This is a genomic window from Photobacterium sp. GB-36 (genome assembly GCF_003026135.1).
Taxonomy (GTDB): Bacteria; Pseudomonadota; Gammaproteobacteria; order Enterobacterales; family Vibrionaceae; genus Photobacterium.
The window spans coordinates 1-57,671 of sequence record NZ_PYNY01000005.1 but is presented as its reverse complement, the minus strand read 5'-3'; the positions used below and the strand labels follow the sequence as shown (position 1 = coordinate 57,671).

The following is a 57,671-nucleotide window of genomic DNA, read 5'->3' as shown; positions in this document are numbered from 1 at the left end:
ACATTACGTTGAAAGTAAAAGATCAGAAGAAATACCAAGAAGAAGCACGCCAAGCTGCGATTACCAATGCCAAAGAAGTGGCTGCATCTTTAGCGAAAGGCTTTGGTGATAAAGTTGAAGGTGTATGGCAGATTGATTACAACACGGCTTCTCGTCCAATGCCGTATCGAATGGCTAATTATGTCGGTAGTGCGATGCAAGACTCCGCAGCGGTTAACCAAAGCTACAGTGAGAATAACATTGTTATCTCTGATAGTGTGAACGTGATTTTCAAGTTAGCCAAATAATCGTAATTGCTGTTAGTTGATGGAATAAAAAAGGAGAGCTGATGCTCTCCTTTTTACTATTTATTCACGCTGTAATTAGTGAAGAATACGCGCACGAATAGTACCTTCGATTGTTTTCAGTTTTGCTAGTGCTTCTTTTGAACGTTCAGTTTCAACATCAATGACGACATAACCAATTTCAGCGCCTGTTTGTAAGAACTGAGCAGCGATATTGATACCTTCTGAAGCAAAAATTGTTGTGATTTGGTTTAAAATACCTGGGCGGTTTTCGTGAATATGGAGTAGACGAGAACAACCACGGTGCTCAGGGAGTGATACCTCAGGGAAGCCAACAGCAGATAACGTTGAACCATTATCTGAGTATTTCACTAGTTTACCTGCCACTTCAATACCAATGTTTTCTTGTGCTTCTTGGGTTGAGCCTCCGATGTGAGGCGTCAAAATAACGTTATCAAATTGCAGTAGAGGGGATTCAAATGGGTCGTTATTGGTTTTCGGTTCAACAGGGAATACATCGATAGCTGCGCCTGCAATATGTTTGCTTTCTAACGCACTACAAAGCGCATCAATATCCACGACGGTACCACGTGCTGCGTTAATAAAGATAGAACCTGGCTTCATGCGTGCAAATTCTTCAGCACCCATAATGTTTTGTGTCTCTGGTGTTTCTGGTACGTGCAGTGAAATCACATCGGATTTATTTAAAAGCTCACTTAACGATGCGACTTGTGTTGCATTACCTAAGGTTAATTTACTTTCAATATCGTAAAAACAAACGCGCATTCCGAGGTTTTCAGCCAAGATACCAAGTTGAGTACCAATATGACCGTAGCCGATAATACCTAGGGTTTTACCACGCGCTTCAAATGAGTTGTCTGCAGATTTTATCCATTCGCCACGATGCGCTTTAGCGTTCTTTTCTGGAATGCCACGTAAAAGAAGAAGAAGTTCACCTAAAACAAGCTCAGCAACACTACGGGTATTTGAAAATGGTGCGTTGAAAACGGGGATACCGCGACGCATAGCTTCATCTAAATCAACTTGGTTAGTACCAATACAGAAACAACCAACAGCGGTAAGTTTTTTCGCTGCAGCAAAAACTTCAGGTGTTAATTGTGTACGAGAGCGAATACCAATGAAGTGGGCATCTTTTACCGCTTCTAGTAGCTCTTCACCAGCAAGTGATCCTTTGTGGTACTCAATGTTGGTGTAACCTGCTTGTTTTAGCACTTCTAGAGATGAAGGGTGTAGTCCTTCTAATAATAGAATTTTAATTTTATCTTTATTGAGTGAAACTTTGGCCATGGTTCTCATCCTTAAAAACGCAGCTAACTGAATGTAAAACAAAGAAATGTCAGGTGGTGAAATGTCTTCTTTACAGCCACAGTAGCGAAATGGTTAAACGTTTGCTAATAGCTTATTAATAAAGTATCAAAAAATAGCCACTATGGGTAAGAATATTACAAAAAAGATAATAAAAAACGGCATAAGCTAGAATTAGAATCAATAAGCTATGCCGTTTTGAAAGGAAATAACATTTATAATGGGATCAATAGCGTTTGATCATTTCGAATAAAACGCGATCATTGTATGTTATTTCTCGAATTTTTTTACACCGTCAGGTGAGCCAACCAATAATACATCTGCGCCACGGTGAGCAAATAGACCAACAGTTACAACACCGGGTAGGGCGTTGATCTTATCTTCCATTGCTTTAGGATCGGTGATCTTCATGTTATAGACATCAAGGATCATATTACCGTTATCAGTCACAACGCCTTCACGGTAAGCTGGATCGCCACCAAGTTTTACTAACTCACGGCCAATGAAAGAGCGCCCCATAGGGATCACTTCAACTGGAAGCGGGAATTGACCCAATACGTCAACTTGCTTGGTATCATCAACGATACAGATAAATTTTTTCGCAATTGCAGCCACGATTTTTTCACGAGTAAGCGCTGCACCGCCGCCTTTAATCATGTCGTAGTCTGCGTTAATTTCATCAGCACCATCGACATAAATATCAAGTGAAGCAACTTCATTTGCATCAAATACAGTAATGCCTAGTTGTTCAAGACGTTCAGTTGAAGCGACTGAACTTGAAACAGCACCTTTAATTTCTTCTTTGCGAGTTGCTAAGGCATCGATGAAGTGATTAACCGTAGAGCCAGTACCTACACCTACAATTGTTCCTTTCTGTACGTATTCAAGTGCTGCCCAACCTGCTGCTTTTTTCATTTCATCTTGTGTCATGCCATTCTCCTCGTTATGACTAATACGCCGAGTAAGCGTTGATGCTAATTATAACGAATTGGAAATCGTTCGTCAGTGCGATTATGAACAATCACAATGCAAAATAAGAAATAAAAACATAAGGTTATTTATAACAATTAGTTAGATTATCCATTTTCATTGAAACTAAAGTAAACGATTGCTTCAATAGGGGGATTTGATGCTCGCATTTGTATTGTTACCAACAATAGATCTTTGACGGGGTAATGATTTTAGGTAACGGCACATCCCATTGTTCACTTGGTAATTGTTCTACATGTTGGCAATCATGGGCTAGCCCTAGCGGGTAAGGGCCTTGTTTATGCTGATGCCACTGACTAAGAGTGCGATCATAGTAGCCCCCTCCCATACCTAAGCGTTGCCCGGAGTTATCAAAAGCCACCAATGGGGTGCAAATAATATCTAATTCATTCACAGGTTTGACTGCTCGCACATCGAGAACGGGCTCTGAAATTTGATAGCGATTTTTACGCATAGGGGTGTTAGAGGTGTAGTGAAGAAATAACAAGTGTCCTTTGCTAAAAGGATGCAACACTGGTAGATAAACAGATTTTCCGTTTTGCCATAACCAGTCGATAATGGGGTGAGTGCTGATTTCACCGTCATTGGTCAAATAAAGCGCAATATGTTGACTCGTCAGAAATTGTTGGCATTGCTTAATTTGTTTAAGTAATTGTAGGCTAGCGTGCCTTTGTTGTTCTGGAAGAAGTTGTTGTCGCTGTATGCGGATCTGTTGTCTGATTTTTTGTCGTGGGGTTACAAGCTGTGGTGTCATTTGGCTCAATCCTTGAGTTGGGATTTTGCTAAATTGTATGAATATGTTAATGAAATGGGAAGTAAAACAGAGGAGTTCCCCAAGGTGCCGTTGCGAAATAATGCCCTTGAACCAGACGTTCAAGGTGGATCGGCAACATTAACCGTAGGCTTCTCAGTCGAGCTGAGCATGCTCAATAGCTAATAAAAGCAGATCCTGGGTATTTGCTTATCGGCTCGGGGACGTTCATTCACTGACGCACACCCCAGGGTTAATTCATTATCAACGCTTTGGATAATTTTGCAATGCTTTATCTAATTTTTCTTCTAGTGCACTGATCTTATTGGATAAAACGCCAGCGCTTCCGTTATGTTCTAGTCGCTCTGCATGTAACTCGTTGCAGATGTTAAGCCCTGTAAAGAGTAACAGTTGCTCTACATTGGATACTTTAGTGCGCTCTGACATATCTTTCAAGCGTTGGTCAAAATCAGAAGCGGCAGCACGAAGTGCATCCTCTTGACCAGTTGGGCAATTAACTTTGATGTTTCTGCCGAATACTTGAATTTCTACAGCCTGAGTACTCATAAATCTTCGGTTTGCTCCATGCCTAATGGGTATTCATTCCGCTTTTGCTTGTCGCCAAATCATAGGAAAAGCGGTTACAACATGCAAGCGGCTATACTTCACTTTGTGCTCAATAGCTTCTAACTAAACAGATATTAATCACACCAAATTGATGGGTGGTTAACTATTGAACGTTATGCTCGGCGTTATGATTTGCCGAACAGAGCTTAAGTGTTAGCATAACACAGGCGGTTACTGACCCATTGTTATTTCTGCTTTAGAAATTCAGTAAAAATGTAATTATTGGTGTTTGCTTGATTTGAATTATTTAAATCAAGTGGATATAGCAATGTGAAAGTAACAATAGAGCGCTTTGTTCGTTGTTTGATCTAAAAATAAAGGTAATAAACCATGAGTGAAATAACCCTACCTACATACCAAGCTGTTGAATCTGCCTTAAAAGAGCAAGGGCTTGCAGCGGCACCTGCTGAATTACATGGTTTATTAAGTGGCATGATTTGCGGTGGTTTAGCGATTGATGATGAAAGCTGGGTTGGACCTGTTAGTGATTATGCCAACGAAGGTGAGCCATTAACCGACGGCGCTAAAATAATGATCCGCTCTTTGTTTACGACAACAGCTAATGAGCTGTTTAGTGGTGGCTTTGAGTTTTCATTACTGATGCCAGATGATGATGAGCCATTAATGATGCGGGCAGATGCATTAACGGAATGGGTTACTAGCTTTATTTCTGGTTTAGGACTGATGGATCTCCAAAAGAACCAATTATCTGAAGCTGTCACTGAAGCTTTAGCTGATCTTCAAGAGATCGCTCAGTTAGGTATTGATGAAGATGACGATATAGAAGAACAAGCAGCCTTATTTGAACAAGTTGTTGAGCATGTTCGTATGTGTGTATTGAGTTGTCACTCTGAATTAGGTCAGCGTCCGGTTGCTGAAGATACAGAGGAAAAACCAACGTTACACTAAACGTTGTTTTGTGAAGGGATAAATAGTGAAGCACTATGATGTTGTAATTGCTGGTGGTGCAATGGCAGGAGCGAGTCTTGCTATCGCATTAGATGTATTGAGTCGTCACTCATTACGTGTTGCAGTGGTTGAAGCTGTGATGCCTGAGTTTGATACTCATCCGGGTTATGATGCAAGAAGTATCGCGTTATCGTATGGCACGACCCGTTTACTGGATAACATTGGTATGTGGTCAGCCTTGCGTGATGTTGCAACACCGATAAACGATATTCATGTTTCAGATCGTGGTCATGCAGGCATGGTCCGAATTTCATCACAAGAGCAGGCGGTTGATGCGCTAGGTTATGTGATTGAACTTGCAGATGCTGGTGAAGTTTTTCATCATAAACTGCAGCAGCTAGAAAATGTTGATCTATATTGTCCTGCCAGTGTTAAGCAAATTGAGCGCAGCGTAGATAACGCAACTATTGAGCTTGATAACGGTGAACGCATACAGGCGTCATTGCTGGTGGCTGCTGATGGGGCTATTTCTCATTGCTGTCAGTTGGTGAAGCTTGGTCGCTCAGACTATGATTTTGAACAAACTGCTATTATTGCCAATATTACAACCTCTGAGCCTCATTATAATCAAGCATTTGAACGCTTTACAGAACATGGTCCGGTTGCCTTACTGCCAATGTCTCAAGGGCGAAGCTCTTTAGTATGGTGTGTACCACCAGAGCAACAACAAGTGATCATGGATTTATCTGACGCAGAATTTCTTGCCAAGTTGCAACACGCGTTTGGGTGGCGTTTAGGTGCGTTAGTCCAAACGGGTAAACGCTCATGCTATCCATTGTTACTTCGTCAATCAAACTCGCTTGTATCGCATCGTTTTGCTGTGATTGGTAATGCGGCACAAACATTACATCCTATCGCAGGACAAGGATTTAACCTCGGTATTCGAGATGTAGTGACACTTGCAGAAGAGATCGTTTCAGGTCGTCAACAGGGTAACGATATAGGTTTACCTGAGGTGTTAGGGCGTTATCGTGAACGCCGTATGCCTGATCGTCAAAATACCATTATGATGACAACAGGATTGGTAAACTTATTTGCTAATGATAATCCATTGCTGACAGCTGGACGAAATATCGGTTTGGTTACAATGAATTTTTCAAACACATTAAAAGCACCGCTATTGCGTCGTGCTATGGGACAGGTAGAACGATAGCTATGATGCAAAGTGTTGATGTCGCGATTATTGGCGGCGGAATGGTGGGGTTAACGTTAGCGGCAGCATTGGCTGAAACTGAACTTCGAGTTGCCGTTATTGAAGGACATTTACCCGATCCTCAATTGCAGTCATTACCTGATTTACGTGTATCGGCATTAAGCCGTGCCAGTGAACGTATTTTCCGTCGCTTAGGCGTATGGGAAGGGATTGCAAGTCGTCGTATGAGCCCATATTCGGAAATGACGGTATGGGAGCAAGATAGCTTTGCTCAAATCCATTTTGATGCACAGCGATTAGCGCAGCCTGATCTGGGGCATATTGTTGAAAATCGAGTTATTCAGCTCGCCTTATTAGATCGTGTAAAGCAGCTCAGTAATGTGACCTTATTAGCGCCAGAGCGCTGTGAAAACATCGCGTTTGGTGAATCAGAAGCCTGGCTAACATTAGCCTCTGGTAAACATCTGACGGCGAAATTGGTTGTTGGTGCTGATGGGGCAAACTCTTGGGTACGTCAGCAACTCGATATTCCATTAACCCATTGGGACTATGGTCATAGTGCCATTGTGGCCAATATTCGTAGCCAAGAGCCACACATGAAAGTGGCACGACAAATTTTTCGGCCACAAGGGCCGTTAGCCTTTTTACCGTTATCTGAACCTGATTTATGCTCTATTGTGTGGTCTGTACCGCCAGAAGAAGCTAAACAATTATGTGATATGTCGGATGAGTTGTTTAATCAGCATCTAACGACTGCATTTGATAATCGCTTAGGTTTATGTCGCGTAGAAGGTGAGCGTCAAGCATTTCCACTGCGTATGCGTTATGCGCGTGATTTCGTTCGTGAACGGGTCGCGTTAGTCGGTGATGCTGCACATACTATTCACCCCTTGGCTGGACAGGGAGTAAACCTTGGTTTGCTTGATGCAGCGGCTTTGGCACAAGAGCTAAAAGCATTATGGCTAGCAGATAAAGACATTGGTAAACAGGCGCATTTACGTCAATATGAACGTTGGCGTAAGGCTGAAGCGGCGAAGATGATCACTGCGATGCAAGGGTTTAAAGATCTGTTTTCAGGTTCAAATCCAGCGAAAAAACTATTCCGTGACATCGGCATGTTAGTAGCAGATAAAGCACCAGGTGTGAAAGACGAGTTTATGCGTAAAGCGTTAGGTTTGAGTGGTGAATTACCAGAGCTTGCTCGCTACGAAAAATAACATGCTTGTTATTGAATGTTGAAAAAGTCACCTGATGGTGACTTTTTTGTTTTTCGTGACTAACAAAATGGATTTTTTCACCTACAGTAAATATCAGAGATAAATAATGTGCGTTAATTTATATAGATCTGACATGGTGACAGTAGTGTTTTAACGATTCCCGCTACTTTTATAAGGATGTGAAAATGAGTTACGTTCCTCTTGAATTACAATATACCCATAGCCATGAATGGATTCGTTCTGAAGGTGATGGGATTTATACTATTGGTATTACCGACCATGCTCAATCATTGCTTGGGGATATGGTTTATATTGAATTACCTGACATTGAATCGTCCACAGATGTGGGGGAAGAGTGTGCGATGGCTGAATCGGTAAAAGCGTCCTCAGATATTTATGCCCCCTTGTCTGGTGTTGTGATTGCTATTAACGATGAATTAGATTCGGCGCCAGAGCTCGTCAATAGTGATCCTTATGGGGACGGTTGGTTATTTCAGATTAGGGTGAATGATGATAACGAACTGAATGATTTATTAATGGCGGAAGACTACGCCATCATTATTGTTGAAGATGAAGAGCTGTAAGATCAAAAAAGCCCATTTTGATATGGGCTTTATCGTTAGCAATAGTGTTTAAGCTTCATAGGTTTCACGTAAGCGTCTTACTTCTAAATTCACCTCATTCACGGTATCGTAATGACGTTTCTTTGCTTTGATAGGAACCAGTAGTAAACCATTTTCAAAATGGTACCCACCGCGTCCGTCAATGTAGAGGCGACCACTAAATAAGCGACTGATATGTTTGGCGATTAATTTTGGTAAGTAGCGTTTAAACATCCGCATAATACTGCTAACTCCAACCTTCCTGGCTATTGACGGCGCTAAGTATAGCAGTTTGTGCATGACACTTCTGTGACATAATCAGCATATGCTGTTTCCTATATGTAACTATCTAACTTATTAATTAGAAAAGAAATAAAAATCCAGACAATTATTCTGATTTTAAGTTTTTTGGTATTGTCGAATAAAATAAACAGATTCTATTTTTTAAGGTAGTTCGCGTCATCTTCACGCCTGTTATCTTCTCTTCGCTACAATATCCGCGCATGGTACTTTCATCTTCATTATTTTTTAAAGCCGTTATAATGGGATTTTATTTTGTGAATTTATAAATCATCAATGTGTTTAGATAAGAAAAATTTTTATTGCTTGTTACGTATCTAGATCAAAGTAATGTTTTTGGCATACGCCAATAATTCACCATGGTTAGATGGATAAGGTGAACCATGGCTAGGCCTAAGATTGAACGTCGAATAGGATGTCGTCCTGCGTACAGTTGCTTTAAGCCCAATGGCGTACCGATGAAAGAACTCGTGTCATTACGTTTAGATAGCGATGAATTAGAAGCACTTCGGTTAGTTGATATGCAAGGTTTGCAACAGCTAGAAGCGGCAAAGCAACTCGGTGTCTCTCGTCAAACATTAGGCAATATAGTGGCATCGGGACGAAAAAAAGTGGCGCAAGCGTTAGTTCAAGGGTTGGCGTTAGAACTTGACGGTTATATCCCAACACCATGAACGCTTTTATTTTGATAAGTGATAAAAAGCGATCATATTCGTTGTGAGCGCTCGGTTAAGTGAGTGAGGAAAAATTATGTCAATGGCAATTGCATTAACGCCACGTGAGCAGGTTGCAGGGCACTTTGGTAAAGCGGCTGTTTTTGTTATTTACGATCAGCAAGGACAGCAAGTTGCTAGAATTGAAAATACAGGTAGTCGCGAACTAGGCTGTAAGCATAAAAAAATAATCCAAAGTCAACTGGTTGAGTATGGCGTGTCTGAAATTGTCTTAGGTAATATTGGTCAGCGTTCACTGGCTCGATTATTACATGCAGGCTTTCATGTTAGTCGAGTTGCACCACGCACAACATTGGCTGATGTGTTATCAGGTAGCGCAGTAAAAGAAGCGTTAACATCGGCAGAGCAAGGTCGAGATTGTAAGCGTGAAAAAGGCGCATGTGGCTGCGGTTGCGGCACTAAAAAGAAAGCGCCTGTTGCTAAAGTAGGGATGTCATCATTATCGCCTGTTAGCGGTTTAACAAAAATTGGCGGTTTTAAGTTGTGACCACATTTCTGTTAACACTAGGTATTTTTCTGCTTGTTATTTTTGCTATGGCGATAGGTTGGTTTTTAAAACAACGTACCATCAAAGGCAGTTGTGGTGGTTTAGCCAACGTGGGTGTTGATAAAGAATGTAACTGCGATGAACCTTGTGACGAACACAAGTTATACCAAATTCAAGAACCTCAATCGGGTAAGTAGTCGTAGAAAGCAGAGTATGCATGACTCTGCTTTTTTGTTATCCGTTATTATTGCTGGAGTTGTTTTACCTGTTCGATAACCGTACTGGCAACTCGTTGACGTAGCCACTCATTACGAGGGTGAGTGCCATTGCGATGTAGCCATAATAAACGAATATCAAAATCAGCAATATCGACAGGGGTTGGGCATTGGGTCAAATCATCATGAAACAGATCTAATTGTGCCATTAAGCGAGAAACCACACACAGTAAATCCCTTCCTTTGAGTAAATGGCGGATGGTCAAAAAGTTACGTGAACCTACCGCGACTTGACGTTGTAAGGCATGATTTTTTAGTTGCTCATCAACTTGGGTGGTGAGTTGTCCATCTGGTGAAACTAAGGCATGCGGATGCGCACTATATTGTTCTATGGTGATAGGGGCATTGAGTCCTGTTGCTTTGCTATCGAATAAACAAACATGATCTTCGGTATATAAATATTGGCTACTAATGTCTTTGCCCATATTTGTCATTGAGCCAATCACCAAGTCTAATCGTTGATCATTAAAAACGGTTTGATAGTTATGCCGATCAACATTAAAGAAGCTGAGATGACTATGTGGTGAGCAAGTATGAATGGCATCAAAAATGGCGGGGGCGAAAAGTAACTCTGCGTAGTCGGTTAGGCCTATTTTAAACGTTCCAGTGAACAGCTCTGGCTCAAATGTGCTCGGTTGTAATAACTCTCTAGTGATTAAGTTTAGAATTTTTTCGACAGTGACCGAGAGCTCTAACGCTTTTTGTGTTGGGATCATATTATGTCCTTGACGTTCAAATAAAGGATCGTCAAGGAGCTGCCTTAAACGCGACAAATTATGACTCATGGCAGATTGTCCAATCGCAAGTTTGTTTGCTGCCTTCGTAACACTTTGTGTTTCCAATAGAGCGGAAAAGGAGATCAGTAGGTTGAGATCAACCCCACGCCAGTTGATATCTTTTTTATGTGAAGGAGAAACAGACATAGTGTGGAATACCTAGTAAGAAATAACATTAATAAGCGAAATTGGCACAATAAAAGAGCGAGTATCAAAGAGTGCTAATTGCAAGAGTAAAATATGAAACAAATTGCAATTGATAAAAAACAGCTTGTGAGTTCGCCTTGTTTTATATCGATTATCTGTTTTTTTATCAAGCTGGTGCCTTTTTAATCTGTAGAGTAATACTCGGACTTATCAGATAAATAGGGATGATGATGGCTAGAACACGTACTAAGAAAAAACCAAAGGTTTGCCTTGTTCTACAAGGTGGTGGTGCATTAGGTGCTTATCATATTGGCGCGTATCAAGCACTGGAAGAAGCGGGATACACACCAGACTGGTTTGCTGGCATTTCTATCGGCGCGTTGAACAGTGCCATCTTGGCTGGCAATGAACCTGAAGATCGTTTAAATAAATTGGCTGACTTTTGGGATCGTATATCAAGACCTGAGACTGATGTTGATTTATTACCAGCCATGGCACCGATGTTTAATACTTTTAGTGCATCTCAAGCATTAACAATGGGCCAACCTGGCTTTTTTGTACCTCGTATTATTAATCCATGGTTGTCATTGCCTGGTGAATCAGCAACCAGCTTTTATGATACTAGCCCGTTATTTTCCACTATCGATGACCTGTCTGATTTTTCTCTTATTAATCAACAGAAAGCCCGTTTAACTGTTGGCGCAACAAGTGTCACCAAGGGAGAGTTGGTATTTTTTGATAGTCATACACAGCCATTACAACCCGCTCATGCTATTGCGAGTGGATCTTTACCACCCGGTTTTCCAGCCACCAAAATTGGTGATGATCATTATTGGGATGGTGGGTGCGTTTCCAATTCACCGATCAATGGTATTTTAGATTTAGCTGAAAAAGATGAAGATTTACTCGTCTTTATGGTTGATTTATGGAATGCGAAAGGTGAATTACCACAAACCATGAGTGAAGTGTTATGGCGTGAAAAAGAGATCCAATACGCGAGTCGCTCTTGTGAGCATATTGAAGCGCTTGTAGCAAAACGTAATCTTGATCATATTTTAGAACATTCAAAAGATGTTGTTGATAGTGAACAAGTGCCTGATGTGGTGTCACTAAAAATAGGCAGGCATATTGATATCGTGCATATTACGTTTGATCCACTGAAAGGCCATATTCCATTAAGTGATGCAGAGTTCTCACGTCGTTCTATTCGTTTACGCCGTGAAGCCGGCTATGAAGATATGACGAAAGCTATTAAAGAATCGCCATGGACGCAAAGAAGTAAAAAATTACCCACGCATTATCATCCCCGCCAAGACCACGGTGGATGGGTAGAAGATGATGAGATAAGTAAAGCCAGTTAACGTGTTAGAATTAAATGAAAGCCCCTTAGTTTGGGGCTTTATTTTTAATGGATTAGTCTCGGCTGATATCACCAAACATAGGATCACATAAGATCACTAAATCATCGGTAGCTAACTCAAGCCCAGCCATACGATCACCACTACTAATGTTCACTTTAGTATGTTGCTCTATTTGATGATCGAAAATAATAGGTAGTGGGCGTTTCAAGCCTAATGGCGCAACCGTGCCAATGACTAAACCTGTGATTTTTTCAACATCAGACGCATCAGCACAGGTCATACGACGACAACCAAATAGCTCACGGACTTTCTTAGGATCAACAGCATTCGGGCCTGGTACACAGGCTAAAACATGAAACCCTGCCATATCTTTGAGCAAAATGGATTTGACCAGTTGCTTTGGGTCAACCCCACGTTCTTGAGCCGCTTCCTCTATAGTTTTTGCTGGCTTGCTGTGATGAAGAAGGCGAAAATCAACGCCTTCTTCTTCAAGAAAACGGGTAACAGCAGTATCGATAGAATTATGCGTCATCATCTAAAGCGTAAGGTAATGGATGTTTTTCCCAGATAGCATCTGGTTGTAATGCAAATCGAAATTGTGCATCGTCATCGAGATCGTTTGGTAATACCACTAAAGCTAACGCTTGTTGATCATTAAATTGGTAGCCAGTGATAACCGTACCACCTTTACGCCAGTTTTCACCAACGCTACGTTCAAGTGCATCACCTGCCTGTGGGCATTGTGTGGATTCACCGCTCACGATGTACATTGCGCGTTTGTTAATACCACGGTATTTTGCACGAGCAACCGTTTCTTGGCCTGTGTAACACCCTTTTTTAAAGCTAATACCATTAACCGCCTGAAGGTTCATCGCTTGTGGAATAAATTCAAGTTCAGTTACTGCTTCAACACGGGGGAGGGCTGCTTTTATATCGTATAAGTTCCACAACGCAGCATCGGTTAGCGTTGCGTTATCCGCAAAGTGTTGAGCAACCGTTTCAGCATGCTCAGGTGGTGTGATAACAAACCAACGTAAGTTATCTACTTTTACCGCGGTTGCTGTGTCGTTATGACGGACATCATCATTACCTGTAAAGTAGTTATCAATCGCGTTTTGAGCTTGTTCTCCACTAAGACCTAGGACTACGTCAGTTGATTGATTAATGTCGGTTTTAGAGAAAACCGCGTATTTTTTTAGCTCAGGGATCTGGGTTGCCATGACAGTTTGGCGTTGAAGATAACCATAGCCATTGTTGATATGGAAAATACGCATCACAGTACGCATTTTACCTTTTGCATCACAATGTGCTGCTAATGTTGATTTACCCGCTTCTAGTGATACAAGATCACAGGTTAACTGACCTTGTAAATAGGCTTTACTGTCGGCACCAATTAACGTGACCATCCCCCAGTCATCAAGCTTACTTAATGCTAAAGCTGGAAGAGGATCTTGCGATGATAAAGCAAGGGGGGAAAACGTTAGATTTGTTGACCAAGTACTCATATCTCTGTCCACAGAATGTTGTCATTATTACGACATGGTATACCAAGTAAATGAAATAATTAACCATCGTCTCGCTGTGGAAATCAGACAAGAGTCATTGAGAGGGGATTTATCGTTTTCATGTCTCATCTTTAATGATTGCTTGTTTAAGCGCATGGTCGGGAAGTGATGTCACTGCTACTATAAATAGCTGTTTCTCTTTGTTTTAAATCTACAGCATTAAATAGGTTTTTAGTTCTAGTTATCGAGGTTAAATATGTTAAGCGCGGAAGATAAAGCACGAGTTAAATGGGCATGCCGACGTGGAATGCTAGAGTTAGATGTGATTATTATGCCGTTCTTTGAAGAGCGTTTTGATGAACTATCAGAGCAACAGCAGCAAGATTTTATTAATCTATTAACGTGTGATGATCCTGATCTTTTTACATGGGTGATGAAACACGGCCGCAGTGAAAATGAAGCCCATGCAAATATGGTGGATATGATTGTTGCTCACAACAACAGTAAATTACGCTGATCTTTATTTATTCCCATCTAAATTACAGATAGCCACATTAACGGTAGCTTACCTGTGTGTGGCTATATTCCTCTTATTCTCAAGTTCCTTACTTATTCTTCCTATTACTTTGATTTTGTGTGAGAAGCTGTATGACGAATACCTTAATTCGGCGATATACAGTTATCGATTACAAGGGCGTTTGCGACTTTCTTCTGTGGGGGAAGTTTATTATCAACAGCAACGAGGTCGCGTGATTTATGCTCGCCCGTTAACCCGTTGGTTGATCATATTTAAAGTGGAGGGGCTATCTCATCGTTGGGTTATTGTCTGGCGTGATAGTTTGTCCGAACGTCATTATCGCCATTTAAAAATGTTTACTTATCTTTACTTCTCGTTCCGTTAATTTTGGAAAGCCTCAGTTTGTACTAGTTAGATTGTGAGCTGAATTCAGAGTTTTTATCTTTATTTAAAATTTTTATTACATTTTTATTTCAATTCGCGGTAAAAATATATATTGATAAAAATAATAATAACTATAAAAACAGGAATTAAAAATGAAAATAAAACATAAGTTAATGGGGCTCAGTGTTATCTCTGTTATCGCTTTAGTTTCTGTACTTGCTATGAGTAAACTAGCTAACGACAGAGTTGAAACTATCGGTCATGTGGTGCAAGGGATAGGTCAACTAGAAGTAACATTGCTTAACTTAAGGCGTAATGAAAAAGACTTTTTGATGCGTAAGAACTTGAAGTATCGCGCTAAGTTTCAAAATAATATCAGTTTATTCAAGCAACAACTCTCTCTCTTAAATCAAGAGTTATCCGATCTGTCTATCGCTGTTCCTGAACTTGATAAATTGCCTGTTGCGATGACAAATTACCAGCAAAAAATGATGGCGTTAATTTCAGCCTATGAGGTGCAGGGCTTAGATACTTCGCAGGGTAAATACCGCACCTTTTTATCTTCTTCTGAAAAAATCAATCAGTTAGTGGTTGAGAAAGACATCAATGCGCCAGCATTATATGAACTTATTCAAACGGCTAAGTTGTTTGTTCTTACTGGTGATCCTGAATACGCCACGTTATATCAACAACAGTTGGCGAAGAATAACGCCCAGTTTGTGGCTGATTATGGCAATGCATTTAGTGTTTTTACCGCCGCTGTTGAGGCTGTATTACAACAAAAAATGATTATTGGGCTCAGTTACAACCAAGGATTACGAGGAGATATTCGCACTCAATCCCATTTGGTTGAACAGACATTTGCGACTGTTAGTGAGCGGTTGACGCAGCTGATTGATGAGCAAAAACAAAAGATTATCGCGATAACCAGTGTGGTTGTAATTATAATTATAGCGCTATTACTTGGCTTATCGTGGGTTATTAGTATGTCGATTCAACGCCGGTTAACCAGTTTAAGTTCGTTAATGGCTCAAATTGCAAAGAGCCATGATTTAAGTTTACAAGCAGATCAAAGCGGTAATGATGAATTTAGTCAAATGGCTCAAAATTTTAACTATCTATTAGCACATTTACGTCAGTTGATTGGAAATGTAAAAGCCGCTGTAGAGCAACTAAGCGATGCATCAGGATCATTACAGCAACGAAGTCGTGATACCGAAAAGGCAATGAAACAACAACAAGAAGAGACTAATTCTGTTGCCACTGCTATTACTGAAATGGGCATAACTATCCGTGAAATATCAAACAATACTGAAGTGGCAGCTGCGAATGCTGAGCGTAGCCAGCATATTGCACAAGAAGGTATTGATGAAGTGAGCGCGACGAAGGATCGTATTCGTTTATTGGCCGTGAATTTAGAAAATACCAATGGGGAAGTCGAAAGTTTATCGAGTTTATCTGAAGAAATTGGCTCAGTATTAGATGTAATAATGTCGATTGCAGAGCAAACGAATTTATTAGCATTAAACGCGGCAATTGAAGCGGCAAGGGCTGGGGAGCAAGGTCGAGGTTTTGCGGTTGTTGCTGATGAAGTTCGTTCTCTGGCATTACGTACACGCCAATCGACAGAAGAAATCACAACCATTATTAGTTCGTTACAGCGGCAAACAGATCAAGTAGTAACGCATATTGTGGATTGTCGCGAGCAGGGCGAAGCCAGTGTAGAGCAAGTTAATAGTGCTGAGCATAAGATTGCGAGCATCATGTCAGAAATGCAGCAAATTATGGATATGAGTACACAAATAGCGACTGCTGTGGAGCAGCAAAGTATCACTTCTGAAGATATTACGGTGAACATTACTTCTATTCGAGATATTACAGAAAACAATTTTCAGGTTGCTCATCAAAATGCCGTGGTAGCAAATGTAGTGGCAGAGCAAGCCGAAGAATTAGACAAAGCTATTACTGGCTATAAAGTGTAGTGGTTGTAACGAAAAAATCCCGACATTTGGTCGGGATTTTTATTGAAGCTGGCTACTGGTAACTTAGCGATTTTCAGGTACTAATACGGTGGGTTTGGCATTTTCGTCTAACTCTGGGTAATCCAGAGTATAGTGAAGACCGCGGCTTTCTTTTCGCTCAATAGCACAACGAATGATGAGCTCAGCAACTAATACAAGGTTACGTAGTTCAATTAAATTGTTTGAAACTCGGAAATGGCTGTAATACTCGCTAATTTCATTTTTCAGTAACTCTATTCGGTGCATGGCACGTTCAAGTCGTTTGGTTGAACGGACAATACCGACATAATCCCACATAAATAAACGTAATTCGTGCCAGTTATGTTGGATAACGACTTCTTCATCCGAGTTACTTACTTTACTTTCATCCCATATTGGTAGCGCTGGTGGTATGACAATGGTATCCATTTTTGCTTGAATATCTTTTGCTGCTGACCAAGCATAAACTACACACTCTAGCAGTGAATTTGATGCCATACGATTGGCACCATGCAAGCCTGTGTAACTCACTTCCCCAATAGCATATAAGCCATCAATATCCGTTTTACCTTTTTTATCAACCATAACGCCACCACAGGTATAGTGAGCGGCGGGAACAATAGGAATAGGCTCTTTCGTGATATCAATGCCGTAGCTTTGTAGCTTTTCATCAATCATCGGGAAGTGTTTTTTAACAAAGTCTGCAGGTTTATGACTGATATCAAGGTACATGCAGTCAGCGCCTAAACGTTTCATTTCATAGTCGATGGCACGGGCAACAATATCACGAGGCGCGAGCTCTGCACGCTCATCAAATTCAGGCATAAAACGAGAGCCATCAGGACGACGTAAATACGCCCCTTCTCCGCGCAGTGCTTCTGTTAGCAAGAAAGTCTGGGCTTCAGGGTGGAATAAACAGGTTGGGTGAAACTGATTGAACTCAAGGTTTGCCACACGACAACCAGCACGCCACGCCATGGCGATACCATCACCGGAAGAAACGTCTGGGTTAGAGGTATATTGATAGACTTTTGAAGCACCGCCAGTGGCTAGAATAACGAATTTAGCCCCCAGTGTTTCTACCATTTCTTTATCACGATTCCACACATAAGCGCCTAATACGCGGTTTGATTCGGTATCTGGATTAAGTTTTTTTTCAGTGATTAAATCGAGCGCATTATGACGTTCTAAAATGGTAATATTGGGATGATTACGGGCTTGATCTTGAAGTGAGGTCTGCATTGCCATGCCTGTTGCATCAGCGGCATGGAGAATACGACGATGGCTGTGGCCGCCTTCACGGGTTAAGTGAAAACGAGGGTTATCATCACTATCAGATTCTTCACGATCAAACGGTACGCCGCCATCAATCAACCACTGAACACATTCTTTAGCATTCTCGGCAATAAAACGAACGACGTCTTTATCACATAAGTGGGCGCCAGCAATAAGGGTATCTTCAACATGTGAATCGATGCTGTCTGATTCATCAAATACTGCAGCTATTCCGCCCTGTGCGTAATAAGTTGCGCCTTCATTCAGCGGTCCTTTACATAACACGGTAACATTGGCAGAAGAAGAAAGGTGTAGTGCTAATGATAGGCCAGCGGCACCGCTGCCAATAACCAGTACATCGCAGTTATGTTGATGAATCTGATTCATACTTGATCTCATATCCTTTTGTTATCTGTCCGTATCCTAACAAATTCACGTCAAATTAGCATGAAAATTGTACGACAAATAAGTTTTATAGACGATTAAGTATTCAAATATATCGCATGACAATTTTTATACCTAGCGTCAATGCGCGAACGAATGGCGATAAAAGGTGAATAACAAAAAACTTATGTCACGTAATAATCCTAAAACTTGTTATTAATTTTGCTTTTTTCACGCTGAAAAGCCCGTTAATATCGTGAATTAAGGTAAGATAGTGATCACTTATATACACCGTGCATAAGTCACAGTGATAAAATAATTAGTAAAATAAGCCGAAATTATTTAATGGGCGTAGGAACTTTGCCATTATCCTCCGGTCATAAGTAGTGCTCATGCTCATAAATATTTCATAACTCAATGATTTGTTTAAGGTGACACTCGGCTTATTTCGCGTTACGACGCCGAACAAATCATGATATAGCATTTTTGATAGAGCACTTAACGCAAGTATTTGTGGCTTTATTTAGCTAATGCAATATTGAGTAAAGACAGATATAGGAGTACACGCTCGAATGAGCGAGCAGCAAACTGATCAGGTATTAATTGAGCGAGTACAGCGGGGAGATAAGCAAGCTTTCAACCTTCTGGTTATTAAATACCAGAACAAAGTTTGTAACCTTGTATCACGTTATGTCAGTAATTCTGGTGATGTACCAGATGTGGCGCAAGAGGCGTTTATTAAGGCGTACCGAGCGTTGCCAACATTCCGTGGTGAGAGTGCCTTTTATACATGGCTCTACCGAATTGCAGTCAATACCGCAAAAAACTATTTAGTCGCTCAGGGGCGTCGTCCGCCTGCATCTGATGTTGATGCAGAAAATGCGGAATACTATGAAAGTGGTAGTGCGCTGAAAGAAATTTCGAACCCTGAGAACCAAATGTTGTCAGATGAATTGAAGCGGGTTGTTTTTAGCACGATTGAAGCGCTACCAGATGATCTCAAAACCGCAATCTCATTACGTGAACTGGATGGTCTAAGTTATGAGGAAATTGCAGAGGTAATGGGATGTCCAGTAGGTACAGTTCGCTCTCGTATATTCCGTGCACGTGAGGCGGTTGAAAAACGTATCCGTCCTCTCATGCAGCAATAATGTTGCACCCAACGGTGGAAAAAATGGCTGATAAAGAAAAGATCTCGGCATTACTTGATGGCGAAGAGCTAGATCAGAGCATTATAAATGCGCTGACTGTTGACAAAGAAGATGAGCTTATATGGCGTGACTACACCTTAATTGGTGATGTGTTACGCGGTGATGCTCCGCAATGCAAAGAATGGAATATTGCAGCGAATGTCGCATTAGCGTTAGACGATGAACCTGCCCATTCAGTTGGACATACTGAAACACCCGTTGCGGTTGTTGCAGAGCCAATTTCGCAAGCAATTGAAGATCAACCAACACCATTTAAAGCCAAGCACACGTTACCGTCATGGCTTACTCAATTTGGCCAAGTGGCCGTTGCTGCTTGTGTCTCTTTAGCTGTTATTGTTGGCGTCCAGCAGTATGATAATGAAGATAATTCATCAGGTTCAACTAACAATGATGTGCCTGTGTTACAAACCATTCCGTTTACAGGTAAAGCGGAACCGGTAAGTTTAAATACCAATATGGCAAGCAATACAGATCGTGCACCAACTGAAGCGCAGTTGATGGAGCAACGTCGTCGTATTAACTCCATGTTGCAAGATTATGAGTTACAGCTGCGTTTTAATGCGCAAGACGGCAGCCTTGATCACTCTTTACTTAAACAACATAATTCTGTGGCAGATTAATGAAAAAGATTCTGGTCGGTGCGATAGCATTGGTCAGCTTGCTTTTGCCTCTCCAAGCCTTTGCTGAAGCTGAAAAGCCTTCGGCAGAGGCTTTGTTGCTTCAAATGGAGCAGGCAAGCCAAAAGCTGAGTTACGAAATATCTTACATTCGAGTAAAAAAGAACAGTATTGATACCTTGCGTTATCGACATGCGTTAGAGGATGGTCAAGGCTATAGTCATTTACTCTACTTAAGTGGCCCTCCTCAAGAAGTGATTCAACGCGGTAATGAGGTGAGTTACTTTGAGCCCGGTCTTGATCCATTCACCGTAAAAAGTGCAAAAATAGTGGCGCCTATCATGCCGCTTATGAAGGCTAATATTCAAGAGTTAGCCCATTACTATGATTTCATTTCAATGGGCCGCGCACGAGAAGCGGGTGTTACCTGCGATGTTATCCGTATTGCACCCAAAGACGGCGAACGTTACTCATATTTAATATGGATTGATCAGCTAAGTCACTTAGTGATGCGTGCTGATTTATTAGATCGAAATGGTGATTTATTAGAGCAATTTCGCGCTGTTTCTTATGCGGTGAATCCGAAAGTGGCTGAAATGCTCAGCAAGTTAAAAACGGTAAAACTACCAGAAGTGGTAAAATTACCAGTACAAGAAAAAGCTAACCTTGATTGGAAAGTGTCATGGTTACCAGATGGCTTTAAATTAATTTCAGGCGATCGCCACCGCCTATTAATGACAGAGCGCCCGGTTGAAAGTCGGATGTACAGTGATGGTTTATTTAGCTTCTCTGTATATGTGTCTGATATTGATAGTTATGCGTTAAGTGGGCAACTTGTCCGTCAAGGTCGCCGAACATTGAGCAATATAGTTAAAGACAATAAAGAAATTACGGTTGTCGGCGATATTCCGCCACCAACAGCAAGACAGATTGCAGAAAGTGTCACTTTCGATAACACTAAAGGGACACCCAATAAGGCAGTAAAAGGTAATTAGTCATGATGCGCACTTTAGCGACAGTGACCGCTGTTGAAAAAGGAATGGTAACGGTAAGTTGCCAGCAACAAACAAGCTGTGGCCATTGTGCATCACGTGATAGTTGCGGAACAGGTATTGTAACGAAAGCAATGCCTGGTCGTGTCCATGATGTAAAAATAGCGACGCAATCGCCGCTCTCTATCGGGCAGGTAGTTGAAATCGGCTTATCTGAGCGAAGTATGTTAAGCTCTGCCTTATTAATCTATATGCTCCCATTGCTTTTTTTACTGTTAGGCAGTGCATTGGGGCAATGGGTATTTGTTGATTTAGCCCACAGTAACGAACTGGGTGTTATCAGTTCTGCTGTTATTGCGACAACGTTAGGATTACTGATTGCACGGCACTATGCCAAACGCTTAGAAGGTAATTCAGCGTATAAGCCAACCCTTATTCGAGTTCTCGGCGCACCGATTTCATCAGATAAGCTGATAAATGCCGCATCGAAAGATAGCGAGTAGCGTTTAAATTCGGTAGAATCCGACAACTTGATCGTAAGATCCCATTCATTTTAATCACGAGCTAGTCACGCCATTCATGAAGCACATTCGTAACTTTTCGATTATCGCACATATCGACCATGGTAAGTCGACCTTATCCGACCGTCTAATTCAAGTTTGTGGCGGCCTTTCTGATCGAGAAATGGCTTCACAAGTTTTAGATTCTATGGATCTTGAACGCGAACGCGGTATTACCATCAAAGCCCAGAGCGTGACGCTCGATTACACGGCTAAAGATGGTGAAACTTATCAATTAAACTTTATCGACACACCGGGACACGTAGACTTCTCATACGAAGTTTCTCGTTCACTTGCTGCTTGTGAAGGCGCATTGCTGGTGGTTGATGCGGGTCAGGGCGTTGAAGCTCAGACTCTTGCTAACTGTTACACTGCCATTGAGATGGATTTGGAAGTAGTGCCAATCTTAAATAAGATTGACTTACCTGCGGCTGAACCTGAGCGTGTAGCTGAAGAAATTGAAGACATTGTTGGTATCGATGCTATTGATGCTGTTCGCTGTTCAGCGAAAACAGGCTTGGGTGTTGACGATGTTCTTGAAAAGATTGTTGAAGCAATTCCTGCACCTGAAGGTGATCCAGATGCGCCATTACAAGCGCTAATCATTGACTCATGGTTTGATAACTACTTAGGTGTTGTTTCTTTAGTTCGTATTAAAAACGGTAAGCTAAAGAAAAATGACAAGATTAAAGTTATGACCACAGGTCAAATCTGGGGTGTTGACCGTTTAGGTATTTTCACACCAAAACAAATTGATACAACAGAGCTAAATACAGGTGAAGTTGGTTGGGTTGTTTGTGGTATTAAAGATATTCTTGGCGCACCTGTAGGTGATACTTTAACGCTGGCAAAAGGTGGTTGTGAAACCGCGCTGCCTGGCTTTAAGAAAGTGAAACCGCAGGTATACGCAGGTCTATTCCCTGTTTCTTCTGATGATTATGAAAACTTCCGTGATGCTTTAGGTAAATTAAGCCTGAATGATGCGTCATTGTTTTATGAGCCAGAAAGCTCGTCTGCGTTAGGTTTTGGTTTCCGTTGTGGTTTCTTGGGTATGCTTCATATGGAGATTATTCAAGAGCGTCTAGAGCGTGAATATGATCTAAACCTGATCACTACAGCACCGACTGTAGTGTATGAAGTGAAGAAAACAGACGGCACAATGTTGTACGTTGATAGCCCAGCTAAACTGCCAGCAGTGAATGATATCGAGATTATGGGTGAGCCAATTGCTCGCTGTAATATTTTGGTGCCAAGCGAATACTTAGGTAATGTTATTACCTTATGTATTGAAAAGCGTGGTGTACAGGTTGATATGGTTTACCACGGCAATCAAGTTGCACTAACGTATGATATTCCAATGTCAGAAGTGGTTCTGGATTTCTTTGATCGCTTGAAATCAACATCTCGTGGTTATGCGTCACTTGATTATAATTTCCAGTGTTACCAAGAATCAGACATGGTACGTGTTGATATTCTTCTTAATGGTGAGCGTGTTGATGCACTTGCTATCATTACTCACAAAGATAACTCACAATCTCGTGGTCGTGATGTTGTTGAGAAAATGAAAGAGTTTATCCCTCGTCAGATGTTTGATATTGCAATTCAAGCCGCGATTGGTACGCATATTATTGCTCGCTCTACCGTGAAGCAATTACGTAAAAACGTAATCGCTAAGTGTTATGGCGGTGATATTAGTCGTAAGAAGAAACTGTTGCAGAAACAGAAAGAAGGTAAGAAGCGTATGAAGCAGATCGGTAACGTAGAACTGCCTCAAGAAGCATTCTTAGCGATTCTTCATGTGGGTAAAGATAAATAATTATCTTTAGCTAGTAAGTTTCAAAACGATTAGAAAGTGCTTATTTATTAATTAAATGGCACTTTCTTTTACTCTGACGCTCTAAATGGGGCAGAGCAGATCAACATTCTTCTGTTGGTCGGGTTAAACATAAGGGATAACATGGCAAACACTTTTTCTTTGATTCTGGTACTAGCTACGCTAGTAACAGGGATCATTTGGGCACTTGATAAGTTTCTTTGGGCACCGAAGCGTCAATTAAAAATAGCTGCAGCAGCTGAACAATCCGGTGGTCAAGTTGATGCTAAAACGCTAGAAAGTGTTGCGCCACAGCCTGCATGGGTTGAATCAGCAAGTTCAATGTTCCCTGTCATTGCTTTGATCATGGTATTCCGCTCTTTTATTTATGAACCTTTTCAAATTCCATCAGAATCAATGCTACCAACTTTATACGTAGGTGATTTTATTCTGGTTGAAAAATTTGCTTATGGTCTACGAGACCCTGTTTTCCACGATAAAATCGTCAGTACAGGTGAGCCAAAGCGTGGTGATGTAGTGGTGTTTAAATTCCCACCTCAGCCAAAGATTGATTATATTAAGCGTGTTGTTGGCCTACCTGGCGATACTGTTCGCTACAGTGAAGATAAGCAACTGTGTATTCAACCTAAAGGTACTTCAGTATGTAAACCGGTTAAATTAACCGATATGACTGATAGTGACTTTAAGCAAGGAATGGCACGTTTAGTTGAGTTTAAAGAACAACTGGGTGATGTTGATCACCATATTCTGATCAACCCATTACGTCGTGATCGTCGTATGGCATATGAGCCTCGTCCTGGTATTGGTGAGTGGGTTGTACCAGAAGGAAACTATTTTGTTATGGGTGATAACCGTGACAATAGTGCTGACAGTCGTTACTGGGGCTTTGTGCCAGAAGCGAATCTTGTTGGCAAGGCGGTAGCTATTTGGATCAGCTTTGAGTTTGATCGACAAGCAGATAGTTTACTTCCATCTTGGATCCCTACCGGTGTACGTTTTAATCGTATCGGTAGCATTAAATAATCGAGAGAAAATGACAACTCCAGCGAATAGGCTTCAGCGCAAGCTGGGCTACCAATTTACTAATTGTGAGTTGATGACATTAGCACTGACACATCGCAGTGCTAATGGCACCCACAATGAGCGCCTAGAGTTTTTAGGTGACTCTATTTTAAGTTTTGTTATTGCTGATGACTTATATCACCGTTTTCCTTCAGTGGATGAAGGTGATATGAGCCGAATGCGTGCAACACTAGTCCGTGGAAAAACATTGGCAGAGCTAGGTCGGGAATTCGAGCTTGGCGACCATTTGTTACTGGGACCTGGCGAGTTAAAGAGTGGTGGCTTCCGTCGCGATTCGATTCTTGCTGACTGTGTTGAAGCAATCATTGGCGCGATTTATCTAGATAGCGATGTTGAGCAAGTACGAAGTATCGTATTGGCTTGGTATAAAACTCGTCTTGATACGATTGAGCCAGGTATCAATCAAAAAGATCCAAAAACACGTCTTCAAGAGTGTTTACAAGGTCGTCGTTTACCGCTACCTGCATATACTGTAACTAAGGTACAAGGTGAAGCTCATAATCAAGAGTTCACAGTACAGTGTGACGTAACAGGTTTGGATAAACCTGTAATTGGCAAAGGCGGCAGTCGGCGCAAGGCAGAGCAGGCAGCAGCAGAACTTGCACTAAATCAGTTGGAATCATGACAGATAAACAACATTGTGGCTTTATCGCCATTGTTGGTCGACCGAATGTCGGTAAATCAACCTTGCTAAACCGTTTAGTGGGGCAGAAGTTATCTATTACTTCTCGTAAACCACAAACCACGCGCCACCGTATTATGGGTGTAGACACACGTGACGGCTATCAAGCTGTGTATGTTGATACTCCAGGATTGCACATTGAAGAAAAACGTACAATTAACCGTTTAATGAACCGTGCTGCAAGCAGTTCATTAACCGATGTTGAATTAGTATTGTTTTTAGTTGATGGCACTATGTGGACGGCTGACGATGAGATGGTATTAAACAAGCTGGCAAAGAGCCAGTTACCAACGGTATTGTTAGTGAATAAAGTTGATAACGTAAAAGATAAGCATGAGCTATTCCCTCACTTGCAAGAGCTTGCAAGTAAGATGGAGTTTGTTGATGTGATTCCGGTATCAGCAAAGCATGGTACAAACATTGATGCGGTAGAGAAAATCGTACGTCAGCACTTACCTGAATGTGAGTACTACTTCCCTGAAGAATACGTAACTGATCGTTCTCAACGCTTTATGGCCTCTGAAATTATCCGTGAAAAACTGATGCGTTTTACGGGTGATGAATTGCCATACGCTGTGACGGTTGAAATCGAGCGATTCGACTACAACCCTGAAACCGATGGTTTCGATATCAATGGTTTGATTCTGGTTGAGCGTAAAGGCCAGAAGAAAATGGTGATTGGTAAAGGTGGCGATAAAATCAAAGTGATAGGGCGCGAAGCGCGTTTAGACATGGAAGACTTGTTTGAACGTAAAGTTTACCTTGAACTTTGGGTTAAAGTGAAATCAGGTTGGGCAGATGACGAACGTGCACTGCGTAGCCTTGGTTACATCGACGACTTATAAGGGTAGTAATGGAAGGGCTACAGCGTTGTTTTGTCCTTCATTCTCGTCCCTATAGTGAGACGAGCCTGATCCTTGATGTATTTAGCGAGGATCATGGCCGTCTTACTCTTCTTTCTAAAGGCGCTCGCCGTAAACGTTCTAATCTAAAAGGCACACTCCAACCTTTTACTCCCTTATTTATGAAGTGGAGTGGTAAAGGTGCGATGCCTGTTCTCACTCATGCCGAACCTATCAGTATAGGTTTACCCTTACGCAGCTATATTTTATATTCAGCAATGTATGTGAATGAAATACTGGTACGTGTATTGGGCAACCATACCCCTTACCCACAGTTGTTTCTGGATTATTTGAATGTGCTTAGAGAGCTAGCACAAGCGGATAACCCAGAGCCTGCTTTGCGCCGCTTCGAGCTTTCTCTGCTACATCATCTAGGCTACGGGATTGATTTTCTGCATTGCGCTGGTAGTGGATTAAGTGTTGAAGATGATATGACCTATAACTATCGCGAGCAGCAGGGGTTTATTGCTTCAATGAAAATTGGTTTATTAACCTTTCGTGGTAATGAATTAAAAGCCATTGCTGCGAGGCGATTTGAAACCCCAGAGCAGTTGCGGGCAGCAAAACGATTTACAAGGATGGCATTAAAACCGTATCTTGGTTCTAAGCCATTAAAAAGCCGGGAATTGTTTATCCCGCGAGGAAGGAGAATCGGAACATGAACAATATATTACTTGGCGTGAACATCGATCATATTGCGACATTACGTAATGCACGTGGTACACGTTACCCAGATCCTGTTCATGCTGCAGAAGTAGCCGAGCGAGCAGGCGCTGATGGCATCACTATTCATTTGCGTGAAGATCGTCGTCACATTAATGATCGTGATGTGCGTATTTTACGTGAGACGATCCAAACTCGCATGAATTTAGAAATGGCCGTCACTGATGAAATGGTGGCAATTGCGTTAGATGTTAAGCCTGAATATGTTTGCTTAGTACCAGAAAAGCGTGAAGAGTTAACCACAGAAGGTGGTCTAGATGTCGCAGGTCAACTTGAAAAAGTAAAAGCGGCAACAGAAAAACTTACAGCTGCTGGGATCAAAGTGTCACTTTTCATTGATGCTGATCGCGCGCAAATTGATGCAGCTCATGCATGTGGCGCACCGTTTATTGAGCTTCATACTGGGCAATACGCAGAAGCGACAACCGAAGAGGCACAATCGGATGAGCTGAAGAAGATTGCTGCAGGTGCAAGCTACGCTCACAATTTAGGTATTAAAGTAAATGCAGGACATGGTTTAACTTATCACAATGTTAAGCCGATAGCGGCATTGCCAGAGCTGTATGAACTTAACATTGGTCATTCTATTATGGGACGAGCAATGTTTGATGGGTTAGAAAAGTCAGTGGCTGATATGCGTTTGCTAATGCAGGAAGCGCGTGGTTAATGGCGATTGTTGGTTTAGGGACTGATATTGCTGAAATTGAGCGAGTCGAAAAAGTCTTTGCTCGCTCAGGTGATGCGTTCGCCCAGAAAATACTGTCTAGCTCTGAGCTTGAACAGTTTCAGCAATTGAAGCTAAAAGGGCGCTTTTTAGCAAAACGTTTTGCGGTAAAAGAAGCAGCATCAAAAGCACTCGGTACCGGTATTGCGTGTGGCGTCTCTTTCCATGATTTTACGGTTAAAAATGATGAGCGTGGTAAGCCATTACTGAGCTTATCAGGTAAAGCAAATGAACTAGCGCAAGCAATGGGCGTGAATCATGTTCACCTTACCATTGCTGATGAGCGTCATTATGCTGTTGCAACGGTCATTTTAGAACGTTGAATCGTGATTCGTTTTTCACGTTAATAAATAAAAAGCGGTAGATAATATATCTACCGCTTTTTTGATCGTTAGCTTATCTGTTTTAAAACAAAAACGGGTTAGTTTCGATAGTCTTTAGACGCTTTGACAATGTTATCCATTTCATCAACCAGCTCTAATAGCTCTGGTTCAATATTGGACAGGGTTGCATTAGCCTTAAGTGCGGTTTCAATTTCCAAACATAAATTCTTCAGGCGTGGAACACCGCTGTAAGCGCAGCTACCGTGTAATTTATGAATCGGTGGCCAGAGTTCAACATCTTTACCATCCAGTGCTTCATTTACCAGCATTTCTACCTCAGGCATGAAATCAAGCAGCATTTGCAGCATGTCATAGGCTAAATCTTCTTTTCCTGCCGCTTGTTTTAACGCTAAATCCCAATCAAAACTAACGTGGTTATTGTTTATTACTGGAGCGACATCATTAACTTGTCCTTCAAGCGTCACTGGCATTCTGTTTACAGATGGTGGCGTTGCTTGCGGTGTGGTTGGGGCAATCCATTTTGCTAAAATTTGCTGCAGAATCTGCTCTTCAATCGGTTTGGTGAGGTAATCATCCATACCTGCATTGATTAAGCGCTCGCGCTCACCTGCCATAGCATGAGCGGTAACAGCAATCACTGGGGTATTTTTATTAAGTGCTGTTTCATGGATTTTCTGACAGGCTGTCACGCCATCCATTTCCGGCATTTGAATATCCATAAAGATCAAATCAAAGGCTTTACTTTGAGCATATTCAACCGCTTTTTTACCACCAGTTGCGGTAATAACGGTTTCCACTCGTTCACCAAGTAGTGCAGAAATCAGTTTTAAGTTCGCTGGGTTATCATCAACCGCCATCACCGTTAGTGGTTGTAGTGTTTCGGTAGTGGTGGGTAATAAAGGTACTTCTAATTCACTTTGCTGCTCATCATCATTATCGCAGAGTGCTTCAAACAGTTTACGTTGCGCCAGCGGTTTACCTAGACAGGCCGACACACCTGTTTGGGTCAGTTTTTCTGATAACGCAAGTTCTGTTGTCGGTAAGCAAACCAAGACCTTTTCAGCGGTTTGCTCTGCTTTAAATACATCATTGAGTATGACTGGCAGTGGTGGCTGCTCACCCGGCGATAAACACAATAGAGCGAAGTCATGGTGATCAATATCATCAGGCATAGAAGCGCGGTAAGTAACATGTACGCCTGCTAACATTAGACGTTGCTGTATCACTGATGCTGCTTGCATGTTGGCCTCAACCAGAAGTAATGACTTACCTTCAAGTGAAGTGGTATCAATAGGCTGTGATACAGGTAGATCTGTTTTGTTCATTTTGATGGTGAACCAGAAGGTCGAGCCTTGGTGTAAGCGACTAGTTAAGCTCACTTCACCGCCCATTTGACTTACCAGTTTCTGGGTGATCACTAGACCTAATCCTGTACCGCCATAACGGCGAGAAATACTGGCGTCGGCTTGGCTAAATGCTTGGAATAATTGCGCTTGCTGACGCTCTGAAATACCAATACCAGTATCGCGGACCATAAATTGCAGGGCGATATTATTATCGACTTCGGATTTTAACTCGACAGAGACATCAATATTGCCATGCTCGGTAAACTTAACTGCATTACCAATTAAGTTAGTGACCACTTGCTGAATACGTAATGGATCACCAATTAAGCCTGCTGGAATACGATCATCAATTTTCAGTGTCAGCTCTAGGCCTTTTTCGTGGGCACTTGGTGCAAGTAAGCGCATGACTTCATCGAGTGAATCTGTAAAGTCGAAAGGAATGTTTTCCAGTAACAGTTTACCCGCTTCGAGCTTCGAGAAATCGAGAATGTCATTGATGATGGTCAGCAGGTTATTGGCTGAATTCTCAATCGTTAATAGGTAATCTTTCTGGCTAGTGTTCAGTTTGGTTTTGAGCATTTGTCGGGTAAAGCCAATGACCCCATTTAGCGGAGTGCGGAGCTCATGAGACATATTGGCTAAAAACTCTGATTTCACCCGTGCCGCTTCCTGCGCACGCTTTTTCGCAATATCTAATTCAACGTTTTGAATTTCTAGCTGCTCTAACGTTTCACGTAGATCGGATGTTGCTTGATCGATACTTTGTTGCATTTCAATGTGGTATTCCGACAACGAAATTGCCATAGCATTAATACCGTTTTTCAGGGTATCTAATTCGCCCAACAATCGGCCTTCAATTCGAATATCAAGGTGGCCGCGACGGATCCTATCTACCACACTGATCATATGAGAAATGGGTTGTGTCACGTCTTGCATCAAGCGATACGCAAACAATGATGACAGGGTTAAGCCCAGTAATAACACCATTAAGGCGGTAAATACTTCTTGGTATTGTTGTAGACGTAGCGTGCTGAGATCCAGCTCGATAGCGATATAGCCGAGGGCTTTACCACGAACATCGCTACCAACATTCGTTCCAAATTGACCTTCGGTAAGAATGGGCGCGCGTAATATTAAGGTGTTATCGGTTAACTGGGTATCCAGTAGCCGAGGAATAGGTTTGCCCTTTGGGTACATGAAGGAATCAAAATTACGGTGAAAGTTAGATGTGGCAAAAATATGGTTATGGTTATCAAACACCGCAATGCTGCGGATGATGTCGGAATGTTTTCTATGGGTATAACCAATCAACCGACGAATTGCTTCTCGGTTTTTTTCTGTCATGCCGTATTCCGCTGAAATCGCTAACGGCTCGATGATACTTGCACCTGTAGAAATCAGCTGATGTTCTAGATCCTGATAACGGCTCATGGTGAAAAAAGCGCTTAATAATAAGCCAATAATAAGTGTAGGTGCTAATGTCAGAGTAAATACTCTGGCACGAAGTCCATATCTGGTCATGGTTCTCTTAATTACAAGCAGATAAATCTGTGGGAGAATTGGCTCCCATCAGTAGCACTAGATTAAATAAATCAGTGCTGTTCGACAAATACTCAATGCCTGAACAGTGAGCAAAATTTTATGGCACGCTTTTTTAAGCCTCAAAAACGTAAAACTGATACGAAGCATAAAGAAATAACTATCAGCCGTTTAGATCATATCGGCGCTGGCATCGGCCATTTGAACAACAAACCTGTTTTCATTGATGGTGCATTACCCGATGAAACCGTTGTTGTGCAATTGACGGAAGACAAAAAAAATTATGCCCGAGCTCGCGTGATCAAACGTTTAAAAGACAGTGCTGCGCGTATTAAACCTCATTGTCCAATCTATGACCAGTGTGGCGGTTGTAACTTGCAACATTTATCCCACCAAGGTCAAGTTATCGCCAAACAACAGGCGCTAAGTGAATTGATGGCGAAATTTGCGATCACAGAAAAAGACGATGCCTCACAAGTTGAGCCTATTGTTGGGCAAAGTGAACATTATCGTCGCTGTGCACGTTTTAGTGTCCGTATGCTACCTAATGGCAAAATGGTATTTGGCTTTCGTAAAAAACAGAGTAAAGACATCGTTGATGTGAATGCTTGTCCTGTTTTGGCGACCACACTTAATGATTTGTTACCGCCATTACGTGAACTGTTAAGCAACCTTAAAGGACGTAAACATGTTGGCCATATAGAATTGGTCAATGCAGATAATGGTCGCGTATTGTTAATTCGTCATTTGCAGCCATTCAATGACAACGATCTCGCAGCGATTAAAGCTTTCGCTACTGAACATGCATTGATGCTATTTTTAGCGCCGTCGTCAGATGAGCTTGACCATGTGTTAGGTGAGGAGCCGTACTACGATATTGACGATGTAAGACTGACGTTCTCACCAAAAGATTTTATTCAGGTTAATCGAGACGTAAACGTAAAAATGGTTGAGCAAGCGATAAATTGGCTTGATATTCAGCCGCAGGATAGGGTACTCGATTTATTCTGTGGGCTAGGCAATTTCAGCCTTCCGCTAGCAAGACGAGCGAAAGCGGTAGTCGGCGTGGAAGGTGTTGATGAAATGGTCGCGCGAGCGACTGCTAATGCGGCAGCAAATGGTCTAGATAACGCAACATTTTATCAAGCAAATTTGGATGAAGATGTAACGAAACTAGTGTGGGCGCAAGAGCAATTTGATAAGATTTTACTAGACCCAGCACGAGCTGGGGCGGCTGGCGTGATGCAGCATATTGTAAATTTAGCGCCAAGCAAAGTGGTCTATGTATCATGTAACCCAGCAACATTGGCTCGTGATAGTCAAATGTTGTTGCAGCAAGGGTATAAGTTGGCACGTCTTGGTATGATGGATATGTTCCCTCATACAGGGCATTTAGAATCAATGGCGTTGTTTGTTAAAAGCTAATCACCATAAAAAAAATAGCAATGTGATGTAAGACAATCATCGGTATTCAGAGAAAACAGGATAGAAACATGGTCGCAGTTCGCGGTGCGCATTTAAAGGAAAATACCACATTTGAGCTTGTCTCGTGGGTCGAGAGTTTACGTCAAGATGCAAAAGTATCGAGTCGGATAGAAGGAACATATCAGCGTTGTATTGAACTTGCCGCTGAACAAGAAAATGGTCAGTTACTGTTGTGGCGTGGTCGTGAGCTAGTTGAAATCCTTGTCACCTTGAGTATGGATGCTGATACGTTAATTGCAGCCTTGTTATACCCATTAGTGGAAGGTGGTTGTTACAGCACTGACGCGTTAAAAGAAGAATATAGCGGGACGATTTTACATTTAGTTCAAGGTGTTGAACAAATGTGTGCAATCAGTCAGTTAAAATCAACGGCGGAAGAAACTGCGCAAGCTGCGCAGGTGGATAATATTCGACGTATGTTACTGTCGATGGTTGATGATTTCCGTTGTGTGGTTATTAAATTGGCTGAACGTATCTGTAATTTACGTGAAGTTAAAGATCAGCCTGATGAAGTACGTCGAGCTGCAGCGCAAGAATGTGCCAACATTTATGCACCATTAGCAAACCGTCTTGGTATTGGTCAGCTTAAATGGGAAATTGAAGATTACGCCTTCCGTTATCAGCATCCTGATACTTACAAACAAATCGCAAAGCAGTTATCTGAGCGTCGTATCGACCGTGAAGGCTACATTACTCATTTTGTTGATGATTTATCTGACGCGATGAAAGCATCAAATATTAAAGCAGAAGTGCAAGGTCGTCCTAAGCATATTTATAGCATTTGGCGCAAAATGCAGAAGAAAAGCTTAGAATTTGATGAGCTTTTTGATGTTCGAGCTGTACGTATTGTTGCTGAAGAGCTACAAGACTGTTACGCCGCATTAGGTGTGGTGCACACTAAATACCGTCACTTACCGAAAGAGTTTGATGACTACGTTGCCAACCCAAAACCTAATGGTTACCAGTCTATCCACACTGTGGTGTTAGGCCCTGAAGGTAAAACGATTGAAATTCAGATCCGTACCAAGCAAATGCATGAAGAATCTGAATTAGGGGTTGCGGCACACTGGAAGTATAAAGAAGGTACAGCATCAGGCGGTGCACAATCGGCTTACGATGAGAAAATCAATTGGCTGCGTAAGCTATTAGCATGGCAAGAAGAAATGTCAGATTCTGGCGAAATGCTGGATGAGCTTCGTAGTCAGGTATTTGATGATCGCGTCTATGCTTTCACCCCTAAAGGGGATGTGGTTGACTTGCCATCGAATGCGACACCGCTTGATTTTGCTTATCATATTCACTCTGAAGTGGGCCACCGTTGTATTGGTGCCAAAGTAGAAGGGCGTATTGTCCCTTTCACTTATCATCTTCAAATGGGCGATCAAGTTGAGATCATCACGCAAAAAGAGCCGAATCCGTCACGAGATTGGTTAAACCCTAACTTAGGGTTTGTGACATCTAGCCGTGCTCGTGCCAAAGTGCATGCGTGGTTCCGTAAGCAAGATCGTGATAAGAATATTATTGCGGGTAAAGAGATCTTAGAAGCTGAGCTGGTAAAAATTCATGCAACATTAAAAGATGCGCAATATTATGCGGCAAAACGTTTTAATGTGAAATCGCCTGAAGAGCTATATGCGGGGATTGGCAGTGGTGATTTACGTATTAATCAGGTGATTAACCATATTAATGCGCTAGTGAATAAACCAACAGCTGAAGAAGAAGATCAGCAGCTTTTAGAAAAGCTATCTGAGGCAAGTAATAAACAAGCCACAAACCACAAAAAACCGCAACGTGATGCTGTTGTTGTTGAAGGTGTTGATAACCTGATGACTCACCTTGCGCGTTGTTGTCAGCCTATTCCTGGCGATGATATTCAAGGTTTTGTTACACAAGGCCGTGGTATTTCTGTTCACCGTATGGATTGTGAGCAGCTTGAAGAGCTTCGTCATCATGCGCCAGAGCGTATTATTGATACGGTTTGGGGCGGTGGTTTTGTCGGTAACTATACCATTACCGTGCGTGTGACGGCTTCTGAGCGTAATGGCTTATTGAAAGAATTAACCAATACTTTAATGAATGAAAAAGTGAAAGTAGCGGGAATGAAAAGCCGAGTTGATTATAAAAAGCAAATGTCTATCATGGACTTTGAACTTGAATTAACTGATTTAGAAGTGTTGGGACGTGTACTTAAACGCATCGAACAAGTTAAAGATGTTGCCGAGGCTAAACGTTTATACGGTTAATTAACTGATTAAAATATAAATTAAGGGGAGCGATATGCTTCCCTTTTTATTTATTACGACATAATGAATAGTAGTAATTATTAACGCGCACATCTTAAAATGGAATAATTTATTAATTTAATGATCTAAAATAAGACTTGATGTTGACTCATATATAATAGACCGATAGTATTCTATTAACTTTAAAATAAAGACTCAGTATGTATTTATCTCAATTACATAAAATATTATATGCATTATTTATAGCAATATTACTGTTAAGTAGTAGTGTGAATGCTGCGTATATGAGTCAAAATGTTCAAGTCTCTAATGTTGCTAATTTAGCAAGTAATATTAAGAGCGAACTGCAATACCAGCAAACGGCTACTCAACAATCTCATCACTGTAGTTTGCAATGTGAGAATAGTTGTAATGATTGTTCACAGTGCTCATGTTGTCGAGTACTGCCTCGTACTGGCAGTAATCCATTTCATCTACTCTCTTTTTCTCCGCTTATTATCACTCGTGTCAGTAAGCTGTTACCGATTGAATATCTTCAAGAGTCGCTTGTTCTTGCCGTTATAAAATCAATTTATCGCCCTCCTATTGCCTAATAGTTTGCTTATTTCTGGATCTAAATTGGATTCAAAGTAAGTGTTAATTTCACAAATTAATTATCCCATCTTAATTATATAGATGAGTGATGATTGTTATTAATTAATGATGTTGCTTTATAAATAAAGCGGCAAGAGAACTATTATGAAAAATTTACTATTAAAATTATTAACTAAAAATAGTATTACGAGTGTTTTATTACTTATTTCAACATTTCTTATTCCTGATAATAATTTTATCAATGTACCTAGTGATGACATCAAACAATTGCTGTTTTTTATTCTTTGCCTGCAGGGAATGAAAGTGGGTGCAGATAAAGTAACGTTTAAATAATTAACGGGGGTATTATGAAGTCGAATGTATTAAGCATGATTAGAGAAAAAAGTCTTACAATAGTACTGTTATTGTTAATGTCATTTCTGTTGCCAAACTATGCGTTAGCAGAGTCTTATAGCGTAGATTCTTCTAATCACACGTGCTCTCATCACTCTGATTGCCAACACCATGATTCACATCACCAAGGGTGTAGACACCATCGCCATGAGTCACATCAACATCGATGTGATAATCATCATTATGATGGTGATAATGGACATGAAAATTGTGCTCATGCTAGAGATCATCATAAGCAACATGAGCATTGCCAACATGATGATGATTGATCGTTGCTATGAATTTCTAAATTAGTTTTCTAGTATTAACTATCGAAGTTTTGGCGCTTTAAAGTTAGCAGCTGAAAGCGCCATTTTTAAAGAGTTGATGGTATGGAAAATAAAAAAGCATCTCAGATGGAACAATTATTAGCAATTATGTCTCAGTTGCGAGACCCACATCGTGGTTGTCCGTGGGATTTGAAACAAAACTTTGATTCAATCGTTCCCTATACCCTTGAAGAAGCCTATGAAGTGGCTGATGCCATCGAGCAGAAAAACTGGAACGATGTAAAAGAAGAATTAGGTGATTTATTGTTTCAAGTTGTTTTTTATAGTCAGATGGCCAAAGAACAAGGGTTGTTTGAATTTGACGATGTAGTGGCAGGCATAAGTGAAAAGCTGGTCCGTCGTCATCCCCATGTTTTTAGTAATGCTGATTTTGATGATGAAGCAGCCGTTCAACAAAACTGGGAAGCCGAAAAAGCCAAAGAGCGCGCAGCTAAAGAGCAAGATGTGAGCTTGCTTGCTAATATTCCAAACGCATTACCGGCATTAATGCGTGCTGATAAAATTCAAAAACGCTGCGCGAATGTTGGTTTTGATTGGGATGAATTAGCACCAGTGGTTGATAAAGTAAAAGAAGAGCTTGATGAAGTGATGGACGAAGTGATTCAAGCGGTGCCAGAACAACAACGAATAGAAGAAGAGCTCGGTGATCTACTATTTTCAGTGGTGAATTTAAGTCGTCATTTAAAAGTAAAACCAGAGATGGCATTACAAAAAGCTAATAAAAAATTTGAAAAGCGTTTTCGCCAAGTGGAAGAAAGTGTGCTAGAACAAGGAAAGATCATTAGTCAGTGTTCATTAACTGAGCTAGATGAAGCATGGAATAGTGTTAAAGATAAAGAAAGTAAAAATCAGTAATTAAAAATTCAGCATGATTTTTAAATGCATTATACCATTATGGTATTGTTTTGGTTGTTAAAGCTTGATATTTCAGTGGCATAACGCTTACTTGATTTGAAGCAAAAAAAATCAAATGGCGGTGTGATAGTTTTCACGTTGTGGCGATAAATGGTGTCTGGTATACTAATTTCCCGTCCAGATACATTTATCCTCTACACCAATCTTCCAGGTTAAACATGACTACGAATTACATTTTTGTTACGGGCGGAGTAGTTTCCTCTCTAGGTAAAGGCATTGCTGCTGCATCACTTGCAGCGATTTTAGAAGCACGTGGTCTTAACGTGACTATGATGAAGCTTGACCCTTACATCAACGTTGATCCAGGCACAATGAGCCCAATTCAACACGGCGAAGTATTCGTTACGGAAGACGGTGCAGAGACTGACCTAGACTTAGGTCACTACGAGCGTTTCATTCGTACCAAGATGACTAAGCGTAATAACTTTACAGCTGGTCGTGTGTACGCAGACGTATTACGCAAAGAGCGTCGTGGTGATTACTTAGGTGCAACGATTCAGGTAATTCCTCATATCACTAATGAAATCAAATCTCGCGTGTTAGCGGGTGCTGAAGGTCATGATGTAGCAATCGTTGAAGTAGGCGGTACTGTGGGTGATATTGAATCACTCCCATTTATGGAAGCTATTCGTCAATTAGCCGTAGAGCAAGGTCGTGAAAACACCATGTTCATGCACTTGACACTTGTTCCTTACCTAGCAGCGGCTGGCGAAGTGAAAACTAAGCCAACTCAGCACTCAGTAAAAGAACTTCTTTCTATTGGTATTCAGCCAGACATCTTAGTGTGTCGTTCTGATCGTATGATCCCTGCCAATGAGCGTGCAAAAATTGCCCTGTTCTGTAACGTGCAGGAAAAAGCTGTTATCTCAATGAAAGATGTAGATTCAATCTACAAAATCCCACAATTAATTAAGTCTCAAGGTCTTGATGATTTAGTGTGTAAGCGCTTTGGTATTACAGCACCAGAAGCTGATCTTTCTGAGTGGGAACAAGTTATTTATGAAGAAGCGAACCCTACCTCTGAAGTCGTTATTGGTATGGTTGGTAAGTACATTGAACTGCCAGACGCATATAAGTCAGTTAACGAAGCACTTAAACACGCGGGCCTGAAAAATCGTCTATCAGTAAAAATCAAATACATCGATTCTCAAGATGTTGAGTCAAAAGGTACAGAAGTACTGGCTGGCCTTGATGCAATCTTGGTTCCAGGTGGTTTTGGTAGCCGTGGTGTTGAAGGTAAGATCCTTACTGCTCAATACGCACGTGAAAATAATATTCCATACCTAGGTATTTGTTTAGGTATGCAGGTAGCATTAATCGAATTTGCTCGAAATGTAGCCAAAATGTCTGATGCGCATTCAACTGAATTTAATGCTGAAACTAAATATCCAGTCGTTGGTCTTATTACTGAGTGGATTGATAGTGAAGGTAAAGTTGAAGAGCGTACTGAGAAATCAGATCTAGGCGGTACAATGCGCCTTGGCTCTCAGCTATGTCATCTACAAGATGGTTCTAAAGCGCGTACGTTATACGGTCAGCCAACGATCCATGAGCGTCACCGTCACCGTTACGAAGTAAACAACACTTTACTACCTAAGCTTGAAAAAGCAGGTCTAAAAGTATCTGGTTTGTCTGCTGACAAGAAACTTGTTGAAATTATTGAAGTTCCGAATCACCCTTGGTTCGTAGCTGCACAGTTCCACCCTGAGTTCACATCGACACCTCGTGATGGGCACCCATTGTTTGAAGGTTTTGTAAAAGCGGCGGGTGCATACCACCGTGGTGAGCTTAACCAGTAAGGATTACTGATAGCTGTAGTTGTTATGGCTACAGCTATTTTTTTAGCTTTTAATTTGAAGATAAAGCAAGAGGAAACACAATGTCTAAGATCGTTAAAGTTCTAGCTCGTGAAATCATTGACTCACGTGGTAACCCAACAATTGAAGCTGAAGTTCACCTAGAAGGTGGTTTCGTAGGTATGGCTGCTGCGCCATCTGGTGCTTCAACTGGTTCTCGTGAAGCTCTAGAGCTTCGTGATGGTGATAAATCTCGTTTCCTAGGCAAAGGCGTTCTGAAAGCTGTTGCTGCTGCAAATGGTCCAATCGCTGAAGCACTAATCGGCCAAGATGCAAAAGACCAAGCTGCAATCGACCAAGTTATGATCGACCTTGACGGTACTGAAAACAAATCAAACTTCGGTGCTAACGCAATCCTAGCTGTATCACTAGCTAACGCAAAAGCTGCTGCGGCATCTAAAGGCATGCCTTTATTCGAGCACATTGCAGAGCTAAACGGTACTGCTGGTCAGTTCTCTATGCCTCTACCTATGATGAACATCATCAACGGTGGTGAGCACGCAGATAACACTGTTGATATTCAAGAGTTCATGATTCAGCCAGTAGGTGCTAAGACACTTCGTGAAGCTGTACGTATGGGTTCTGAAGTATTCCACAGCCTAGCTAAAGTTCTTAAGTCTAAGGGCATGAGCACAGCGGTAGGTGACGAAGGTGGTTTCGCACCAAACCTAGAGTCAAACGAAGCTGCTCTTAAAGCAATTAAAGAAGCTGTTGAAGCTGCAGGTTACGAGCTAGGTACTGATATTACTCTAGCAATGGACTGTGCTGCATCTGAGTTCTACAACAAAGAGCAAGGCATCTACGATCTTAAAGGTGAAGGTAAGCAATTCACTTCAGAAGAGTTCAACTACTTCCTTAAAGATCTAACTGAGAAGTTCCCAGCGATCGTTTCTATCGAAGATGGTCTAGACGAATCAGATTGGGCTGGCTTCAAGCACCAAACTGAACTACTAGGTGACAAAATTCAACTAGTAGGTGACGATCTATTCGTTACAAACACTAAGATTTTCGCGGAAGGTATTGAGAAAGGTATCACTAACTCAATCCTAATCAAGCTTAACCAAATCGGTTCTCTAACTGAAACTCTAGCTGCTATTAAGATGGCTAAAGACGCTGGTTACACTGCTGTTATCTCTCACCGTTCAGGCGAGACAGAAGACGCAACTATCGCTGATCTAGCGGTAGGTACTGCTGCAGGTCAAATCAAAACGGGTTCTATGAGCCGTTCTGACCGTGTTGCTAAGTACAACCAACTTATCCGTATCGAAGAAGCACTAGGTGAGCGTGCTCCTTTCAACGGTCTTAAAGAAGTTAAAGGCCAAGCTTAATTTTTTATTAAGCGATGATTGAGTTTACTCAATTTGGTAAATAAAACCGCCTTGCAAGAGGCGGTTTTTTTATCGCTAAAATAAAAAACGCATCACTAAGCGGCATCAATATTTATGCAGGAATCAATGCTTATTTTGTATTGTTGTCATGAATGCTGTTTTTATTTTCAACAAAAAGAAGGGCTAAGTAAGGGAGATGTAAAGTCTCATGGCATAATAGTAGTCACCATTGACTGATTATGGGATTATTGCTGACTCGCAAAATGTATTCCAATTATTTAGGTTTATTCAATAATCGGAATGCAGCTTGCTGTTTAAAATTATGTCGCAGGGAGAAGTATGCGCCTGTTTATTATTGTATTATTGGTTCTTATCGCTTGGCTACAATATGATTTCTGGTATGGCAAAAACGGTATGAAAGAATTTACCGCTGTCACAGAGAGCGTAAGCTTACAACAAGCCGCTAATGCCGAATTACATCAGCGTAATCAGCAAATGTATGCGGAGATCAAAGATCTTCATGGCGGCAAAGAAGCTGTGGAAGAGCGTGCACGTACCGATCTTGGTTTGGTAAAACCAGGGGAAACATTTATTCGTGTTGTTAGTGATAGTAACTAATTACATATTTTAGTTAAGTGATGAGATAACCTTTCATGATCGATAAATGCATTGCTATTGTACCTGCTGCAGGGATTGGTAGCCGAATGGCCGCTGATCGTCCTAAGCAATATTTAACGATTGCTGGTAAAACTATTCTAGAACATTCGGTTGAGCGGTTATTAAGCTTGCCTGAAGTCCAACATGTTGTGGTTGCGGTGAGTAGGAACGATCCTTACTTTTCAACGTTACCATTAGCGAGCGATCCTCGCATCACTGTGGTTGATGGTGGTAATGAGCGTGTGGATTCGGTATTTTCAGGCTTAGCTGCAATCAATGATGATAACGCTTGGGTGATGGTACATGATGCCGCTCGCCCTTGTGTACGTATCGAAGATCTTCGTCAATTAATGGCTGCGGCTGAAACGTCTGAATATGGTGCAATCCTTGCCACGCCAGTACGCGATACCATGAAACGCAGTACTGTTAATTCAAATACACGAGCAGTGATTGATCACACCGTTGACCGTGAGCAACTATGGCATGCATTAACACCTCAAATGTTTCGTGTCGGTCAGCTACGTGATGCGTTAACGACCGCTTTAGCAAAAAAGGCGGTGATCACTGATGAAGCCTCTGCGCTTGAATTTTGTGGTTTTTCCCCCGTGTTGGTGAAAGGGCGTGCGGATAATCTAAAAGTAACCCAACCTGAAGATTTAGCTTTAGCTGAGTTCTACCTACGACAATTATTAAAGGAATAACCATAATGCGAATTGGTCATGGTTTTGATGTTCATAAATTTGGTGGTGAAGGCCCGGTAATTATTGGTGGGGTAGCGATCCCTTATGAGCAAGGTCTGATCGCTCATTCTGATGGTGATGTTGCACTACACGCGGTATGTGATGCATTACTTGGCGCAATAGGCGCAGGGGATATTGGTCGTCATTTTCCCGATACAGATGCGGAATGGGCTGGTGCTGATAGCCGATTTTTATTACGTGATGTCTACAGTAAAGTTAAAGCACAAGGTTACAGACTTGGTAATGTAGACGTTACTATTATTGCACAAGCGCCAAAAATGGCGCCGTATATTGATGCGATGTGTCAAGCGATTGCAGACGATCTGGAAACAGATATCACCAATGTAAATGTTAAAGCAACGACCTCTGAACGTTTAGGTTTTACTGGACGTAAAGAAGGCATTGCTTGTGAAGCGGTTGTTTTAATTAAAAAGGTATCTTGAGCTTATGTCTCACTCCAACACTGCAGAAAATATAATGGATTGTTTTAATTGGCTACATGCAAAGCCAATCTGTCACGGACGTCTTAAAGCCAGTCCTCAGGACTTCATCGTTAATGAAGAACTTGGTTTTAAATTTAGCGGTACAGGCGAGCACCTGATGGTGAAAATTCGCAAAGTCGGTGAAAACACCAAATATGTAGTGAATGAGTTAGCTAAAGCATGTGGTGTTAAATCACGTGATGTTAGCTGGGCTGGGTTGAAAGATCGCCATGCAATCACTGAGCAATGGTTAAGCGTTCACTTACCGGGTAAAGCTGATCCTGATTTAAGCCAATTTGAAGCTGAACATCCAGGTGTCGAAATTCTTGAAGTGACACGCCATGATAAAAAATTACGCCCAGGTGATTTAGCGGGGAACTGGTTCCAATTACGCCTTACTGATCTAGATAACCTTAATGCATTAACTGAGCGTCTGGAAATGATCAAAGCACAAGGTGTTGCAAACTATTTTGGTGAGCAGCGTTTTGGTCATGGTGGTAATAACGTGGTTAAAGCACGTGCTTGGGGCAATGATGAATTCCGTGTACGTGATAAGAGTAAGCGAAGTTTTTACTTATCAGCAGCACGTTCTTGGATGTTTAACCAAGTATTATCAAAGCGAATTGAGCAAGGTTTAACCTCAACCATTATGGCAGGCGATTGCTTACAAATGGCAGGCGATGAGCGCACGTTTGTTGCTGATGTGGTAACTGATGGACTCCAACAGCAAGTCAATAGTGGCGAGGTAGCTATTACCGGTCCGTTGCTTGGTGATAATGCTCTGCCAACTCAAGCTGAAGCACAAGCATTTGAGTTAGCAATTGTTGAACAAGAACCTGCATTGGTTAAGCTTGTTCGAGATAACCGAATGCGTCATGATCGTCGCGCATTATTATTAATGCCTAATAATATGCAATGGCATTTTGAAGACAAAGATTTGATTGTTTCATTTGCTCTGCCTGCTGGTAGTTTTGCCACCTCGGTAGTGCGTGAGTTAATCATGCCACTTAACTCTGAGGTTGTGAATGATGAGAATATTGATCAGCAATGATGATGGCATTTTTGCCGAAGGCATCAATACACTTGCAAAAGAATTAAGCCAACTGGCCGATGTAATTGTGGTTGCACCCGATCGAAATCGATCGGGTGCTTCAAATTCATTGACCTTAGATTATCCACTGCGTATTCGACAAGAAGCTGAAAACCGTATTTCAGTACAAGGAACGCCAACTGATTGTGTGCATTTTGCACTGAATGAATGGTTGGATGAACGTCCCGATATTGTCGTTGCAGGGATCAATCATGGCGCTAATTTAGGTGATGACGTGCTGTATTCCGGTACTGTGGCAGCGGCAACAGAAGGGCACTTTCTAGGTGTTCCTGCTATTGCAGTATCACTTGTTGGTAATACACACTTTATAACGGCAGCAAAGGTTGTGAAACAAGTGATTGAACAGCTATCTAAGCAGCCATTACCCAGCAACAATATATTAAATATTAATGTGCCTGATGTACCTTTTGAGCAACTTAAAGCTTGGCAAGTCACTCGTCTTGGGGCAAGACATCGTGCTGAAAATATGATCAAAGAGCATGACCCAAGAGGCCAACCACTATATTGGTTAGGCCCTCCTGGTCAATGCCAAGATGCTGGTATTGGTACTGACTTTTATGCGATAGAGCAAGGAGCGGTATCAATCACGCCTCTACAAGTCGATTTAACCGCGCATGATGCCATGGTTGGAATTGAGGGCTGGATGAAAAATGTGGAGATCCAGTAGTCATGCGGTATCAAAATCAAGTAGATAGCTTGATAACATTTTTAAACAATAAAGGGATAAGTAATCAACGTGTTCTCAATGCGATTGCAACAGTGCCTCGAGAGCGTTTTATTGATGAAGCTTTTTCCTATCAGGCATACGAAAACAATGCGTTACCCATAGGTAGCGGACAAACGATTTCTCAGCCTTATATTGTAGCAAGGATGACAGAGTTACTAGGGTTAACCTATCAATCCTCTGTATTAGAGATTGGTACTGGCTCTGGATATCAAACCGCCGTATTAGCACAGCTGGTTGAGCATGTTTATTCGGTTGAACGAATTAAAGCGTTGCAGTGGCAGGCCAAACGACGTTTCAAGCAGTTAGAGTTACATAATATATCAACCAAACATGGCGATGGCTGGCAAGGATGGGCAAGCAAAGGTCCCTTTGATGCGATTATCGTGACAGCTGCAGCAAGTGAGATCCCCCAGAGCTTACTTGCTCAACTTGTTGATGGTGGACGATTAATTTTACCTGTTGGTTGTCAACAGCAAGAATTGAAATTGATTGTTCGAAATGGCGAAGCATTTTGCGAAACCGTGATTGAACCCGTAAGATTTGTGCCTTTATTGGCTGGAGATTTGGCTTAAACCATGAATACAGAGTGTATGATGAAAAAAATAATTCAACCTTCCTTGTTAGCGGTGACGAGTATGATCCTGCTATCAGCTTGTAGTAGTCATACACCAGCACCGGTTGCCAATCTCAGCAAAGATTACTCACAATTAGAGCGTGGTAGTTTTAAAGGAAATTCATACACGGTAAAGAAAGGAGATACGTTATATTTTATTTCCTATGTTACGGGGCAAAATGTAAAAGATATTGTGAAAATCAATAATCTATCAGAGCCTTATATTATCTATCCAGGCCAGCGTTTAGTGCTCTCTAGTGGAAGTAATAGTTCATCATATAGTTCTTCAACGCCTCCTGTTGTGGTCAAGCCTCCTGTTGTAAATACCACTCCAACAACACCGAAAAAGCCAGTTGTTAAACAACCAGAGCAAAAAACAACCAATAAAACGGTTGCACAGCCAAAACCAAAAGAGTACTCTGAAAACTCAAAAGTTAACAAACCTGTAACAACTAAGCCAAGTACAAGTTCAGCAACATCTAAATGGGCTTGGCCTGTAAAAGGGAAAATTATTGCTGGTTTTTCTAATTCAGATAACGGCAATAGAGGTATTGATATTGCAGGTACGCGAGGAGAAGCTATTAAGGCGACTGCCGCAGGTCTTGTTGTATATGCTGGTGATGCGCTACCGGGTTACGGTAATTTAGTCATTATTAAGCATGGTGAAGACTACTTAAGTGCTTATGCACACAACGACAAAATTTTCGTAAAAGAACAACAACAAGTAAAAGCTGGGCAAAAGATAGCTTCCATGGGAAGCACTGGGGCTAGCAGTGTAAGGCTACACTTTGAAATTCGCTATAAGGGTAAATCCGTCGATCCGATGCGTTATTTACCGAAGTAAAAAGTGAAAGATCAATGATGCAGTAATAAGAGATGACATGATGAAGTTGTAATGTCTTGCTAACTCGCCATCTGGGAGGCGCTATGAGTAGAAGCAGCACAGCCACAAACCTTGATTCATTCACTTTAGACGAAGAACTGGATATTGATGTACCAGCACCTACGTCTGCTGATGATAGTTCTGAAACTACCGCAGCATCACCTGTAACCGATGATACAGATGATGCTGAACTTGCCAAATATGAGTCCACTCAAAAAGCACTGGATGCAACTCAACTCTATCTCGGTGAAATTGGCTATTCGCCCTTACTTACCGCAGAAGAAGAAGTATTGTATGCACGACGCGCATTAAGAGGCGATGAAGTCGCCCGTAAACGTATGATTGAAAGTAATCTTCGTTTAGTGGTTAAAATATCACGCCGTTATAGTAACCGAGGACTTGCGTTACTCGACTTAGTCGAAGAAGGTAATTTAGGCCTGATCCGTGCGGTTGAGAAGTTTGATCCCGAGCGTGGATTCCGTTTTTCTACCTATGCCACATGGTGGATCCGTCAAACGATTGAACGGGCTATCATGAATCAAACCCGTACTATTCGGCTGCCAATCCATGTCGTTAAAGAGCTCAATGTCTATTTACGTACAGCACGTGAATTAGCACAAAAGCTGGATCATGAGCCAACAGCAGAAGATATCGCTCAACAACTGGAAAAACCGGTTGATGATGTGAACCGTATGCTGCGCTTAAATGAGCGTGTGAGCTCGGTCGATAATCCGATCGGTGGGGATTCTGAAAAAGCACTGCTTGATATTATTCCTGATGAGAAAGGTGGCAGTCCTGAATCATCAACCCAAGACGATGATATAAAAAACTCTATTGTTCACTGGTTACAAGAACTCAACCCTAAACAACGTGAAGTGTTAGCGCGTCGATTTGGCCTATTAGGTTATGAGGCATCAACATTAGAAGATGTGGGACGAGAAATTGGTTTAACCCGTGAACGAGTACGTCAAATACAAGTTGAAGGCTTACGACGTTTGCGTGATATGTTGACTCATCAAGGGTTAAATATCGAATCACTATTTAATCAAGAAGTTTAGATTCAATATGGCTTTAACAATTATTTAAATCACTTTTTAAGAGTCAATAATGAATTTAAAGTAATAAAAAAGGACGCTTCAGCGTCCTTTATTGTATCTGATTTTAATGATGTTTAATTAAAGCAGCGCTTTTAAACGATAGAGCTCATCAAGTGCTTGACGTGGTGTTAACTCATCAGGATTAACGTTTGCTAAAGCTTCTTCTACTTCACTCGGCTCTGGGATCAAACTTAATTGATGCTCTTCTTTAGGTGCGCCCGTTGTGATCTCGCTAGGTTGCAGAGCTTGTTGGTGACCTGATGCCTCCAATTGCTGTAGTTTTATCTTAGCGCGTTTAATCACCGTCTTAGGCACCCCAGCTAAGCTCGCTACCGCTAAACCATAAGACTTGCTTGCGGCACCTTCTTGTACCGCATGCATAAAGGCGATTTCATCACCATGCTCAACGGCATCAAGGTGAACGTTAGCTAACCCTGTTAATAGTGATGGCAGCTCAGTCAATTCAAAGTAATGAGTCGCAAAAAGTGTCATGGCTGAGATTTTATCCGCGAGCCATTCTGCACTTGCCCATGCCAGCGATAAGCCGTCATAAGTACTAGTACCACGACCAATTTCATCCATTAAGACTAAACTTTGCTTGGTCGCATTGTGAAGAATATTAGCCGTCTCTGTCATTTCAACCATGAAAGTTGAGCGACCAGATGCTAAGTCATCAGAGGCACCAATACGGGTAAAGATGCGATCTAATGGACCAATTTTTACCGCTTCAGCTGGGACAAAAGAGCCAACATGTGCCATTAACGCAATTAATGCGGTTTGGCGCATATAGGTTGATTTTCCCCCCATATTAGGACCCGTGATGATTAACATACGACGGTCTTGATGAAGCGAAATAGGGTTGGCAATGAACGGTTCACTTAGCACATGCTCAACGACAGGGTGACGACCTGCTGTGATTTCAATACCTGTTTCTGTCATTAACTCAGGGCGACAGTAATTAAGGCTATCAGCACGTTCAGCAAGGTTGGTTAATACATCAAGCTCTGATAATGCACTTGCTGCATTTTGCAGTTGTTCAAGATGAGGCAATAGCTTATCAAACAGTTCTTCCCATAACTTCTTCTCAAGAGCGAGTGCTTTTGATTTAGAATTTAAGACTTTATCTTCATGCTCTTTAAGCTCAGGGATGATGTAACGCTCTGCGTTTTTCAGTGTTTGGCGACGAACATAATGACTTGGTACTAAGTGACTTTGACCACGGCTTACTTGAATAAAGAAACCGTGTACTTGGTTGAAGCCCACTTTTAGGCTGTCGATGTCGTGACGTTCGCGTTCACTGGCTTCTAATTCTTCTAAGAATTTAGTTGCGCCATCTGCTAAATCACGCCACTCATCAAGTTCTGCGTTATAACCCGGTGCAAGAACGCCACCATCACGAATGATAACCGGTGGATTTTCAATAATGGCATGCTCAAGTAATTCACATAGCTCGTCCATCGGCGCTGCGTGAGTGGCTAAGTCGTTAATGCGTGTTTGGGGTATTTCCGCTAATAATTCAGCAAGTTCTGGTAGATACTGCATTGCTGTTCGCATGCGTGCTAAATCGCGTGGACGTGCTGAACGTAATGCAAGACGCGCAAGAATACGTTCTAAGTCACCCATGTGACGCAAGACGCCCGATACATCGACAAACATGCCGCTATTTTTAAATGCTTCAATGGCATCTAGGCGACCATTTAATTGTTTTTGATCGCGAATAGGTTGGTGAAGCCAGCGTTTTAATAAACGACTCCCCATCGGCGTTGAGGTTTGATCGAGGACGGCAGCTAGTGTGTTATCGTAGCCACCGGCAAGGTTTTGCGTTAACTCTAAATTGCGACGTGTCGCAGCATCTAAGATAACCGCATGATCTTTAGTATCTAAAGTGATCGCACGAATATGTGGTAATGCCGTACGTTGGGTGTCTTTGACATATTGCATTAAACAGCCAGCCGCACATAGCCCTAACTCCGCATTCTCAACCCCAAAGCCGATTAAATCACGGGTACCAAATTGCAGAGTGAGTTGCTGGCGCGCGGTATCTAATTCAAACTCCCAAATAGGGCGACGACGTTTGCCTTTAAACGGTTCTACTAAATGTAGGTAGGTAAAATCTTCAGGATAAAGTAGTTCAGCAGGACTAGTACGTTGTAATTCAGCCTGCATTTCTTCTTCGCTGTTTGGCTCTGTGAGCATGAAGCGACCAGAGGTGATATCTAATGTTGCGTAGCCAAATTTATTATTTGCAGTATAGATAGCGGCAATTAAGTTATCACGTCGCTCGTTGAGTAACGCCTCATCACTGACCGTACCTGGCGTGACGATACGTACGACTTTACGTTCAACAGGGCCTTTACTGGTAGCCGGATCACCAATTTGCTCACAAATCGCAACAGATACACCTTGCTGAACCAATTTAGCTAAATAACCTTCAACCGCATGGTAAGGCACACCGGCCATCGGAATAGGCTCGCCATTGGTTGAGCCACGTTTGGTTAGCGAAATATCAAGCAGTTGAGAGGCACGTTTCGCATCATCAAAAAACATTTCATAGAAATCACCCATGCGATAGAACAATAATATATCAGGGTTCTCAGCTTTGATTCTTAAGAACTGCTGCATCATAGGTGTATGTTTTTCTAAGCCTTTTATCGTCACGATATTGCCTACTCTTGCTTGAACGTGGTCATGCCGACATAACAGCATGACCCATGAATATTTGATCGCTAAGGATACGTGAATCTGGCTATAGGGCAAAGTAGCGAAATACGTTTTTTTAGATATTTGCATTAGCCTTAGATAGGGGTAAAGTCGAGAAAAGAAATTGTAATTCGTATTATGAAACGAAATATCGAGAGCATTTCACGTTGATAGCGCTAGCAAGGAGCAAATAAAAATGAATATAGAACAACTTGCGACAGATTTAGGTCAGGCATTAAAAAATAAAAATTGGGTTGCAACGACAGCGGAATCTTGTACTGGAGGTGGTGTTGCTTATGCGATCACTGAAATTGCGGGCAGCTCTGCTTGGTTTAATCGCTCGTTTGTTACCTATAGCAACGAAGCAAAGCAAGAAATGTTAAGTGTTTCTAGCGCGACGTTAGCAGAATTTGGTGCGGTAAGTGAAGCTGTGGTATTTGAAATGGCTTGTGGCGCATTAGCGGCTTCACGGGCAGATATCAGTGTGGCGATCAGTGGCATTGCTGGCCCTGATGGTGGCAGTGAAGAAAAACCTGTCGGTACTGTCTGGTTTTGTTGGGCTGATGTAACGGGTTGGCGACAAACAACGTGTTGCCACTTTGAAGGCGATCGAAAAAATATACGATTACAAGCGATTGCTAAGGCATTGTCTGTCATGCTTGAACGAGCATCAAGTGTGGTGGAGTAGCACAAGGCTAATGCACATTTAACAAAAAAATTATGATCATCTATAGACACTGTATGAATAGACAGTATACTAGGCGGCATAGAAATACTTCACTCATTTCATTTTAGCATCCGTTGGAGAGTCGAATGGACGACAACAAACAAAAGGCTCTTGCCGCAGCGTTAGGCCAGATTGAGAAGCAGTTCGGTAAAGGTTCAATCATGAAGTTGGGCGATAACCGTACTATGGATATCGAAACCATTTCAACTGGTTCATTATCGTTAGATATTGCACTCGGTGCTGGTGGTTTACCGATGGGACGTATTGTAGAAATTTACGGTCCAGAATCATCTGGTAAAACAACTTTAACCCTTGAAACGATTGCAGCAGCTCAGCGTAAAGGAAAAACCTGTGCTTTCATCGATGCTGAACACGCACTTGATCCTATCTATGCGCAGAAGCTAGGTGTTGATATCGATCAGCTATTAGTTTCTCAGCCAGATACAGGTGAGCAAGCGCTTGAAATTTGTGATGCATTAGCTCGCTCTGGCGCGGTTGATTTAATCGTTGTTGACTCAGTGGCTGCTCTAACACCTAAAGCTGAAATCGAAGGTGAAATGGGCGACTCACACATGGGTCTCCAAGCACGTATGCTTTCACAAGCGATGCGTAAGTTAACGGGCAACCTTAAGCAGTCAAACTGTATGTGTATCTTCATCAACCAAATCCGTATGAAGATTGGTGTGATGTTCGGTAACCCTGAAACGACTACTGGTGGTAATGCACTGAAGTTCTATGCATCTGTTCGTCTTGATATCCGTCGTACTGGCGCAATCAAAGAAGGAGACGAAGTTGTTGGTAACGAAACACGTATTAAAGTAGTTAAAAACAAAATTGCAGCACCGTTTAAGCAAGCTGAAACTCAAATTCTTTATGGTCAAGGTTTCAACCGTAACGGCGAGCTCATTGATTTGGGTGTTAAGCATAAGTTAGTAGAAAAAGCGGGTGCTTGGTATAGTTACCAAGGTGATAAAATTGGTCAAGGTAAGGCAAACTCTTGTAAGTACTTGGTCGAAAACCCTGCAATTGCTGCAGAAATTGAGAAAAAATTACGTGACTTGCTACTAACACCTGTGACTGAGGGTGATCAAGTTGACGAGAAAAATAGTGATATTGAAGAAGACGAAGCATTCTAAATTACGTTAATTCGTATCAAGAAACCCAATCTTAGGATTGGGTTTTTTTATATCTGGTGTATTTTAGTTATAGAATGAAAATTAGATCCTCCTTAGTGTTGTATTTTGTTTTAATATAAATGAACGTTATTTTTTACTAAGCTATAACGGTAACTCATTGATATCGCTTAATAGGTATATAGAAAGTGAAAGACGGTTTTTCGTTATTACATTGGACAGGACGCATTTTTAAGCGTTTCGCGTTATGGCTCTATAGTATTAGGCATATTTTTGTCGCATTATTTGTATTGGTTAATAGCGGTTTAATTTTCCATACTATTTATGGTTTACCGATTGATCTGATCGCGATCTTTAATGTGAAAGATTATGAGCAAATTAACCATAGTTTTTTAACTAACGCGCCTTATTTCATGCTGGGTGTATTTATAGCTTTAAGCTCTATTGGACTCTTTTTTAGAGCTCGAATATCGTGGATGATCAGTTTCACTTTAATGATCATCGATACGCTTTATACCGCGCATATCCACCCTGATCAGACCTATAATATTCACTATGGCTTAATTTCTTTATTAATTTTATTTCTAGTTCGTCGCCATTTTTCAAGAAGCAGTGTTGCTGCGGGTAGTATTTTTGCGTTGATCAGCGTGATCACGTTAATGCTCACGTCAACCTATGGTGCGCTGTATTTTGGAGATGGTTTTGACCCTAAAATTACCTCATTATTGACCGCGTTTTATTACGCGATAGAAACTATGTCGACAGTGGGGTATGGTGATATTGTTCCCGTTTCGGAGCCTGCACGATTATTTACTATCTCAGTCATAGTGTCTGGTATCACGGTCTTTGCTACATCGGCGACATCAGTATTAGGTCCTGTTGTTCATAGTGGTTTTGAGCGACTTGTTAAAGGTAATACTAAAAAAATGAATAGAACTAATCATTTTATTATTTGTGGCTTATCTAGCCTTGCAATCAATACAATAAAGCAACTGTCTTCTCGTAAACAACCAATCACCGTGATCGTATCTCCTCGCACTCAACAAGCAGCGAAGGATTTACTTGAAGATTTAGATGTTGTAGTGGGGGATTACAGCGACGGTGAGATCTTAACTCAAGCCGGTGTCATGAATGCAAAAGCGGTGCTCGCATTAAGTGATGACGATGCTGATAATGCTTTTATTGTGCTGTCAGCGATTGAATTAGAAAGCAGTGCACGTACGGTTGCATTGGTAAATGACAGTAAAAATATTAATAAAGTGAAAAGTGTGAATCCTGATATTGTGATTTCACCGCAGCAATTTGCTAGTGATATTTTAGCGCGGGTGTTAAATGGTGAAAGTATTGATAGTGATTCGATCGTTTCTTCACTTCTTAACTCTGTTCAAGGCTTATCAGCAAAAGAGATCTCGAAATAGGTAGCCGAAAAGTGTTTATCTCATAAATTACGCGAACGTCTCATTCAATCCTGAGCTATCACCTACCAAATGCATTAAATAATCGGATTATTTAATGCATTTTCCCATATAACATTTTCAGTTATTGCTGCCGTTGTTTTACAATAGCCCCCAAAAAATTTATCTTAGTTCGATTACTCAGCTCGACCTTTTAACTAAAGTATGTTTTTCATACCCAAAAAGGCGAGGAGGAAGATCACATAAGTATGATTTTCTGTCTTTCAATAAAGCATTAATTCAGGATTTGCCAATGTACATGAGCACTGATGAGATCCGCCGTGCGTATCTTGCGTTTTTCGAGAGCAAAGGCCACCAAATAGTGGAAAGCTCCTCTCTTGTACCTGCGAACGACCCAACATTGTTGTTCACAAACGCGGGTATGAACCAATTTAAAGATGTTTTCTTAGGTTTAGAAAAGCGCAGCTACACGCGAGCGACAACGGCTCAGCGCTGTGTACGCGCAGGTGGTAAGCATAACGACCTTGAAAATGTAGGTTTTACAGCGCGTCATCATACATTCTTCGAAATGTTAGGTAACTTCAGCTTTGGCGATTACTTCAAGCATGATGCAATTGCATACGCTTGGGAATTTTTAACCTCTGTTCTTAAACTGCCAGCTGATCGTTTGGTTGTGACTGTGTATGAAACCGATGACGAAGCATTTGAAATCTGGAACAAAGAAATAGGTATTCCAGCTGATCGTATCGTGCGTATCGGTGATAAGAAAGGTGGCAAGCCTTTTGAGTCTGACAACTTCTGGCAGATGGGGGATACAGGTCCTTGTGGTCCATGTACAGAAATTTTCTACGATCACGGTGATCACATTTGGGGTGGACGTCCAGGTACACCAGAAGAAGATGGTGACCGTTTCATCGAGATCTGGAACAACGTATTTATGCAGTTCAACCGTCAAGCTGACGGTACAATGGAACCGCTACCTAAGCCTTCTGTTGATACCGGTATGGGTATTGAGCGTATTGCTGCAATTATGCAAGGCGTACATTCAAACTACGAAATCGACATTTTCCAAACGCTAATCAAAGAAGCGGCGAAAGTGATCGGCTTTGACGATCTGTCTAACCAATCACTACGCGTTGTGGCTGACCACATCCGTTCATGTGCTTACTTGATCTCTGATGGTGTTATGCCGTCAAACGAAGGTCGTGGTTACGTACTTCGTCGTATTATCCGTCGCGCAGTGCGTCACGGTAACAAGCTAGGCGCACAAGGTGCATTCTTCTACAAGCTTGTAGGTCCACTTGCTGAGATCATGGGTACCGCTGGTGAAGAGCTAAAAGCACAGCAAGAACTAGTAGAAAAAGTTCTTAAGATTGAAGAAGACAACTTTGGTCGTACTCTTGACCGAGGTTTGACAATTCTTAACGAAGCACTAGATAACTTAGACGGTAAAGTGCTTGATGGTGAAACAGTATTTAAACTATACGATACGTACGGTTTCCCTGCTGATTTAACCAACGATGTTGCTCGTGAGCGTGGCTTCACTATTGATGAAGACGGTTTTGAAGCGGCAATGGAAGAACAACGTCAACGTGCTCGTGATGCGGGTAACTTTGGTGTTGATTACAACACAGCAATCAAAGTTGATGCTGAAACAGAATTCTGTGGTTACAGCGCAACAGACGGTGAAGGTGAAATTGTTGCCCTATACCGTGATGGTATTGCTGTTGATAGCGTAAATGCAGGTGAAGAGGCGCTAGTCGTACTCACGAATACACCATTCTATGCAGAGTCAGGTGGTCAGTGTGGTGATAGCGGTATTCTTACTGCTGAAGGTGTACTGTTCAACGTTGCTGATACGCAAAAGTTTGGTGCAGCAATTGGTCATAAAGGTCAAGTTGCTGAAGGTACACTAACTGTTGGTCAAAAACTAACAGCGTCTGTAGATTCAACGCGCCGTGCAGCAATCAGCCTAAACCACTCAGCAACACACCTAATGCACGCAGCACTGCGTAACATTTTGGGTGAGCATGTGGCTCAGAAAGGTTCATTAGTCAAAGCTGATGGTCTACGTTTCGATTTCTCTAATCTAGAAGCCGTTAAACCAGAACAACTACGCGCTGTAGAAACCATGGTTAACGACCAAATCCGTGCTAACCATGCGATTGAAACCAATATCATGGACATCGAAGCGGCGAAAGCGAAAGGTGCAATGGCACTATTTGGCGAAAAATACGATGATGAAGTACGCGTACTAAGCATGGGTGAGTTTTCAACTGAGCTTTGTGGTGGTATTCACGCAACTCGCACTGGTGACATTGGTCTATTTAAGATCCTATCTGAAAGCGGTATCGCGGCTGGTATTCGTCGTATCGAAGCGGTAACAGGCGCTGCGGCAATTGAAGCGATGCATAACGAAGATGTAATGCTAGCTAAGACTGCTCGTCTAGTGAAATCTGATTCAGCATCAGTTGTAAGCAAAGTGGAAGCATTAGTTTCGCACAGCAAGCAACTTGAAAAAGAGATCCAACAATTAAAAGATAAGTTAGCGGCACAAGAAGGCGCAACACTTATCAATCAAACACAAGAGATTAATGGCGTTAAAGTTTTAATCGCAAAACTTAATGGCGCAGATAATAAAGCACTTCGTGGCATGGTTGATGAACTTAAAAATCAGCTAGGCAGTGGTGTTGTTCTACTTGGTAATGTAAGCGACGACAAAGTAGGCTTAATTGCAGGTGTAACAAAAGATCTTATTGGCAAAGTTAAAGCGGGTGAACTAGTTAACCTAGTTGCTCAACAAGTTGGCGGCAAGGGCGGTGGTCGTCCTGATATGGCGCAAGCTGGTGGTACAGATGCTGCAGCATTACCTGCGGCATTGGAAACCGTTGCACCATGGCTAGCTGATAAACTGTAATTACTGGAGAGGTAATGTGGCACTATTAGTGCAGAAATTTGGTGGAACATCGGTTGGCTCAATAGAGCGAATTGAAGCGGTGGCTGAGCGTGTGATAAAAGCACGCCAGTCTGGCCATCAAGTTGTCGTTGTTCTTTCTGCGATGGCTGGAGAGACCAATCGTTTATTAGGTCTAGCCAAGCAAATAGACGAAATACCAACACCACGTGAGCTAGATGTATTGCTTGCAGCGGGAGAGCAGGTGTCAATTGCCTTGTTAGCCATGGCATTGAATAAACGTGGCTACAGTGCGGTATCGTTGATCGCTGATCAGGTTGTTATTCGAACAGATAATGCATTTAATAATGCCACTATTCGTGAAGTTGAAACGCAGCGAATAACCGCATTACTTGGCGACGATAACATTGTTATTGTCGCTGGCTTTCAAGGTCGTGATATTGATGGCAATATTACGACATTGGGGCGCGGTGGTTCTGATACCACCGCAGTAGCGATTGCAAGTGCGTTAGATGCAGACGAATGTCAGATCTTTACTGATGTTGATGGCGTTTATTCTACCGATCCAAGAATTGTTCCTACAGCAATACGACTCGATGTCATTCATTTTGACTACATGACGTCAATGGCTCGTTTGGGTGCGAAAGTACTACAGCTACAATCTGTTGAGTATGCTTGCCAGCATCGCGTTCCACTTCGTGTACTTTCTTCTTTTGATGATAGTGAAGGGACGCTAGTAAATTTTGATAGTATGGTTTCATCAACTATTATTGGTATCGCGTTACAAAATCAACATGCGTTGCTTGAAATAGCGCTTCCAGAAACTGAGATCAGCAAACATTTAGCATTATTTGGTGGAACTGCGTGGATTATTGCTCATGCAAGTGATGAGAATAAATCACAAATAGTTGTTGTAAATGATGATATTGCACGCTTGAAGCTAGTTTTTGATAGTAAAATGCGCCATATTGGTATGGTCTCCATTCTTTCCTTAGTAGGAGATAACACGGAACACTATTTGGATTCAGTTCAAAAGGTGTTAAAGGAGGCTAACATTAAAGTGCATACTTACCAGAGTGACAAACAATGTTTATCTTTGTTAATTAATGATGATGATCATGTCGCTGCTGTAGATTTAATCCATAAAAGGTTTGTGGTTGACGGCCAAAGTCTGGATAATCAATCATATCTCGCTGTTTCTTGAGCAGTGGCTATTTACGAAGTCGTAAATAATATTGGATAGTAAACGTTAAATTCTTATAAGATTGAGATGACTCAAGGAGCACATAAATGTTAATTTTGACACGTCGCGTAGGTGAAACCCTAATGATCGGTGATGAAGTGACCGTAACTGTTTTAGGTGTTAAAGGTAACCAAGTACGTATTGGTGTTAATGCACCTAAAGAAGTATCTGTTCACCGCGAAGAAATTTACATGCGAATTCAAGCGGAAAAAGAAACAGACTCTCAGGGTTCTGGTAACTATTAATTTGAAGAAGGTCTGGTATAAAACTAGGCCTTTTTTGTATTTGTAATAAATGAATGCGTTTAAAAATTTATTTAATCGCGAGTAATTACAGGCCCCATTAAGTTAAAAGTAAGTGAATAATTCAACGCTTACGTTGTATTAATTACCTCATTGATTATTAAGTACGCATGCGGTTCGTGATTGTCATTTTTTATCAATAAAGTGATTGACTTATTTTTGGCTGACAGTAATATGAGCCCCCGAAAGACGGTGAGGTGGCCGAGAGGCTGAAGGCGCTCCCCTGCTAAGGGAGTATACGGTTTATCCCGTATCGAGGGTTCGAATCCCTCCTTCACCGCCATCTTTCAACTTGTTTTATTTTGATAAGATAAGTTAGCCATATAAGGCATTTAGTGCGCGCGTAGCTCAGCTGGATAGAGTACCTGGCTACGAACCAGGCGGTCGGAGGTTCGAATCCTCCCGCGCGCACCATTATTTAGAGTGATGAGTGGTAAACTTGTTATTCGCACCGATTTGTGTGGTGAGGTGGCCGAGAGGCTGAAGGCGCTCCCCTGCTAAGGGAGTATACGGTTTATCCCGTATCGAGGGTTCGAATCCCTCCTTCACCGCCATTATTATTGATGGCAACCTTGTTGATATCAATATGGTGTTTCTTTAGCGAGAAGCACCCAGTGCGCGCGTAGCTCAGCTGGATAGAGTACCTGGCTACGAACCAGGCGGTCGGAGGTTCGAATCCTCCCGCGCGCACCATTATTTAGGATGATGAGTGGTAAACTTGTTATTCACACCGATTTGTGTGGTGAGGTGGCCGAGAGGCTGAAGGCGCTCCCCTGCTAAGGGAGTATACGGTTTATCCCGTATCGAGGGTTCGAATCCCTCCTTCACCGCCATTTATTTTGCTTTCGTCAACGATTATCGCAAGGTAAGGTTTGTCGACTGCACTATTTCCTTTTATAGCTTAAAGGAATATCTTTCTCTAAGAAAGAACAGTGCGCGCGTAGCTCAGCTGGATAGAGTACCTGGCTACGAACCAGGCGGTCGGAGGTTCGAATCCTCCCGCGCGCACCATTACTTAAACGTGATAAGCCTCAATGCTTGTTGCTGTTACACCGATTTAGTGCGCGCGTAGCTCAGCTGGATAGAGTACCTGGCTACGAACCAGGCGGTCGGAGGTTCGAATCCTCCCGCGCGCACCATTATTTAAACGTGATAAGCCTCAA

55 protein-coding genes, 7 tRNA genes and 1 other RNA gene (1 of these 63 running past the window's edge) are annotated in these 57,671 nt (G+C 41.8%); 51 read left to right on the top strand and 12 right to left on the bottom strand.

The genetic code is table 11. The annotated features are described in order from the left end of the window. Positions 1 to 287, top strand: partial view of an oxidative stress defense protein gene (locus C9J46_RS06480; protein ID WP_107206606.1) — the 3' portion only. The gene continues 427 nt to the left of window position 1, outside the view; only the last 287 of its 714 coding nucleotides appear in the window; the start codon falls outside the window, past its left edge; it ends in the stop codon at positions 285 to 287. 75 nt (positions 288 to 362) lie between these two features. On the opposite strand, the gene serA is transcribed toward C9J46_RS06480, so the two are convergent. The 5 genes from serA to zapA form a co-directional block, all read right to left on the bottom strand. Further along, complete coding sequence (serA, locus tag C9J46_RS06475; RefSeq protein ID WP_107206607.1) at positions 363 to 1,592, bottom strand: phosphoglycerate dehydrogenase; 1,230 nt, start codon at positions 1,590 to 1,592, stop codon at positions 363 to 365. 288 nt (positions 1,593 to 1,880) lie between these two features. Then, the gene (gene rpiA, locus C9J46_RS06470; RefSeq protein WP_005371376.1) at positions 1,881 to 2,540 is read right to left on the bottom strand and encodes a ribose-5-phosphate isomerase RpiA; all 660 of its coding nucleotides are present in this window, start codon (positions 2,538 to 2,540) and stop codon (positions 1,881 to 1,883) included. Between the two features lie 217 nt (positions 2,541 to 2,757). Beyond that, positions 2,758 to 3,354, bottom strand: coding sequence for a 5-formyltetrahydrofolate cyclo-ligase (locus C9J46_RS06465; RefSeq protein ID WP_107206608.1), 597 nt, complete (start codon positions 3,352 to 3,354; stop codon positions 2,758 to 2,760). Between the two features lie 72 nt (positions 3,355 to 3,426). Next, a non-coding RNA gene (gene ssrS / locus C9J46_RS06460) (6S RNA) lies at positions 3,427 to 3,608 on the bottom strand. 7 nt (positions 3,609 to 3,615) lie between these two features. Further along, positions 3,616 to 3,918 (bottom strand): cell division protein ZapA, encoded by a 303-nt coding sequence (gene zapA, locus C9J46_RS06455; protein WP_107206609.1) that lies wholly within the window; start codon positions 3,916 to 3,918, stop codon positions 3,616 to 3,618. A gap of 390 nt (positions 3,919 to 4,308) precedes the next feature. Here zapA and C9J46_RS06450 point away from each other — a divergent pair, with 390 nt between their 5' ends. The 4 genes from C9J46_RS06450 to gcvH all read left to right on the top strand — a co-directional run bounded on the left by C9J46_RS06450 (position 4,309) and on the right by gcvH (position 7,901). Next, entirely contained in the window at positions 4,309 to 4,887 is a 579-nt protein-coding gene (locus C9J46_RS06450) for a YecA family protein (RefSeq protein WP_107206610.1), read from the top strand. Positions 4,888 to 4,912: 25 nt separating this feature from the next. After that, positions 4,913 to 6,100, top strand: coding sequence for a 2-octaprenyl-6-methoxyphenyl hydroxylase (ubiH, locus tag C9J46_RS06445; protein WP_107290678.1), 1,188 nt, complete (start codon positions 4,913 to 4,915; stop codon positions 6,098 to 6,100). A gap of 2 nt (positions 6,101 to 6,102) precedes the next feature. Beyond that, entirely contained in the window at positions 6,103 to 7,317 is a 1,215-nt protein-coding gene (locus tag C9J46_RS06440; protein WP_199187041.1) for an FAD-dependent 2-octaprenylphenol hydroxylase, read from the top strand. A 185-nt stretch (positions 7,318 to 7,502) separates the two neighbouring features. Then, a complete protein-coding gene (gene gcvH, locus C9J46_RS06435; protein WP_107206612.1) occupies positions 7,503 to 7,901 on the top strand; it encodes a glycine cleavage system protein GcvH in 399 nt (132 codons plus the stop codon). 48 nt (positions 7,902 to 7,949) lie between these two features. Here gcvH and C9J46_RS06430 read toward each other — a convergent pair whose 3' ends face one another. After that, positions 7,950 to 8,159 (bottom strand): DUF1107 domain-containing protein, encoded by a 210-nt coding sequence (locus C9J46_RS06430; protein WP_199187043.1) that lies wholly within the window; start codon positions 8,157 to 8,159, stop codon positions 7,950 to 7,952. Between the two features lie 443 nt (positions 8,160 to 8,602). Here C9J46_RS06430 and C9J46_RS06425 point away from each other — a divergent pair, with 443 nt between their 5' ends. From C9J46_RS06425 to nqrM, 3 genes are all read left to right on the top strand, one after another. Then, on the top strand, positions 8,603 to 8,893 hold the full coding sequence (locus C9J46_RS06425) for a DUF134 domain-containing protein (RefSeq protein ID WP_107206614.1): 291 nt from the start codon (positions 8,603 to 8,605) through the stop codon (positions 8,891 to 8,893). 76 nt (positions 8,894 to 8,969) lie between these two features. Continuing rightward, entirely contained in the window at positions 8,970 to 9,440 is a 471-nt protein-coding gene (locus C9J46_RS06420; RefSeq protein ID WP_107206615.1) for a NifB/NifX family molybdenum-iron cluster-binding protein, read from the top strand. Beyond that, positions 9,437 to 9,637 carry a (Na+)-NQR maturation NqrM gene (gene nqrM / locus C9J46_RS06415; protein WP_005371409.1) on the top strand — a complete coding sequence of 67 codons (201 nt, stop codon included), beginning with the start codon at positions 9,437 to 9,439 and terminating at the stop codon, positions 9,635 to 9,637. Before C9J46_RS06420 ends, nqrM begins: the two co-directional genes overlap by 4 nt. A 47-nt stretch (positions 9,638 to 9,684) precedes the next feature. On the opposite strand, the gene C9J46_RS06410 is transcribed toward nqrM, so the two are convergent. Beyond that, positions 9,685 to 10,638 carry a LysR family transcriptional regulator gene (locus C9J46_RS06410; RefSeq protein ID WP_107206616.1) on the bottom strand — a complete coding sequence of 318 codons (954 nt, stop codon included), beginning with the start codon at positions 10,636 to 10,638 and terminating at the stop codon, positions 9,685 to 9,687. A 230-nt stretch (positions 10,639 to 10,868) separates the two neighbouring features. Between C9J46_RS06410 and C9J46_RS06405 the strand changes: the two genes are divergently transcribed. Next, positions 10,869 to 11,999: a patatin-like phospholipase family protein gene (locus C9J46_RS06405; RefSeq protein WP_107206617.1), complete on the top strand. Its 1,131-nt coding sequence runs from the start codon at positions 10,869 to 10,871 to the stop codon at positions 11,997 to 11,999. 52 nt (positions 12,000 to 12,051) lie between these two features. Here C9J46_RS06405 and C9J46_RS06400 read toward each other — a convergent pair whose 3' ends face one another. Continuing rightward, the gene (locus C9J46_RS06400; protein ID WP_173425483.1) at positions 12,052 to 12,531 is read right to left on the bottom strand and encodes an aminoacyl-tRNA deacylase; all 480 of its coding nucleotides are present in this window, start codon (positions 12,529 to 12,531) and stop codon (positions 12,052 to 12,054) included. Beyond that, entirely contained in the window at positions 12,521 to 13,504 is a 984-nt protein-coding gene (gene ygfZ / locus C9J46_RS06395; RefSeq protein WP_107206618.1) for a tRNA-modifying protein YgfZ, read from the bottom strand. Before ygfZ ends, C9J46_RS06400 begins: the two co-directional genes overlap by 11 nt. A 256-nt stretch (positions 13,505 to 13,760) precedes the next feature. Between ygfZ and C9J46_RS06390 the strand changes: the two genes are divergently transcribed. The 3 genes from C9J46_RS06390 to C9J46_RS06380 all read left to right on the top strand — a co-directional run bounded on the left by C9J46_RS06390 (position 13,761) and on the right by C9J46_RS06380 (position 16,387). Then, positions 13,761 to 14,021 carry a succinate dehydrogenase assembly factor 2 gene (locus tag C9J46_RS06390; protein ID WP_005371425.1) on the top strand — a complete coding sequence of 87 codons (261 nt, stop codon included), beginning with the start codon at positions 13,761 to 13,763 and terminating at the stop codon, positions 14,019 to 14,021. Beyond that, entirely contained in the window at positions 13,990 to 14,406 is a 417-nt protein-coding gene (locus tag C9J46_RS06385; RefSeq protein ID WP_369917494.1) for a protein YgfX, read from the top strand. The genes C9J46_RS06390 and C9J46_RS06385 overlap by 32 nt, the downstream gene beginning before the upstream one ends. A 151-nt stretch (positions 14,407 to 14,557) precedes the next feature. Continuing rightward, on the top strand, positions 14,558 to 16,387 hold the full coding sequence (locus C9J46_RS06380) for a methyl-accepting chemotaxis protein (RefSeq protein ID WP_107290677.1): 1,830 nt from the start codon (positions 14,558 to 14,560) through the stop codon (positions 16,385 to 16,387). 63 nt (positions 16,388 to 16,450) lie between these two features. Here C9J46_RS06380 and nadB read toward each other — a convergent pair whose 3' ends face one another. After that, positions 16,451 to 18,067, bottom strand: coding sequence for an L-aspartate oxidase (gene nadB, locus C9J46_RS06375; RefSeq protein ID WP_107206620.1), 1,617 nt, complete (start codon positions 18,065 to 18,067; stop codon positions 16,451 to 16,453). 569 nt (positions 18,068 to 18,636) lie between these two features. On the opposite strand from nadB, the gene rpoE reads away from it, so the two are divergent. From rpoE to acpS, 11 genes are all read left to right on the top strand, one after another. Further along, the gene (gene rpoE, locus C9J46_RS06370; RefSeq protein WP_107206621.1) at positions 18,637 to 19,215 is read left to right on the top strand and encodes an RNA polymerase sigma factor RpoE; all 579 of its coding nucleotides are present in this window, start codon (positions 18,637 to 18,639) and stop codon (positions 19,213 to 19,215) included. 23 nt (positions 19,216 to 19,238) lie between these two features. Continuing rightward, entirely contained in the window at positions 19,239 to 19,895 is a 657-nt protein-coding gene (locus C9J46_RS06365; RefSeq protein WP_199187045.1) for an RseA family anti-sigma factor, read from the top strand. After that, on the top strand, positions 19,895 to 20,887 hold the full coding sequence (gene rseB / locus C9J46_RS06360) for a sigma-E factor regulatory protein RseB (protein WP_107206623.1): 993 nt from the start codon (positions 19,895 to 19,897) through the stop codon (positions 20,885 to 20,887). Before C9J46_RS06365 ends, rseB begins: the two co-directional genes overlap by 1 nt. Before the next feature lie 2 nt (positions 20,888 to 20,889). Further along, on the top strand, positions 20,890 to 21,387 hold the full coding sequence (locus tag C9J46_RS06355; protein ID WP_107246383.1) for a SoxR reducing system RseC family protein: 498 nt from the start codon (positions 20,890 to 20,892) through the stop codon (positions 21,385 to 21,387). A gap of 76 nt (positions 21,388 to 21,463) precedes the next feature. Next, positions 21,464 to 23,260 (top strand): translation elongation factor 4, encoded by a 1,797-nt coding sequence (gene lepA / locus C9J46_RS06350; RefSeq protein ID WP_107206625.1) that lies wholly within the window; start codon positions 21,464 to 21,466, stop codon positions 23,258 to 23,260. A gap of 141 nt (positions 23,261 to 23,401) precedes the next feature. Beyond that, the gene (lepB, locus tag C9J46_RS06345; protein ID WP_045150084.1) at positions 23,402 to 24,301 is read left to right on the top strand and encodes a signal peptidase I; all 900 of its coding nucleotides are present in this window, start codon (positions 23,402 to 23,404) and stop codon (positions 24,299 to 24,301) included. 10 nt (positions 24,302 to 24,311) lie between these two features. Further along, positions 24,312 to 24,986, top strand: coding sequence for a ribonuclease III (gene rnc / locus C9J46_RS06340; protein WP_107206626.1), 675 nt, complete (start codon positions 24,312 to 24,314; stop codon positions 24,984 to 24,986). Further along, entirely contained in the window at positions 24,983 to 25,888 is a 906-nt protein-coding gene (gene era, locus C9J46_RS06335) for a GTPase Era (RefSeq protein ID WP_005371444.1), read from the top strand. Before rnc ends, era begins: the two co-directional genes overlap by 4 nt. An 8-nt stretch (positions 25,889 to 25,896) precedes the next feature. Beyond that, positions 25,897 to 26,607, top strand: coding sequence for a DNA repair protein RecO (gene recO, locus C9J46_RS06330; RefSeq protein WP_005371446.1), 711 nt, complete (start codon positions 25,897 to 25,899; stop codon positions 26,605 to 26,607). Next, the gene (pdxJ, locus tag C9J46_RS06325) at positions 26,604 to 27,335 is read left to right on the top strand and encodes a pyridoxine 5'-phosphate synthase (RefSeq protein WP_045128801.1); all 732 of its coding nucleotides are present in this window, start codon (positions 26,604 to 26,606) and stop codon (positions 27,333 to 27,335) included. Before recO ends, pdxJ begins: the two co-directional genes overlap by 4 nt. Beyond that, positions 27,335 to 27,715 carry a holo-ACP synthase gene (gene acpS, locus C9J46_RS06320; RefSeq protein ID WP_105060928.1) on the top strand — a complete coding sequence of 127 codons (381 nt, stop codon included), beginning with the start codon at positions 27,335 to 27,337 and terminating at the stop codon, positions 27,713 to 27,715. Before pdxJ ends, acpS begins: the two co-directional genes overlap by 1 nt. Before the next feature lie 98 nt (positions 27,716 to 27,813). Here the strand turns inward: acpS and barA are convergent, their stop codons facing one another. Further along, positions 27,814 to 30,603, bottom strand: coding sequence for a two-component sensor histidine kinase BarA (gene barA / locus C9J46_RS06315; RefSeq protein WP_107246385.1), 2,790 nt, complete (start codon positions 30,601 to 30,603; stop codon positions 27,814 to 27,816). 120 nt (positions 30,604 to 30,723) lie between these two features. On the opposite strand from barA, the gene rlmD reads away from it, so the two are divergent. The 15 genes from rlmD to rpoS all read left to right on the top strand — a co-directional run bounded on the left by rlmD (position 30,724) and on the right by rpoS (position 46,035). Continuing rightward, positions 30,724 to 32,046, top strand: a complete 1,323-nt coding sequence (gene rlmD, locus C9J46_RS06310) for a 23S rRNA (uracil(1939)-C(5))-methyltransferase RlmD (RefSeq protein ID WP_107206628.1) — start codon at positions 30,724 to 30,726, stop codon at positions 32,044 to 32,046. Positions 32,047 to 32,114: 68 nt separating this feature from the next. Continuing rightward, a complete protein-coding gene (gene relA, locus C9J46_RS06305; protein WP_107246388.1) occupies positions 32,115 to 34,349 on the top strand; it encodes a GTP diphosphokinase in 2,235 nt (744 codons plus the stop codon). Between the two features lie 284 nt (positions 34,350 to 34,633). Continuing rightward, a complete protein-coding gene (locus tag C9J46_RS06300) occupies positions 34,634 to 34,942 on the top strand; it encodes a hypothetical protein (protein WP_146144661.1) in 309 nt (102 codons plus the stop codon). A gap of 145 nt (positions 34,943 to 35,087) precedes the next feature. Next, positions 35,088 to 35,276, top strand: coding sequence for a hypothetical protein (locus tag C9J46_RS06295; protein ID WP_107246391.1), 189 nt, complete (start codon positions 35,088 to 35,090; stop codon positions 35,274 to 35,276). A gap of 431 nt (positions 35,277 to 35,707) precedes the next feature. Further along, positions 35,708 to 36,520: a nucleoside triphosphate pyrophosphohydrolase gene (gene mazG, locus C9J46_RS06285; protein ID WP_107246394.1), complete on the top strand. Its 813-nt coding sequence runs from the start codon at positions 35,708 to 35,710 to the stop codon at positions 36,518 to 36,520. 218 nt (positions 36,521 to 36,738) lie between these two features. Further along, entirely contained in the window at positions 36,739 to 38,379 is a 1,641-nt protein-coding gene (locus C9J46_RS06280) for a CTP synthase (protein ID WP_107206633.1), read from the top strand. An 80-nt stretch (positions 38,380 to 38,459) separates the two neighbouring features. Next, on the top strand, positions 38,460 to 39,764 hold the full coding sequence (eno, locus tag C9J46_RS06275) for a phosphopyruvate hydratase (RefSeq protein ID WP_005371469.1): 1,305 nt from the start codon (positions 38,460 to 38,462) through the stop codon (positions 39,762 to 39,764). A 339-nt stretch (positions 39,765 to 40,103) separates the two neighbouring features. Then, positions 40,104 to 40,382, top strand: coding sequence for a cell division protein FtsB (gene ftsB / locus C9J46_RS06270; RefSeq protein WP_005371471.1), 279 nt, complete (start codon positions 40,104 to 40,106; stop codon positions 40,380 to 40,382). Between the two features lie 35 nt (positions 40,383 to 40,417). Further along, entirely contained in the window at positions 40,418 to 41,122 is a 705-nt protein-coding gene (ispD, locus tag C9J46_RS06265) for a 2-C-methyl-D-erythritol 4-phosphate cytidylyltransferase (RefSeq protein ID WP_107206634.1), read from the top strand. 5 nt (positions 41,123 to 41,127) lie between these two features. Then, positions 41,128 to 41,604: a 2-C-methyl-D-erythritol 2,4-cyclodiphosphate synthase gene (ispF, locus tag C9J46_RS06260; RefSeq protein ID WP_107287294.1), complete on the top strand. Its 477-nt coding sequence runs from the start codon at positions 41,128 to 41,130 to the stop codon at positions 41,602 to 41,604. A 34-nt stretch (positions 41,605 to 41,638) separates the two neighbouring features. After that, a complete protein-coding gene (gene truD, locus C9J46_RS06255; RefSeq protein ID WP_107260270.1) occupies positions 41,639 to 42,694 on the top strand; it encodes a tRNA pseudouridine(13) synthase TruD in 1,056 nt (351 codons plus the stop codon). Then, entirely contained in the window at positions 42,672 to 43,421 is a 750-nt protein-coding gene (gene surE / locus C9J46_RS06250; protein ID WP_107206636.1) for a 5'/3'-nucleotidase SurE, read from the top strand. Before truD ends, surE begins: the two co-directional genes overlap by 23 nt. Positions 43,422 to 43,423: 2 nt before the next feature. Next, the gene (locus C9J46_RS06245; protein ID WP_005371478.1) at positions 43,424 to 44,053 is read left to right on the top strand and encodes a protein-L-isoaspartate(D-aspartate) O-methyltransferase; all 630 of its coding nucleotides are present in this window, start codon (positions 43,424 to 43,426) and stop codon (positions 44,051 to 44,053) included. A gap of 21 nt (positions 44,054 to 44,074) precedes the next feature. Beyond that, the gene (locus tag C9J46_RS06240) at positions 44,075 to 44,938 is read left to right on the top strand and encodes a peptidoglycan DD-metalloendopeptidase family protein (protein WP_107206637.1); all 864 of its coding nucleotides are present in this window, start codon (positions 44,075 to 44,077) and stop codon (positions 44,936 to 44,938) included. Between the two features lie 83 nt (positions 44,939 to 45,021). Beyond that, positions 45,022 to 46,035 (top strand): RNA polymerase sigma factor RpoS, encoded by a 1,014-nt coding sequence (gene rpoS / locus C9J46_RS06235; protein WP_107206638.1) that lies wholly within the window; start codon positions 45,022 to 45,024, stop codon positions 46,033 to 46,035. 117 nt (positions 46,036 to 46,152) lie between these two features. Here rpoS and mutS read toward each other — a convergent pair whose 3' ends face one another. Beyond that, positions 46,153 to 48,732, bottom strand: coding sequence for a DNA mismatch repair protein MutS (gene mutS / locus C9J46_RS06230; protein WP_107206639.1), 2,580 nt, complete (start codon positions 48,730 to 48,732; stop codon positions 46,153 to 46,155). 238 nt (positions 48,733 to 48,970) lie between these two features. Here mutS and pncC point away from each other — a divergent pair, with 238 nt between their 5' ends. The 13 genes from pncC to C9J46_RS06165 all read left to right on the top strand — a co-directional run bounded on the left by pncC (position 48,971) and on the right by C9J46_RS06165 (position 57,647). Next, complete coding sequence (gene pncC / locus C9J46_RS06225; RefSeq protein ID WP_107206640.1) at positions 48,971 to 49,462, top strand: nicotinamide-nucleotide amidase; 492 nt, start codon at positions 48,971 to 48,973, stop codon at positions 49,460 to 49,462. A 125-nt stretch (positions 49,463 to 49,587) separates the two neighbouring features. Then, positions 49,588 to 50,637: a recombinase RecA gene (recA, locus tag C9J46_RS06220; RefSeq protein WP_107246402.1), complete on the top strand. Its 1,050-nt coding sequence runs from the start codon at positions 49,588 to 49,590 to the stop codon at positions 50,635 to 50,637. Between the two features lie 185 nt (positions 50,638 to 50,822). Continuing rightward, positions 50,823 to 52,052, top strand: coding sequence for a voltage-gated potassium channel protein (gene kch / locus C9J46_RS06215; RefSeq protein WP_107206642.1), 1,230 nt, complete (start codon positions 50,823 to 50,825; stop codon positions 52,050 to 52,052). Between the two features lie 289 nt (positions 52,053 to 52,341). After that, the gene (alaS, locus tag C9J46_RS06210) at positions 52,342 to 54,966 is read left to right on the top strand and encodes an alanine--tRNA ligase (RefSeq protein WP_107290676.1); all 2,625 of its coding nucleotides are present in this window, start codon (positions 52,342 to 52,344) and stop codon (positions 54,964 to 54,966) included. A 16-nt stretch (positions 54,967 to 54,982) separates the two neighbouring features. After that, the gene (locus tag C9J46_RS06205; RefSeq protein ID WP_107206644.1) at positions 54,983 to 56,167 is read left to right on the top strand and encodes an aspartate kinase; all 1,185 of its coding nucleotides are present in this window, start codon (positions 54,983 to 54,985) and stop codon (positions 56,165 to 56,167) included. Positions 56,168 to 56,253: 86 nt separating this feature from the next. Further along, a complete protein-coding gene (csrA, locus tag C9J46_RS06200; RefSeq protein WP_005371488.1) occupies positions 56,254 to 56,451 on the top strand; it encodes a carbon storage regulator CsrA in 198 nt (65 codons plus the stop codon). Between the two features lie 248 nt (positions 56,452 to 56,699). Next, positions 56,700 to 56,791, top strand: a tRNA-Ser gene (locus C9J46_RS06195). Between the two features lie 54 nt (positions 56,792 to 56,845). Continuing rightward, a tRNA-Arg gene (locus tag C9J46_RS06190) sits at positions 56,846 to 56,922 on the top strand. Positions 56,923 to 56,970: 48 nt separating this feature from the next. Beyond that, positions 56,971 to 57,062: transfer RNA gene (locus C9J46_RS06185), tRNA-Ser, on the top strand. A gap of 62 nt (positions 57,063 to 57,124) precedes the next feature. Further along, positions 57,125 to 57,201, top strand: a tRNA-Arg gene (locus C9J46_RS06180). Positions 57,202 to 57,249: 48 nt separating this feature from the next. Beyond that, positions 57,250 to 57,341, top strand: a tRNA-Ser gene (locus C9J46_RS06175). 101 nt (positions 57,342 to 57,442) lie between these two features. Further along, positions 57,443 to 57,519: transfer RNA gene (locus C9J46_RS06170), tRNA-Arg, on the top strand. A 51-nt stretch (positions 57,520 to 57,570) separates the two neighbouring features. Further along, a tRNA-Arg gene (locus C9J46_RS06165) sits at positions 57,571 to 57,647 on the top strand. Positions 57,648 to 57,671 lie beyond the last annotated feature (24 nt).

Bases quoted from the DNA above. Each gene is read 5' to 3' on its own strand.
- zapA (WP_107206609.1), bottom strand. From the start codon at position 3,918: ATGAGTACTCAGGCTGTAGAAATTCAAGTATTCGGCAGAAACATCAAA.
- rpoE (WP_107206621.1), top strand. From the start codon at position 18,637: ATGAGCGAGCAGCAAACTGATCAGGTATTAATTGAGCGAGTACAGCGG.
- csrA (WP_005371488.1), top strand. From the start codon at position 56,254: ATGTTAATTTTGACACGTCGCGTAGGTGAAACCCTAATGATCGGTGAT.
- ftsB (WP_005371471.1), top strand. From the start codon at position 40,104: ATGCGCCTGTTTATTATTGTATTATTGGTTCTTATCGCTTGGCTACAA.
- relA (WP_107246388.1), top strand. From the start codon at position 32,115: ATGGTCGCAGTTCGCGGTGCGCATTTAAAGGAAAATACCACATTTGAG.
- era (WP_005371444.1), top strand. From the start codon at position 24,983: ATGACAGATAAACAACATTGTGGCTTTATCGCCATTGTTGGTCGACCG.
- eno (WP_005371469.1), top strand. From the start codon at position 38,460: ATGTCTAAGATCGTTAAAGTTCTAGCTCGTGAAATCATTGACTCACGT.
- rlmD (WP_107206628.1), top strand. From the start codon at position 30,724: ATGGCACGCTTTTTTAAGCCTCAAAAACGTAAAACTGATACGAAGCAT.
- lepB (WP_045150084.1), top strand. From the start codon at position 23,402: ATGGCAAACACTTTTTCTTTGATTCTGGTACTAGCTACGCTAGTAACA.
- mazG (WP_107246394.1), top strand. From the start codon at position 35,708: ATGGAAAATAAAAAAGCATCTCAGATGGAACAATTATTAGCAATTATG.
- ygfZ (WP_107206618.1), bottom strand. From the start codon at position 13,504: ATGAGTACTTGGTCAACAAATCTAACGTTTTCCCCCCTTGCTTTATCA.
- C9J46_RS06245 (WP_005371478.1), top strand. From the start codon at position 43,424: ATGCGGTATCAAAATCAAGTAGATAGCTTGATAACATTTTTAAACAAT.
- C9J46_RS06430 (WP_199187043.1), bottom strand. From the start codon at position 8,159: ATGCGGATGTTTAAACGCTACTTACCAAAATTAATCGCCAAACATATC.
- C9J46_RS06240 (WP_107206637.1), top strand. From the start codon at position 44,075: ATGAAAAAAATAATTCAACCTTCCTTGTTAGCGGTGACGAGTATGATC.
- rseB (WP_107206623.1), top strand. From the start codon at position 19,895: ATGAAAAAGATTCTGGTCGGTGCGATAGCATTGGTCAGCTTGCTTTTG.
- barA (WP_107246385.1), bottom strand. From the start codon at position 30,603: ATGACCAGATATGGACTTCGTGCCAGAGTATTTACTCTGACATTAGCA.
- C9J46_RS06425 (WP_107206614.1), top strand. From the start codon at position 8,603: ATGGCTAGGCCTAAGATTGAACGTCGAATAGGATGTCGTCCTGCGTAC.
- alaS (WP_107290676.1), top strand. From the start codon at position 52,342: ATGTACATGAGCACTGATGAGATCCGCCGTGCGTATCTTGCGTTTTTC.
- rpiA (WP_005371376.1), bottom strand. From the start codon at position 2,540: ATGACACAAGATGAAATGAAAAAAGCAGCAGGTTGGGCAGCACTTGAA.
- serA (WP_107206607.1), bottom strand. From the start codon at position 1,592: ATGGCCAAAGTTTCACTCAATAAAGATAAAATTAAAATTCTATTATTA.
- C9J46_RS06465 (WP_107206608.1), bottom strand. From the start codon at position 3,354: ATGACACCACAGCTTGTAACCCCACGACAAAAAATCAGACAACAGATC.
- recO (WP_005371446.1), top strand. From the start codon at position 25,897: ATGGAAGGGCTACAGCGTTGTTTTGTCCTTCATTCTCGTCCCTATAGT.
- gcvH (WP_107206612.1), top strand. From the start codon at position 7,503: ATGAGTTACGTTCCTCTTGAATTACAATATACCCATAGCCATGAATGG.
- C9J46_RS06440 (WP_199187041.1), top strand. From the start codon at position 6,103: ATGATGCAAAGTGTTGATGTCGCGATTATTGGCGGCGGAATGGTGGGG.
- C9J46_RS06400 (WP_173425483.1), bottom strand. From the start codon at position 12,531: ATGACGCATAATTCTATCGATACTGCTGTTACCCGTTTTCTTGAAGAA.
- ispD (WP_107206634.1), top strand. From the start codon at position 40,418: ATGATCGATAAATGCATTGCTATTGTACCTGCTGCAGGGATTGGTAGC.
- ispF (WP_107287294.1), top strand. From the start codon at position 41,128: ATGCGAATTGGTCATGGTTTTGATGTTCATAAATTTGGTGGTGAAGGC.
- C9J46_RS06300 (WP_146144661.1), top strand. From the start codon at position 34,634: ATGAGTCAAAATGTTCAAGTCTCTAATGTTGCTAATTTAGCAAGTAAT.
- pdxJ (WP_045128801.1), top strand. From the start codon at position 26,604: ATGAACAATATATTACTTGGCGTGAACATCGATCATATTGCGACATTA.
- C9J46_RS06380 (WP_107290677.1), top strand. From the start codon at position 14,558: ATGAAAATAAAACATAAGTTAATGGGGCTCAGTGTTATCTCTGTTATC.
- rnc (WP_107206626.1), top strand. From the start codon at position 24,312: ATGACAACTCCAGCGAATAGGCTTCAGCGCAAGCTGGGCTACCAATTT.
- lepA (WP_107206625.1), top strand. From the start codon at position 21,464: ATGAAGCACATTCGTAACTTTTCGATTATCGCACATATCGACCATGGT.
- C9J46_RS06420 (WP_107206615.1), top strand. From the start codon at position 8,970: ATGTCAATGGCAATTGCATTAACGCCACGTGAGCAGGTTGCAGGGCAC.
- acpS (WP_105060928.1), top strand. From the start codon at position 27,335: ATGGCGATTGTTGGTTTAGGGACTGATATTGCTGAAATTGAGCGAGTC.
- C9J46_RS06280 (WP_107206633.1), top strand. From the start codon at position 36,739: ATGACTACGAATTACATTTTTGTTACGGGCGGAGTAGTTTCCTCTCTA.
- C9J46_RS06405 (WP_107206617.1), top strand. From the start codon at position 10,869: ATGGCTAGAACACGTACTAAGAAAAAACCAAAGGTTTGCCTTGTTCTA.
- C9J46_RS06450 (WP_107206610.1), top strand. From the start codon at position 4,309: ATGAGTGAAATAACCCTACCTACATACCAAGCTGTTGAATCTGCCTTA.
- C9J46_RS06390 (WP_005371425.1), top strand. From the start codon at position 13,761: ATGTTAAGCGCGGAAGATAAAGCACGAGTTAAATGGGCATGCCGACGT.
- C9J46_RS06355 (WP_107246383.1), top strand. From the start codon at position 20,890: ATGATGCGCACTTTAGCGACAGTGACCGCTGTTGAAAAAGGAATGGTA.
- C9J46_RS06410 (WP_107206616.1), bottom strand. From the start codon at position 10,638: ATGTCTGTTTCTCCTTCACATAAAAAAGATATCAACTGGCGTGGGGTT.
- C9J46_RS06295 (WP_107246391.1), top strand. From the start codon at position 35,088: ATGAAAAATTTACTATTAAAATTATTAACTAAAAATAGTATTACGAGT.
- nadB (WP_107206620.1), bottom strand. From the start codon at position 18,067: ATGAATCAGATTCATCAACATAACTGCGATGTACTGGTTATTGGCAGC.
- C9J46_RS06365 (WP_199187045.1), top strand. From the start codon at position 19,239: ATGGCTGATAAAGAAAAGATCTCGGCATTACTTGATGGCGAAGAGCTA.
- rpoS (WP_107206638.1), top strand. From the start codon at position 45,022: ATGAGTAGAAGCAGCACAGCCACAAACCTTGATTCATTCACTTTAGAC.
- recA (WP_107246402.1), top strand. From the start codon at position 49,588: ATGGACGACAACAAACAAAAGGCTCTTGCCGCAGCGTTAGGCCAGATT.
- surE (WP_107206636.1), top strand. From the start codon at position 42,672: ATGAGAATATTGATCAGCAATGATGATGGCATTTTTGCCGAAGGCATC.
- pncC (WP_107206640.1), top strand. From the start codon at position 48,971: ATGAATATAGAACAACTTGCGACAGATTTAGGTCAGGCATTAAAAAAT.
- truD (WP_107260270.1), top strand. From the start codon at position 41,639: ATGGATTGTTTTAATTGGCTACATGCAAAGCCAATCTGTCACGGACGT.